Below are 57,233 nucleotides of genomic sequence, written 5' to 3'. Positions count from 1 at the left end.
CATGACCGGAGCCCATCAGGTTGAGCAGCAGTTCGTCGCGGGCTTCAACGGCGGCGGGCAAATCCCAGTCGAGAAAAACCGGACCTTTCGAGGTGCCGCCGCGCATCAGCACACAGGGAATTCTTTGCATGATACTGACTCTTGTTGATCAATCGGTGTAATTGATGTTCTTGGAGCAAGAGTCTCAAGCTTTAAAAAATGTTTCAAATGCAAAGATTGAAGAGATTATTGCGTTTTGCGAATGATAAATTTACGCTGAGTTTCCTTTTGACGCCTTGTGCGGGTGAGATAAGACATGGAATATGAGCTGAATGACATTCGATCCTTCGTGAAAATCGCTGAACTTGGCAGTTTTCACGAAGCAGCCGATGCCTTGCACCTGTCTCAACCGGCACTCAGTCGCCGAATTAAAAAACTGGAAGAGGGGTTGGGCACCTCGTTGCTGGATCGCACCACGCGTAAGGTCAGCCTCACGAGTGTCGGTCGTGACTTTCTTCCAAAGGCACGTCGGTTGCTGGATGACTTCGATGAGTCGATTCTCAATATCCGTGAGCTGGCCGAACGCCAGATTGGCCGGGTAACCTTGGCGTGTATCCCTACTGCGGCTTTCTATTTCCTGCCATCAGTCATTCGCCTGTACAACGAGCGCTACCCAAAAATCCGCATCCGCCTGCTGGACTTGAGCGCCAATGAGGGGCTTGAAGCGGTGCTGCGGGGGGAGGCCGACTTCGGGATCAACATGATGAGTGGGCAGCATCCGGACATTGAGTTCGTGCCCCTGGTCAGCGAGCCTTTCGTATTGGCGTGCCGGCGTGATCATGAGTTGGCTGGACGCAGTTCGGTCACCTGGTCCGAATTGAGCGATTACCGTCTTATCGGGGTAGGGCGCCTGAGCGGCAACCGCATGCTGCTCGATCACGCGTTGTCGGGCTTGAGTTGGCGGCCGCAATGGTTCTACGAAGTCCAGCACCTCTCGACTTCGCTGGGCCTGGTGGAGGCCGGCCTTGGGGTTTCGGCGATGCCGAGCCTGGCCATGCCGGCTGAAGATCATCCAACCTTGGTCAGCGTCCCGTTGATCGAGCCGGTTGTGAACCGCTCCTTGGGCTTGGTTTACCGCCGGGGAGCATCGCTTTCGCCGGCGGCGGAAAAATTCGTCTCGATACTGCTTGAGCAGTGGCCTCAATGAGCCATACGGCTGGTTTTTTTCTCAAACACGCCGCGGCTCGTCCTCGACAATCTTGCGCATCAGGCTCAGGTAGCGACTCGCTGCCAGCCCCAGGGGACGGTTCTTTACCCAGATGATATCGACCCATAGCCGCATCTGACTCGGCATGTTGTCAAACACCACCTCCGTCAATGCGCCCGAACTGATCAGAGGTTGTACCAACGGCTGTGGAAGATAAGCCCAGCCCAATCCTTGCTGGACCAGATCCAGCGTTGCCAGGTAATTGTCGCTGTGCCAAATCCGCCGTGACAGCACAACACGTGGATCAGAGTCTGTAGGCCCTCCAGTAGCCACGATGATCTGCCGGACGTTGACCAGTTGCTCTTCACTCAAGGGGCTTTTCTTGCCGGCGGCCGCAGGATGATCCGGAGAGGCAACGGCTACCAACAATTGGCTCCCCGCTTCAAGAAACGTCTCCCGCTCGTCAAGCCCTGGTCGTTCAAATCCAAGGGCCAATTGCACCCGCCCTTCATGGAGCATGCGCATCGCCTCCGGATGGGACGCGGAGCGAATCTCGATTTCAAGCGTGGGAAACTCCCTGGCGATAATGGACAGCGGACGATTCCATACGCCTGTCTGCAACTCCGGCGCCATCGCAAGGACCAAGCGCTCCTCCAACCCCTGATGAAGCTGGAGCGCATGGGCGTCCAGCAAGTTTAACTGGCTGGCGACCTGTCGTGCCTGGGGCTCAAGTGCTTTGGCGGCTGCCGTAGGAATGGCTTTGCGGGTTGATCGGTCAAAAAGCAATAAATCCAGCTCGGCTTCAAGCTGCGACACCGCCATGTTGATGGCCGAGGGTACCCGCCCCAATTTGCGTGCGGCGGCAGAGAAGGAGCCGCTGTCGACAACCGCAAGGAAAACTTTCAGTGACTCACTGGTGAACGCCATGGCAGTTGTCAGATTTTCTGATGATGATCGTCTTTATTTATCAGATTTATTAGCCTAATTTCCACTTCTATTCCAAATTAAGTACGTGGGGAACACCATGTTAAATACTGATTTGAGGGGGCACGTGGCACTTGTCAGTGGTGCCGGCAGTGAAGCGGGTATTGGCATGGCGATCGCTCGCAGGCTAGGTGCAGCGGGTGCGAGATTGATCATCACCGCCAGTAGCCGCCGCATCGAGGAACGCGTTAAAGAGCTGCTCGCAGAAGGGTTTGAAGTTGAGGGCAGGGCAGTTGACCTCACCGATGAACGTCAGGTGCGTGAATTCGGCCTCTGGGCGGTGTCGGTCTGGGGGCGGGTCGATATTCTGGTGAATAATGCCGGCATGGCCATGCAAGGCAGCCCTGAGGTTTTCTCGGAATTGGCGAGCATGGAACTGCATGAGTGGAATCTTTCACTGGCCAGAAACTTAACCACCGCTTTTCTTCTGACGCGGGCTGTTTTGCCCGGTATGAGGGCGCGAAATTACGGGCGCATTGTCAATATCAGTTCCACCACGGGCACCCGCGGGAGCAACCCCGGCGAAGCCGCTTATAGCGCTGCCAAAGCCGCGATGGTGGGCATGAACATGGGACTGGCACTTGAAGTCGCCAAGCACGGGATTACCGTCAACAGCGTGGCGCCCGGATGGATCACCACGGGCTCAACCACGCCGGTTGAAGCAGAGGCGGGGCGCTTTACCCCGATCGGGCGGGCGGGCAGTCCCCACGAAGTGGCGGCGGCGGTTGCATTTCTGGCGTCTCCAGAATCCAGTTACATCACCGGTGAAGTTATCGTGGTCGATGGCGGTAATTGCCTGGTCGAGAATAAAGCCCCTCACTCCGGTTAATGACGTTTGAATGAATATCTGCGCGATATATCAAGGCTATATGTCAGCCGGCACTGTAAATAGTTAAAGCCAACGCCCACGTTATAAGTTTGCGGAGCGATATTCACCCAATATTCGGGAGCTGATGCTGCACCTGGAGAATGATGGAGTGTGGCTTATCTATACGGCGATGAAGTTTAACTAATGTGATACTTAATAAAGGGTTCTAATCATGTCGAACAGTGGAGTTCGTGAATCAGCGATTGCTGCCTTTACCGCAGCCGAGCGTGCCCGGTTTATAGAAAACAACCCAACGTCGATGGCGCTGGCCAAGCGTGCCAAGGCGGCGCTGTTCAACGGTGTGCCCATGCACTGGATGAGCGATTGGTCGATGCCTTCGCCGCTCTTTGTCCAGCGTGCCAAAGGTGCCCGCTTCACCGACGTCGACGGTCATGACTACATAGACTTTTGCCTCGGCGACACCGGCACGATGTTTGGCCATTCACCTGATCCTATCGCCCGCGCCATAGCCGAGCAGGCGAACAATGGCTTGACCACGATGCTGCCCGGCGAAGATGCGGTGGTCTGCGCAGAGTTGCTGGCCCAGCGGTTTGAGCTGCCTTATTGGCAAGTTACCGCCAACGCTACCGACGCCAATCGTTATGTGCTGCGCTGGGCGCGCGCTATCACCCAGCGCAATGTTCTACTGGTGTTCGACGGCTGTTATCACGGCACCGTGGATGACGTGATGGTCCGGTACCGAGAGGGCAAGACCGTGCACCGTTCGGGCCTGGTGGGGCAAGCCTACGACTTGACCCAATACAGTCGATCCATTCCCTTCAACGATGCTGCTGCACTGGAGGCTGCTTTAGCTCAGGGCGACGTGTGCGCGCTGATGTGCGAGCCGGCGATGACCAATATAGGCATGGTCCTGCCCGATCCGGGGTTCATGCAACAGTGCCGCGAGCTGACGCGAAAATACGGCAGCCTGTTGGTCATTGATGAGACCCACACTATTTCTACCGGCATCGGTGGATGCACGCGCCAATGGGATTTGAAGCCCGACTTTTTCGTAGTGGGGAAACCCATCGCCGGTGGCGTGCCTTGCGCAGTCTTTGGCATGACCGAGCACGTTGCGTTGGCCATGCACGATGCGCAGAAAAGCATCAGCGAAGAGAGCGGCGGGCATGGCCACAGTGGCATGGGCACCACCTTGTCCGCCAACGCACTGGCGATGCGCTGCATGCGCGTCAGTCTCGAAGAGGTCATGACCGAGTCTGCGTACCAGCGCATGTTGCCCCTGGCCTCAAGACTGGCCCAGGGATTTCGAGCGTTGTTCAAGCGGCACCAATTGAACTGGTCGGTAACCGAGTTGGGGGCTCGTTGTGAATTTCAATTCTGTGCCACACCGCCAAGAACAGGTGCGCAAGCCGAGGCGGCTTTTCATGACAGCCTTCAAATGGCGCTGCACCTCTATCTGATCAATCGCGGGATCCTGATCACGCCTTTTCACAACATGACCCTGTGCTGTCCGCAAACAAGTGAAGGGGATGTCGACAGGCTGATCGGTGAGTTGGATAACGCGCTGACCACGCTGCTTGCCCTACCTGGAGCGCGGGTTATCTCTTCATAAGTTCCATTGTTCTTGAATACTGTCCAGTCGCTTGAATAAGCGCCGAGAGGTTTGATATGCAATTTGCTGATAAAAAAGAGGCCGAAATTTATCTGGCCGCCCACCCTGAAGTGCTGAGCATCGAGTTGTTCCTTATTGACGCGAATGGTGTTCCGCGAGGAAAGCTGCTGCATCGCGACGAACTGTTGGCGATCTACGCAAACGGTCGGCCGCTGCCAAGCTCCATTCTCGCCTTGACCGTGCAGGGTGAAGACGTCGAAGACACAGGCCTGGTCTGGGATGTCGCCGATGCCGATTGTTGGACATACCCCTTGGCGGGAAGCCTGACCCTGCAACCCTGGCGCACCAACCCCACCGGTCAGGTGCAGGTGAGCATGCACCCGACCCAAGGTATTCCCGCCGCACCGGCGGACCCGCGACACGTACTGGTGCATGTCATTGACCGACTGAAAGCCGATGGTTTCCACCCGGTAATGGCCGTTGAACTGGAGTTTTACTTGCTGGACCAGCAACGCGATGCCAACGGTCGGCCGCAGCCAGCACTGCAGACCAACGGCGTCCGTCCCCAGGCACCGCAGGTTTATGGCCTATACGAGTTAGAACAGCTGCAACCTTTTCTTGATGACCTCTACGCTGCGTGCGCGCTACAAGGGCTGCCCGTACGCACAGCCATCTCCGAGTACGCTCCAGGCCAAGTCGAGTTGACCCTGGAACATCGTTTCGACGCACTCCAGGCTATTGATGAAGGCGTACGCTACAAACGCCTGGTCAAAGGTGTCGCCAACAAACATGGGCTACAAGCGTGCTTCATGGCCAAGCCGTTCAGTGACCAGGCCGGGAGTGGCATGCATTTGCACGTCAGCCTGGCCGACGAGGAGGGTAACAACCTGTATGCGAGCGAAGACCCACAGGGTACGCCACTGTTGCGTCACTCAATTGGCGGGATGATGGCGACCTTGTTTGACTCACTGGCGATATTTTGCCCCCATGCCAATTCATATCGCCGGTTCCAGACCGGCAGTTACGCGCCGTTGGCCAAAAGTTGGGGCGTCAACAATCGTACGGTGTCGTTCCGCGTGCCCGGCGGCCCTGCACTAAGTCGACATATCGAACACCGCATTTGCGGGGCCGACGCCAACCCGTATCTTGCCGCCGCCGCATTACTGGCGGGGATTCACTACGGCATCACCCATCAAAGCGATCCCGGCCCGGCGATCGTGGGAAATGGGTATGAGCAGGCGACCGATTTTCTACCCACCGACTGGCTGACCGCGTTGCAGGCCTTGCAGGATTCAACGTGGGCACGCGAGGCGCTGGGCGCCGAATTCCTAAAGGTGTATCTGGCGATCAAATGGCGCGAGTTCCGTCACTTCAACGCTGAGGTCGGGGAGCAGGACTGGCGCTGGTACCTCACTCACGCATGACTGATGGGCGATAACCGATGCTCATCAGCGGTTGTCAGCGTGGATTTGGGACCCGTGAGTCGAAACAAGGGTAGAGTGTTCATCACTTTCTGTTCATAACGGCCTTCGCGTAATCGCACTGAGCGGTTCCAGCGTCCGGACAGGGCAAAAAAACGGTATATCAATTGTTAAGTGAAGAATGAATCGTCCGCTGTTTGTTTCTCTGGATGGGCCCAAGGGCACCGGCAAAACCACGCTGTTGGAGGCCGTTACGAAAGCACTGAGGGCAGACAACAAAAAGGTGATCCGGCTTTGCGAGAGAAAAAGCGATCCCTACCGGGAGGGAACAATGGCGCTTGTTAACCAGCTCGTCAGAAGTCCCTCCCGGGAGCTGGAGCTGCGGGTGTGTGAACGCTTTGCTGACAGCCGTGCCTGGATTTCCCGGCAGGTGCTGGCTAAACAGCCACCAGGCAGCATCATCCTGATCGATCGCTGGTACCCGTCGGATGCCGCGTTTCGCCGGATAATTCCGTTTGCAGAGATCCTGCAATTGAACATTGATCGAAACGTGCGAGTGCCAGACCTGCATGTCGGGATTGTCACCGCCCCTGAGATTTCATGGGCGAGGGCAGCGGCACGACGGCGTGGGCTGAGCAGCACGGTGATCCATAAGCTGGAAGAACATAGCGCGTGTACCCAGGCATTCGAGCGAGCGATTGCAGATCACGGTTGGGTTGTATGTCGTAATGAAGGCACGATCGAGGACGCAACGATGCAGGTGGTGTCCGCGATCTATAGAGTCCTTGCTTGCGCGTCCCCGGCAGTCATTCTACGGGCCCCGACCTCCATCGATTCCTTGTGCTATCCAGGCTTCTAATGCCTCGGCGCTCATAGGCTTGGCTATCAAATAACCCTGTGCTTCGGAACATCCCCACTGTATTAACAGGTCCAGGATTTCTTGATTTTCTACGCCTTCTGCAACCACCTGGTAGCCGAGCCCCTTAGCCAGTCCGATCAGGGTTTTAACCAGTTGCTTGTCATTTTGATTGCTGCCCAGCCCGCTGATCAGAGATTGGTCAAGCTTGACGGTATTAGCCGGGAGCTCCTTCAAATAAGCCCAGTTGCTGTAGCCGGTGCCAAAGTCATCAACAGCAACCTCTACGCCAAACTTACGGACACGCTCCAGTTGCCGGATGACTTCTTCAGGGTTGGTCATGAGCATGCTTTCGGTAAACTCAAGTTCAAAGCCAGCGGGGTCCAGGCCGTGCTGTTGAATCTCATGGATCATCGCGTCGACGAATTCGGCGCTTTCAAGATCGCTGACGGTAATGTTCATCGCTATCCGCAGGCGCACACCTTGCGCTTTCCAAATAACCGCTTGCCGGATGATTGCGTTGAGCACCCACAATCCAACAGAGGGTATGAGTGCGGTTTTTTCAGCCAAGGGTATGAATTCAGCAGGGCTGATGGGCCCCAGTAAAGGATGTGTCCAACGCAATAGTGCTTCTACTGAATGACACCATCCTGAGGGCAGTTTGATTTTTGGCTGGTACACCAGGCTGAACTGTTTGTCGGCGCTGACCGCCTCCGGCAACGAACTCAACAACATGAACGCGCGTTGTTGAGCCGCATCAAAATGGGGTTCATAGCGCGACCATCCCAGCCTGCGGTCACGCGCCTCATCCGCAGCGCTGACCACCAGGCGAAGCCAGTCTTGCTGGAGACCTGAGCTATGAATAGGCAGGACGCCAATCCCGACTTGCATGAGTATGGGGATGGCGTGGCATTCGACAGGCTTTTTGAAGTCCTTGAGGATGTTTTCACAAATGTGCTCGGCCGTTTGATCCTCCTCAAGGAGAAAACCAAACCGCGTCGGGCTAATTTTATAAAGTAGACACTGTGGCGGTAATAGTTTTTGTAGGCGCGCTTTGATTGCCAGGACCAAGTCCGTGGCAAAACTGTAACCCAGCGCCTTCACGATATCGTTGAGGAACTTTGGCGAGATGATGTCAACCGCATACGCTTGGCACGCGCTGTGGGTCTTGAGCGCTTGGCGTATATCCTCCTCAAACCGGAGTCGATTAAATAACCCTGTGGGTTGGTCGACGAAGTTTCGAGCGCGCGTGCTGTGGATGCGCATCATCACCAGTTCAGCAAAACCGCTGAGCATCGCACTATCACGCTCACTCATAGCGGCGCGTGAGACTGTATCAATGATGCACAGGCTTCCCAGCGTAAAACCCTCTTCGGTAATCAGTGGGGTGCCCGTGTAATAACGAATATACGGAGGCCCCGTTACCAGGGAATTGTCTTTAAAACGGGGATCAAGCGTCGCGTCCAATACCTCCAGCGGGGCGTTATCCAGCGTCGAGTAAGCGCAGAAGGACACTTCTCGTGGTGTCTGCGTCTCTTTAAGCCCTACGCGCGCCTTGAACCATTGCTGATGCTCATCGACGATCGAGATCAGCGCTATGGGTGCGTTGAAGTAAGCAGAAGCCATCTCGACGATTTTATCGAAGACAGTATCGTACTCGCTGTCAGCTGGACAAAATTTCGCGACCTCTTTAAGCCGTTCAATTTCATTCGGCGGAATAGGAGCGCCTGCGCCCATGACAATCCTCGGAGTGGCTGTGTTTATGTGCACGGTATCAGACAGTGCCATCATTATGATGTTGTTTTTTCTATTCCTCTGATAGCTCAGCGGTATGCAGGCAGGCGGCCTCTCCTGTGTTGCCGGGAGAGGCGCGTGTTTGGACTCAGCACTGCCTAGTATTGCAGCAACAGAGCGGCCGGTGATGCTCGGTTGATAATATGCATATGCTCTTTTAGTCGTTGATTCTTAACCGGTTTCACTTTCAACTGGCTTCTTTTTGACAGGTGAGCGTTGATGTCCGAGCGGTGTGATGTAGTGGTATTGGGGTTGGGGGCCATGGGGGCCGCTACGGTGTATCAGTTGGCGAAGGCGGGTGCGAATGTTGTGGGTATCGACCGCCATCACCCACCTCACAACCTGGGCTCCAGCCATGGCGATACGCGTATTACCCGGCTTTCGGTGGGTGAGGGCGCGCAGTACGTTCCCATTGTGCGCAATTCCCACCGCATCTGGCGCGAGCTTGAGCAATTGTCAGGGGAGTCGCTGTTCGAACAGTCGGGTCTATTGGTTCTGAATTCGAGTCCCGAGTTTGACCCCAACGATAAAACCGACTTCACATTGCGCACCATCGGCCTAGCGCAGGCCTATGGCATCGAGCACGACGTTTTATCCGCCGAACAGATTCGCCAGCGCTTTCCACAATTTGCCAACGTCCACGACACTGCCATCGGCTATTTCGAGCCAGGTGGAGGTTTTGTACGTCCTGAACGTTGCATTGATGTGCAGCTCAAGTTGGCCGAGCAACACGGAGCAATCCTCTACAAAGGCGAAACCGTCACAGGGATTAGCTCGAATGAGCAGGGAGTCCATGTCACTACGAATCTGCGCACGCTCTTTGCAAATAAGCTTGTGATTAGCGCCGGCAACTGGAGCGGCAGTTTGCTGGGCGAGCCGTTTGACAGCCTGCTCAGCGTCTACCGGCAGAAGCTGTTCTGGTTCGGGCTGGAGGAGGGCGCCGAGTGGGTGGATCACTCACCGACGTTTATCCTCACTCACGGCCGTGGCGACGACAAAATCAACTACGGCTTTCCCGCATTACACGGCGAGGGCAGCCTGAAAATCGCCACCGCGCAATACCACACTACTTCATTGCCGCACACAATGGATCGTACGGTCTCGCCGGCGGAAGAGCGGGACATGTATGAGCACCAGGTGCGCGGCCGCATCGTCGGTGTGACCTCGAACGTGGTCAAGTCTGCTGTCTGCGCCTACACCGTGACGCCGGATCGCCATTTCATTATCGATGAGCATCCGTCGTGGCAGCACACCTTGGTGGTGTCCGCCTGCTCCGGTCACGGCTTCAAACATTCCGCCGCGTTGGGCGAGGCGTTTGCACAGTGGTGCATACGCGGTTCGACCGACTTGGATCTCTCGTCTTTCTCCCTTAAACGCTTCGAGCGCTATCATGGCGATACCTGAGTTACATCCAGTGGCTGCATGAAATTAAGGGTGAAGTCCGCGACGTGAAGCCGGATTCACGGTGCCGAGTACGTAAGCGTTCCGGGAACACACCCATGAATCTTGATTCACTGAGAAGTATGTTCATAAGTAGGCGACGAGAGCTGGAAGTGGCTGAGCCTGACATATGATTTAACATAATATACATTATGCGTAATACAATGTTACGTAATGAGGGGCAGTGCCCGTCAGATTCCAACAGGCAAAGCCCCTCTCTGGTTCAAACCTGAGCGAACCCTCCATCCACAAACATTTCGCTGCCGGTCATGAAACTGCTGTCGTCCGACGCCAGGAACAATGCCGCCGCCGCAACTTCTTCCGGTTGGCCGATACGGCCCAGTGGCAACTGCGCCGTCATGTCATCAATGATTGCATCCTTCTGGCCGGTACTTGAAAGCGCCAGGTCCAGGCCCGGTGTCGAGATTGGTCCCGGTGAAAGTACGTTGACGCGAATACCGCTGCCTTTCAAATCCAGCGCCCAGCTCCTGGCGAAATTACGCAATGCGGCTTTCGTGGCGCTGTACACGCTGAATGCCGGTGTGCCCATGGTGCCGGTGGTCGAACCTGTGAGGATCACCGAACCGCCGGCGTGCATCAGTGGCAGCGCTGTTTGCACGGTGAACAGTGTGCCTTTGACGTTGATGCCGAACGTGCGATCGAACGACTCTTCGGTGATCGACCCGAGCGGCTGGAAATCCCCCAGGCCTGCATTGGCGAACAGCACGTCAACGCGACCTTTGACGCTTTTGATGTGGATGAAAATGCGCTCCAGGTCGTCCAGCCTCGAGATATCCCCTTGAATGGCGATCGCTGTAGGCCCGATCAGGCCCAGCGCCTTGTCCAGTTCTTCCTGCCTGCGTCCCACAATCACCACCTGTGCACCTTCCGCTGCAAAGCGAATGGCGGTTGCCAGGCCAATACCACTGTTGCCACCGGTGATCACTGCAATTTTCCCGTCGAGCCTGCTCATGGTTAACTCCGAAGAATGTTGAGGCCCAACTCTAGATCCAGACTATTCTTTTGAATAGTATGCACCTTTTAGTAAGTACCCCTTTGGAGCACCCATCACATGGCGAACAACACCTTCAATTGCGGGCTCGAGGCTGCCCTGGCGGTGATTGGCGGCAAATGGAAACCGCTGGTCCTGTATAACCTGGCGCGACATGTTCATCGGTATGGCGAGTTAAGGCGTGCGATTGGCGGCGTGACCGACAAGGTGTTGATCCAGCAACTCAAGGAATTGGAACGCGACGAAATCATTGCGCGGATCGACTTCCAGGAGATCCCGCCCAAGGTCGAGTATTCCCTGACACCCTTCGGGCAGTCACTGGCCACTGCGCTGGGCGCGTTGTGCGTGTGGGGCACTGAACATATGGACACCGTCGAACGCATCAGCGAACGGCGTATCAGCGCCCTCGCCCAGGCCTGAGCCCTGCCCCGATAGCCAACTCAACTAAATGACTATTTAGTTGAGTTATAGGCTTGGCGACGAATTCGCCGGGTTACGCTCAACGAGCACTCTTCATTTCCAGAGCCTGATCGAGAGTGAGCTTGAGCTCTTCATCATTCCAGGGCTTGCTGATGTAACGGAACACATACCCATCGTTGATTGCCTGCGTGATCATGCTCATATCGGCGTAGCCGGTCAGCAGGATATTCACGCAGTGCGGATCGCGCCTATGCACCTCGCGCAGCAAGGTCGGCCCGTCCATGAACGGCATGCGCGCGTCGCAGACGATCAGGTCGACCGCGTGTTGTTCGAAAAGGCTCAGCGCCTGGGCCCCGCTCGTGGCCAGCAGCAAGTCGTAAGGCTTTACGCGCAGCAGGCGCCGAAGGCTGTTGAGGATACTTTCCTCATCATCCACCAGCATGACGGTGTGTCGTTTTTCGCAGGAAGGCAACGTATCCATGATCAGCGTCCTTCAACGGCGCAGGTAGAGACAGCCTCAATTACCGGCTGGCGTAAGGGTAACCAGACGCGGAAGCGACTCCCCCTGCCCGGCTCACTGTCGACGGTGAGGCGTCCATGGTGCTTGACCATGATGCTGTACGACAACGACAGGCCAAGGCCCGACCCCATGCCCACCGGCTTGGTTGTGAAGAACGGTTCGAATATCCGGTTCTGGATTTCAAGGGGAATGCCATGGCCGTTGTCGGCGATTTCGACGAAGACTCCACCGTCCTCCCTGCCGCTGCTGATGGTGATTTCGCCGTCGGCGCCCACGGCATGGCTTGCATTGATGAGCAAGTTCAGGAAGACCTGGTTGATCTGTGAACCCATGCATTCGATGGGCTCGACATCGCCGTAGCACTTGATCACCTGAGCCTTGAACTTGATCTCGTTCCAGATAACGTTGAGGGTACTGTCGAGCCCCTTGTGCAGGTCGGCCAACTGCCATTCGTAACTGTCGACGTGGGAGAACTCGCGCAGGTCCTTGACGATGCGTGTGACCCGGTCAAGGCCGTCGACCGACTCGGCCAGCAGGTCGTCGATGTCCTGGCGCATGAAGGTGTAATCCATCTTGTCCCGCATCACCGCAAGCTCGGGATGAGCGCTGGCATGCCTGTCGTCGGTCGCCTGCTCATGGGCTTCGAGCAGCGCGAAGATGTCCACCAGGTAACGACGCAGGCTGTTGACGTTGGAGCCGACAAACCCGATCGGGTTATTGATCTCGTGGGCCACGCCTGCAGCAAGTTGCCCTATCGCCGCCATTTTCTCGGACTGCAGCAACTGCGCCTGTGCGTCTTCGAGCCGCGCGATCAGCAGCGCCTGGGCGCCCTTCTCTTCTTCCAGCAACTTGTTAAGGTGCGTCAGCTCAAGTTGACGGGCAGCGGTATCGGTCGTGTCACTGATGGCCAGGCCCACGCCAAGATTGCTGCCATCGGCGTCTTGCACCGGGAAGAAGGTGCAGTTCTGATACATGTGCCGGACCATGCCACTGATGGGCCGAGTACTCTCGAAATTGAACAGGTGCGGCCGCTGCTGCCATGACGTGAACGCAAAGTTTTGCAGGGTGATGACGCTGTTGATCTTCTGCCGGGTCCAGGCCTCCGGCAGCTCCGGAAAGGCTTCGAACAACGTACGGCCGACCAGTTCTTCCGCGCTGCGGCCACTGTTGATGGACATGAAATGGTTAGAGAACAGCACCTTGCAGTCCTGGTCGACCAGCAATACGCCCATGTTGATGGCCTTGAGCATCGACTCAAGGGTTTCCCGGGAAATTGCCTTGATGTCTGTCATGAAGAGATCCCTTCAAAGTTCGTCCAGCAAACGATCGATGGCCCGAACGACAACCCCAGCCGTACGTTCAGTGATGCAGATCAACAAGTCGCAGGAGAACTGATGAGCCTGAACCTCGAAACGGATTTCCAGCACCATCGCCAGGTGTTCATTCAGGTTCAATTCATCCAGTGCATTCGCCGCATGTTCGGTGTGGACAAGAATGGACGGTGCGTCATAACTCACCTGAGTCGCCACCTGCCGTGCCAGGCCACTGATGCAGGCGCCGGTCAGGATGTTGGTGACATCAAGCATCAACTCGTGCTGCTGCTCCAGGCCGCTGCCCTTGTAGCCCAGCAGTTCGGCCAGTTCATCGGCCCCCTTGGAGCCAAAGCACACGAACACTTCGCCGCGTAGCTCACCCAGAAAAGACTGGCGGGTGACGATCATGAAGCTCCGACGCAGATGCTCCGGAATCAACAGGTGATTCTGTTCCCGGATCAGCGGGTGAATAAAGGGAACCGAAAGCGTCACCATGGTATCGGTCAGCAGCGCCAGTCGCTCGGCCGCCTGTCCCATGGCGATGTTCATCAGTTCCTGCAGGGCATCACGTTGGTCTTCGGTGAGTGCGGCCAAGGTTTCCATCAAAGCACTCCTATGACGTGCAAGGCATTGACTACAGCTTCAGCCGTAACCGGCTTGGCTACAAAGGCAGCAGCGCCCAGGTCGAATACCCGTTGCCTGGCCAGGGGTTGGATGTCTGCACTGATCACCACGACGACCACGTTGGCGTCTTCGCGCTTGAGTGCCTCCAGGGTCTGGAAGCCATCCATGACGGGCATGGTGAGGTCGAGAAAAAGCAGGTCGACCAAACCGGCGTGGTAAGCCTCCATCACCTCGGCACCGTTGCAGGCCTGGCGAACATCTTCGGTCAGTGATTCCGGCAGGGAACGCAAGACCATCTTGCGGGACATGGATGAATCATCGGCGATTAGAACTTTCATGGTGCACTCCACAGGTATGAAGTGTCCTGCGGCCTCGGCCGAGGCCGGAGAAATCAAGACTTCATTGAATCTTCCAATCACTCTAGCGTGACATATAGCAAAGAGCCATGAAGAAATCCGGATAGTGCTCTAATGATTTGCGCAGCCTGTAGGGATTTCCCTACAGGCTGCCAGGCGCCGGCCCGAAACTCAGTAACCACTGGCCGCCGTCATCGCCCCGCCGACAATCGCAATCCCCGAACTGCTGCCCAAGCGCGTCGCCCCGGCTTCAATCATTTTCAGTGCCGTCGGATAATCGCGCACACCACCGGACGCCTTGACCCCAACCGCGGCGCCCACGGTTTTACGCATCAGGGCCACGTCTTCGGCGGTGGCACCGCTTCGGCTGAACCCCGTGGAGGTCTTGACGAACGCCACACCCAGGTCCCGGCAGATTTCGCAGGCCTGGACTTTCTCTTCGTCGTCCAGCAGGCAGGTTTCCAGGATGACCTTCAACGGCACGGCGCCGCAGGCCTTGTGGACCAAGGCAATGTCTTCGCGCACTGCGTCCAGCAAACCGTCCTTCAACCAGCCGATATTGAGCACCATGTCGATCTCCCCTGCCCCGGCGGCAATCGCCCGTTCGGCTTCGAAGGCCTTGGTGTCACTCAGGCCGGCGCCCAGGGGAAAGCCCACCACGGCACAAATCACCACGCTGGCGCCGGTCAGGCAGGAAGCGGCGTAAGGCACCTGCCCCGAGTTCAGGCACACCGAATAAAAACCGTGCTCCCGGGCTTCCTCGCACAAAGTGCGAATCTGCTCGCGGGAGGCGTCGGGCGCCAGCAAGGTGTGATCGATGTACTTGGCCAATGCTGCGGGTTGAAGAGTGTTCATTTAACGTGCCCTTGCCTGTATGTTGCGAATGGTCGTGTGCCGCTTGTCACAGCACCCACACTAATGCGTTATAATAATAACATTAAATGTTACTTATCTAACACAAACAATCAAGCCCTGGAATACTCGTGGACAGTAGAAAAGCCGAGCGACTCAAGCTTATCCAACAAGCCTTGCAGGACCAGAACGCCATTCACCTGAGGGAAATGGCGGCGCTGCTGGAGGTTTCGGAGATGACCCTGCGCCGCGATCTCAACCACTTCAGTGATCACCTGCGCCTGCTGGGTGGCTACATCACCCGGGTCGGCAGCGAGGTCAGCGATTACCGGGTTGCCGAGCAGGACACCCGCCACGTCGAGGAAAAGCGCCGCATCGGCAAACTCGCCGCGCGCCTGATCCAGCCCGGTGACACGGTGTTTTTCGACTGCGGTACCACCTCGCCGTTTGTGATCGACTTCATCCCCGACGACTTGGAGTTCACGGCGGTGTGCAGCTCGTTGAACGTGCTGCTCAAGCTGCATAACAAGCCCAACTGCCACATCGTGTTGTGCGGCGGGACCTTTCACCGCAAGAACCAGGTGTTTGAAAACAGTGCCGAAAGCAGCATCCTCGACAGCGTGCGCCTGACCTGGGCCTTCGTGACGGCCGCCGGCGTCAGCCAGGCATTCGGCGTGACGTGCTTCAACTTCAATGAAGTCGAGGTCAAGCAAAAGGTCATGCGCCAGGCCCAGCAACGTGTGTTGCTCGCCGACTTCAGCAAGTTCGACACGGTGCGCACCGCTCACTTCGCTGCCCTGCAAGACTTTCAGTACGTGGTCAGCGACAAGAAAATCCCCCGCAGCTACAAGGACGCCATCCAGGCCCACGGCGCGCAATTGCTGGTTTAACCCAGCAACCGCTGGCGTTCCTGCGCGCTCAGGTAGCCGGTGGTGACACTGAACGAAGCGCTGGCTCCCGCCGCCAGCAAACGCACGTGGCCTTTGGCTTTCTCGGCGTTATAGCCCTCGGGTTCGCACGTCGATGGCAGCACGAACGCCGCCACTTGCTGATCCGGCGCGTGCAGGATCCAGCGTGCGGCGTGGGCGAATTGTTCGGGGCGATAGCGGGTGTAGAACGCCGCGCCATCGGGATGATCCAGCAGGAAGTGGGCCAGGCCGGTGGCGTCTGTGCCGACGCCGTCGAAGAAAAACACGATTTCAGGGTCGTACAACGCCGGCTTATCCAGACACACCAATTGCGTAGGTTGCTCGGCCAGTTGCGCCATGTAGGCGCTCCAATCCGGCGTCGGCTTGACGTGGTCCGGAATGCTGGTGCGCAGGCGCAGGTGCTGCATGCCCAACGGCTCGACAAACCGCGCGCCGGCCACATACGCATAGTTCATATGGGCCATGTACATCAGCTCCATAGGCTTGCCAGCCAGGTTGGTCACGTCCATATCGATATCGAACAAGGCCGAGTCAGCGCGCAGGGTCACGCTGGGGCACGCCCGGTAGCGATCGCCGAAGCCCTTGGCGTATTGATAGCAACCGCCCAGGCGCACAAAGCCCTCGCCGATTTCCAGCCAGGCCGAGTCCATCGGGGCGCAAGGCATTTCGCCGTGCAAGGCGTGGGTGTCATCCGGCGCCGGGCAACCGTTGCGCAGCAGGCCACTGTGAAACATGAAGCAGCCGTAGGTATCGATGACCGTCGGGCTGGGCCGGGGTTGCTCGAACAGGTTGCTCATGGTCACGTCACAGCCGTCGAACACCGCCGACCAGATCATCTGCCCTTGATAAGGCAGCAGCACCAGGCGTCCACGACTGTTCTCCAGGCTCACGGCCAGCACGCCGGACGGATAGATCCAGGCACTGACCTTGAAATCCTCGGACTGCAACAGGATTCTCTCCTGCTCGGCAAACACCGCTGGATACAGCGCAATCCGCGTATTCATGAGGCCACCGCCGCAACAGCGCTCGACGGTAACGTGCCGGGTTGGCGCATGCACTTGACCGCGTACATCACGATCACGATAAAGCACAGCAACGGCACGCTGTAGGCCAGCTGCATATTGCCGCCGCTGGCATCGGACAACAGGCCCTGGAAGATCGGAATCACCCCGCCGCCGACGATGCTCATCACCAGCAATGAACCGCCGACGCCGGTGTCTTCACCCAGGCCATCGATGGTCAGGCCGTAAATGGTCGGCCAGCACGGGCCGAGGAAAATACTCACGCCGACCGCTGCGTACACCGCCGAAATATTCGGCACCAGAATGGTGTAGGCCAGCAGCACAATGCACAGCACACCGTAGATCGCCAGGACCTTGGCCGGATGCAGGCGGCGCATCAACAGGTTGGCGATCATCTTGCCGACAAAGTAGGCGGCAAAGGTGGTCAGCAAAAACCATGAGGCGCTGCGTTCATTCATTCCGCCCATTTGCATCGCCAGGCGAATGGTAAAACTCCACACGCCGACCTGGGCGCCCACGTAGAGAAACTGCGCCAATACGCCAAAGGTAAAGCGCGGGTTACGCCACAGCCGGCCCAGGCTGTGGCGCAGGCTGCCAGGCCTGCTGTCAGCCGGCTTATTGCCCTTGCAGGCAGGGAACCGAGTGATCGCGACCAGGATAAACATCAGCACCAGCACGGCAATCATCCACTTGTACGGCAACAGCGTGGACTGGATCATTTGCAACTGCTGCACAGCCGCCTCGGTGGCGCTCATCTGTGTCAGCTGTTCGGTGGTCGCGTCGGTGTCCTTGAACATCACGAAGCTGCCGACGTACACCCCGGCCATCGCACCGAAGGGGTGGAACGTCTGCGAGATGTTCAAGCGCCGCGTCCCGGTTTCCCGTGGCCCCATCAATGTCGAGTAGGTGTTGCAGGCGGTCTCCAGGAACGACAGGCCGGCCGCAATCACAAACAGCGCCAGCAGGAACATGCCGTACTTGGCCGTGGACGCCGCCGGGAAAAACAGCAGGCAGCCGAACATGTACAGCAGCAACCCGATCAGGATCGTGCTCTTGTAGCTGAAGCGGCGCACCACCATTGCCGCCGGAATCGCCACGAAAAAATAGCCCAGGTAAAACGCCGACTGCACAAAGGCGGTCTGGAAATCACTGAGCAAAAACGCTTTCTTGAAGTGTGCGATCAGCACGTCATTCATGCTTGCCGCCGCCGCCCACAGCGCAAAGATGCTGCACAGCAGGATAAAGGCGAACCAGGGAGTGCGGTTCAGGTAGAAACCATCGGGTGTCTGTTGCAGCGCAGGTTTGTTCATTATTGTTCTCCGGGCTGGTTTGGGGATTACGGCTGTTGCTGGAAACGAGCGAACGCCTCGCTGTCGGGGTATGACGTCTGGGTGCCCAGGGCCATGACCGAGCAGGCGGAATACGCCACGGCCTGTTCCATGGCCTGCCGGATACCGCCGTCGCGGCTCCAGTGCTGGATGAAGCAACCGATAAAGGCATCGCCGGCGCCCGTGGTGTCCCGTGCCACGACCTTTCGGCCCGGCACCCGGAATTCGCCCTCCTCTCCCACGTACAACGCACCGTGTTCACCGAGGGTGACGATCACGTGGCGAATGCCGCTGGCCACCAGCGTGCGCGCGGCGCGCTGGGCGGCGTCCGGCGAGTCCACGACCTGGCCGCTGATCAACGCCAGTTCCGATTCGTTGGGGATCAGGAAATCCAGCTGTGTCAGGTGCTCCCCGCTCAGGCCGGCCAGGGCCGGTGCCGGGTTGAGCAGCACCGCGATGCCGTGCCGGTGCGCAAATTCGATGGCGTAGTAGACCGTCTCCAGATTGATCTCCAACTGCAGCACGATCAGGGTGCACTCGCGCAGGTCGGCGGCCGCCGCGTCGATGTCCGCCGGCAACAAATGCGCATTGGCGCCTTTGACGATCAGAATGCTGTTGTGGGAGTCGGCCCGCACAAAAATCGGCGCGACACCGCTGGAAACCCCAGGCACCCGCTGCACATGACGGGTGTCGATACCAAAACGTTGGAAGTTGGCCAGGGTGTTGTCGGCAAACATGTCGTCGCCGACCTTGCTCAACATCAGCACCTGCGCCCCAAGCTTGGCGGCCGCCACCGCCTGGTTCGCCCCCTTGCCGCCACACCCGAGGGCAAAACCAGGCGCTTCCAGGGTTTCGCCCTGGGCCGGCATGCGGTCGATGTAGGTGATCAAATCCACCATATTGCTGCCGATGACTGCGATCTTGCTCATTGCTATTCCACCTTGTTGCACCACGACCAGGCAGGTCGTGGCGCTCTTGTTTTGTTATTTAAATAACATTAGGTGTGAATATTCAATCTTTTTTTGCGGTGCCCGGTCAACGAGCCCTGCGGGTGGGCCGGTGGACCGGGCAAAAAAAACCGACCCACAGGGGGCCGGTCCATAAAGCGTGTATCAGGTCTGTGCGGTGTTACAGGCTGAAGCGATCCACGGATTGCGACAACTTGCCGGCCAACCCGGCCAGTTCATCGGTGGTCGAGGCGGTTTCGCCGATGATGCGGCTGTTGTTTTCCGACATCCCCGCAATCATCTCCACCTGGTGGGAGATTTCGTTGCTGGCCAAACTCTGTTCACCGATGGTGCGCGAGATGTCGTTCACCAACTCGGTGGTATTCAGGGTGGCCTGCAGAATATCGCGGATCGCTCGCTCCACCTCGGCAGTCACCGCCATGCCTTTATCCACTTGGGTGACGCCCTCCTCCATGCTGGTCACCGCTTCCCGGGTGTTCTGCTGGATACGCCCGACCATGCTGGCAATTTCCTGGGTCGAGGCGCTGGTGCGGCCCGCCAGGCTGCGCACTTCATCGGCGACCACCGCAAAGCCGCGTCCCTGTTCGCCGGCGCGGGCGGCTTCAATCGCGGCGTTAAGGGCCAACAGGTTGGTTTGGTCCGCGATGCCCTTGATCACTTGGATAATGCTGAAGATCGCCTCGGACTCCTTGTCCAGCGTACGAATGACCTGGGCCGATTGCTGCGCTGAGCGGGCAATGCCATCCATGTCCTTCACCACCTGGTGGATCACCCGGCCGCCGTCCTTGGCCAGGGCTTCGGCCTGGTTGGCCATGTCCAGGGCGCGCCCGGCATGCCGGGTGATCTCTTCGATACTGGCGGTCATTTCACTGGCCGCCGCCGCCATGGTGCTGGCGGCCGCGCTTTGCTGCTGGCTGCTGCCGGCGACGTCATGGCAGCCCTGGCTCAAGCGTTCGCTCATACCATTGACGCCATGGGCATTGCTGCGCACCACCTCGATCATGCCGCGTAGATCTCGCTGCATGGTGGCAAGGCTGCGGATCAACGAGCTGGCTTCGTCCTTGCGCTTGGGTTCGACAATCGGCTCGCTCAAGTTGCCCCGGGCGATACTGTCGGCAATACGGCTGGCGGCCTGCAGCGGCGCCATGATGCTCGACAACACCCAGCGCCCCTGGGCCAGCAGCAGCAACAGGCTGGCGAGCAATACGGCGCCCAAGGTCAAATTGGCGTGGCTGATGGTCTGCCGCGTGCTGGCGCTGGTCTCCTGAGTATTGCTTTCGATCAGCTCGCTCATCGCCGCCATTTGATCTTCCAGCTGGGAAAACGCCTTGTTGAAGGTGTCCAGTTCCCCGCGAGCGGCCTCAGGATTCTCCAGTGCCAGCGCGACGATGCGCTCGCCGGCACTGATATAGGTGTCCAGGCTGGGTCTGATTTTTTCCAGGCCGGTCTTGATCGTGGCATCCAGCGGCAACTTGAGGTTGTCCCCCAGTACCTGACGGAAATGCTCGGCGTGTTCCTTCAACGAGGTGTTGACCTCGTCCTTGCTGCTGGTGCTTTTGCCCAACCCCACGAGCATGGCAGACAGCACGTCGGCACGCAGTGCGTCGTGCATCATGTCGGCTTCCATATGGTTGCGCAGGACCGTCATGCTCACCTCGCTATCCTGTACGGCCTCGCTCATCCGAACATTCCCCAGGTAGCCGGCCAGGCTCATGACCAGAGCCGTGAGCAACCCGGTCGCAATCAACAGCATCAAGCGTAATTTGATCGTCATGCTGACATCCCCATACCCAACCGTCGAAGCAACGTTCTTACCGTTATCGGCATCAATCCCTGTTAGTGAAGCCTAAGTTTGCGGATCTGCGCGGATCCCTTAAGCTGATCGGCTTTTGCGCTGCCGGAAACCGCCCATGTCCCGAAGTATTGCCCACCTTGCGTTACTGCTGGGGTTGATCACCGCCGTCGGCCCGTTCGCCATCGACATCTACCTGCCCGCCCTGCCTACCCTGGGCGCCAGCCTGCACGCCTCGCCGGCGGCGGTACAGATGAGCCTCACGGTGTTCTTCATGGTCATTGGGGTGTGCCAGCTGTTCTACGGCCCGATCAGCGATGTGTTCGGGCGCAAGCCGCCGATTTACGCCGGTCTGCTGATCTTTGCGGTGGGCAGCGTCGGCTGCGCGTTGGCGCCCACCATTGAAGTGCTGATCGGCTTTCGTGCCGTGCAGGCCTTCGGCGCCTGTGCCGGGATGGTCATTCCCCGGGCGATCGTGCGTGACCTGTACACCGGCCATGAAGCCGCGCGGCTGATGGCCTTGCTGATGCTGGTGATGAGTGTGTCGCCGATTCTCGCGCCACTGGCCGGCAGCCTGGTGATTTCGTTGTGGAGTTGGCGCGAAGTGTTCGCCGTGCTCGCGGTGGTGGCCGTGCTGTGCCTGGTGATGACAATTGTGCAGCTGCCCGAAACCCATCCCGCCGAGCGCCGGCTGGGCAAGACCTTGGGCACGGCGTTCAGCAGCTACGGCGCACTGCTGCGTGACCCGGTCTTCATCGGTTTGTCGGTGGTGTGCGGGTTCGGGCTGGCGACGTTCTTCGTGTTTATCGGCAGTGCGCCCTTCGTGTATATCGAATACTTCGGCCTCACGCCTACCCAGTTCAGCCTGTGTTTCGCCCTGAACGCCGCGTCGTTTTTTGCCATGAGCCAACTCACTGCACGCTTGAGCGCACGCTTCGGCCTGGCGCCACTGATTCGTTGGTCGGTGGTCGCCGTAGCCGCCGTGATGGTGCTGCTGGCCGCGACCACGCTGTGGGTCGACAGCCTGGCCTTGATGATGGCGTTGCTGTTTATCGGCTTCGGTTTCCTCGGCCTGTTGTTGCCGGCGGCGGGCGTGTTATCCCTGGAAGATCATGGTGCTGTGGCGGGATCTGCCTCCGCGCTGTTGGGGGCCATCCAGATGATCACCGCTGCCGTGTCCATGACCCTGGTCGGAGTGTTTGCCGACCACACGCCGGCGCCGATGCTCATCGGTATCGCGCTGTGTGCGCTCGCGGCGATGTTCACCACGCTGTGGACCTTGCGCCGCCTGCCGGCGCACCTGGCGAGCGCCCCACCCCACGGCTGAGCGATACCGCTCGTCGGGCCTGGCCGGCATCCATTACAACTATCGCCGGCCATGAAACTACTAATCCCATAGCACCGTTCGAAACCTATGGAGATTGGAAATGACTGACTACCCACGCCCGCCCTTCGCCCCCCAGGCGCAAAACGTGCCTGGTACCCAACGCACGATGGACCCGTACCCGGACTGTGGGGAACAGAGTTACAAGGGCTCCGGCCGGCTGGCCAACAAGATCGCCCTGATCACCGGCGCCGACAGCGGCATTGGCCGCGCAGTGGCCATCGCCTTCGCCCGTGAAGGCGCCGATGTGGCCATCGCCTATCTGGACGAACACGAAGACGCCAGGGAAACCGCGCGCTGGGTCGAGGAAGCGGGCCGCCAATGCCTGTTGCTGCCCGGTGACATTGCGCAAAAAGCCACCTGCCAGGCGCTGGTCGACAAGACCGTGGAACAGTTCGGGCGCATCGACGTGCTGGTGAATAACGCGGCATTCCAGATGACCCACGAAACGCTCGAAGAGATCGAGGATGAGGAATGGGTCAAGACCTTCGATATCAACATCACCGCGATGTTTCGCCTCTGCAAGGCTGCGCTGCCGCATATGAAGGCCGGCAGTTCGATCATCAACACCAGCTCGGTGAACTCCGACATGCCCAAACCGACCCTGCTGGCCTATGCCGCCACCAAGGGCGCAATCGCCAACTTCACCGGCGGCTTGGCGCAATTACTCGGCAGCAAGGGCATCCGCGTCAACAGCGTCGCGCCCGGCCCGATCTGGACGCCGTTGATCGTGGCGACCATGACTGATGAAGACGTGCAGAACTTCGGCAGCGAAACCCCACTGGGCCGCCCCGGCCAACCGGTGGAAGTGGCGCCGATTTATGTGCTGCTGGCATCGGACGAGGCCAGCTACATCTCGGGTTCGCGTTATGCGGTCACCGGTGGCAAACCCATTCTCTAAACCCACCGATCAATTAAGCGTACTTGCCTTTTGTAGGAGCGAGCTTGCTCGCGAAAAACGTCTACGGTAACGCGTGCATTCTGGATAAATGCGGTGCCTGTGAGCTCTTCGTGAGCAAGCTCGCTCCTACAGGGCCTAGTAATATCGCGCTGATCGCCTATAAATCGAACCGGTCCACCGCCCGCCTCCGCTCATTGTCGTCACGCACGTCATAACTGGCGGTGGTCTGGATATTGGTGTGGTGCGCCAACTTCTGTGCAATCGACAGGTCATGCTCCTCGATCACCCGCGTGATGAACGAGCGGCGAAAATCGTGGGGCATGATCTTCACCCCGACCTGCTCACCCCGTTGGCGCGCGATGTAGTAAATCGCGTGCTTGGTGATACGTTCGCGGGTGATATGGCTGCCCCTTCGTATGCGGTTGAACAGGAAGCTGTCGTCCTGCTCGCCTTCCTTGAGCTGTTCGCGCCTGAACGCCAACCAGGCCTGCAACTTGGCGAAAGCCCAGTCCGGTGCATACTTGACCAGCTCCTTGTTGCCCTTGCCGATTACCCGCAAGCTGCGTTCATCGAAGTTGATCTGCGCCAGGTCGAGGTTGACCGACTCGGACTTGCGCATGCCCGAGCCATACAGGATGCCGATGACCGCTGCATCACGCAGGCCTTGGGGGCGAGGGTCGGCGGCGCAGACTTCCATCATTTCCCGGATCAACGTGCGCCGCAGATTGCGGCCCTGGCCCAGGCGCGTGCCGGGCGTGGCCTTGACCGTACGCATTTTCAGGAGATGTTCCTGGCTGATCAGGCTCATGCGCCAGGCTTCATTCATCACCCCGCGCACGGCATTCACGTACAGGGATGAGGTATTCGGCGCGTAGCCGTCTTCACGCAACGCTGCGACCAGGGCGATGACATGTTCGGGTTGCAGCAGGTGCCAGTCGATGTCTTCGAGGTTGATGTCTTCGAAGCCCAGGCGGTCGGCGGCGTCCTGCAGCACGTAGCGCATGGTCAGTTGGCTGGAGGGGGTCAGGCGGGTGAGGTAGAGGGTCAACGGGTTACGGATAGACTCGGTCAAGGTAGATCAGCCTTTGGATTAAATACCTCGAACAACTCATTGTTTAATCGAGGTATTTAGTGAATTGGCGAAGACCGAGTCTAACCCAGGAAAAGCCCTGGCACAAAATCACGGTGCCGTGTCTTCATCCTCGGTGGGCGCCTGGGGCTGGGTCTGGGCCTGACTCCATTCGGCATCCTGCTTCTGCATCAGTGCGAACCAGTGCTGACGCATAAAGGTCAGGTAAGCGTCCGGCGCCTTGGCAAAGTCCTTCTCATCGCCATAGCAACCCGGCAACGGCAACTCCGTGCCCTGCTCCTTGTACTGGCTGACCAGCGCCTGCTGCCCGGCCACGCTACAATCCTTGGGCAGCGGCATGCCACGCAGGGCCCCAGCCTCTTCATCCCACCAGGCTGCGCCGACCCGGTCGACCCCGCGCAGGCGGTACTTCTGCGACTTGCCGACATGCATGATCAGCTTGAATTCGTTGGGGCTGACATCGCTGGTGCAGGAGCGCGAATAGCCCACGGTGGCCTGGGTGACGCCATCGCCGGTGAGGTCGGTGACCTTGGTCGCGGCCATGTCGAAGCGCAGCGCCGCATCGAATTGGCAATGCTGCACGTCGTCGTAGAGCATCCACATGCGCTTGGGACGGTCACCGTCGATCAGGTATTGGGCCGCATAGACAAACGCCGACTGGGTACCGTCATCCTCGCGTTCGCTGACCTGCTCGGAGAGCACCAGCAGGTTCTTGCCCTGGCGGTCGTCCCAGGTATAGGCGGCGACCTGCCTGCCGCGCACTTCAACACCCTCAGGCACTTGGGCGAGCGCGGTGAGCGCCACACCATCATCTGCCCGTACGGCGCTGACGCAGGCCGCCGTCATCAACAATCCGATCAAAACGGGCCGCCATTGGCCGCTTATACGCTGCACGCTATTCATCCGAGTACCCTGGCAAGAGATGGCTTACTTTACCGGCACTTGAAGCGCATTGCAGAGAAGATTCTTCAATTAAGACCAAGGGCTGGCGGATTAAAGCGCCTCACCTGCAGACAACGCCTATTCAGCCTGCGGGCCTTACCCTGCCATACCTTAGTTGCGTAGCTGAACCCTAGCTGTCTACCTGTCAAATAAACGAGTTTTTCATCTGCCTTTCATATCTGTTGCACATTTTTGCGCTTAATCTTGAACGTGAAACTTCAGAGCGAGTCCCACAACACCAGCTAACCTGTTGATTAAACTTCAACTTTTGCGCCGTTTTTTACCTGCGAGCCCTACGTTTGCCCAATGATCACTGCTGTTTTTACGCTCCAAGTTGCTCTAGCCCCGAGGTCATGAATCTTTGAAACCCTACCCTATTCATTGCGTGTCGATCGTTATCCCGGTCTACAACGAACAAGAAAGCCTGCCTGAACTGCTGCGTCGCACCACCGCCGCCTGCAAGCAACTGGCCTACGAATACGAAATCATCCTGGTGGATGACGGTAGCCGCGACAACTCCGCCCAATTGCTCGAAGACGCCGCCGCGCAAGACGGCAGCAACGTGGTGGCGGTGATCCTCAATCGCAACTACGGGCAGCACGCGGCGATCATGGCCGGTTTCGAGCAGTGCCGGGGTGAAGTGGTGATTACCCTCGATGCCGACCTGCAGAACCCTCCCGAAGAAATCCCGCGCCTGGTGGAACAGGCCGCCTTGGGCTACGACGTGGTCGCCACGGTGCGCAACAACCGCCAGGACTCGGCCTTTCGCCGCTGGCCTTCGCGCCTGATCAACCTCGCCGTGCAACGTTCCACCGGCGTGGCCATGAGCGACTACGGCTGCATGCTGCGCGCTTACCGGCGCACCATCGTCGACGCCATGCTCGCCTGCCGCGAGCGCAGCACCTTCATCCCGATCCTGGCCAACGGCTTTGCCCGTCACACCACCGAGATCCTGGTGCACCACGCCGAGCGTGAACACGGCGAATCCAAATACAGCGCCATGCGCCTGATCAGCCTGATGTTCGACCTGCTGACCTGCATGACCACCACCCCGCTGCGCCTGCTGTCCATCGTCGGCTTCAGCCTCGCGGGCCTGGGCGTGCTGTTCGCCTTCGCGCTGATCATCCTGCGCCTGGCCTTCGGTGCCCAATGGGCCGGCGATGGCATGTTCGTACTGTTCGCGGTGCTGTTCGTGTTCACCGGCGGCCAGTTCATCGGCATGGGCCTGCTGGGCGAATACCTGGGGCGCATGTACAGCGACGTGCGTGCGCGCCCCCGCTTCTTTATTGAAAAAGTGCTGCGCAACCAACCGGCAGCACCGGCGCCCGTGGTCGTCGTCGACGGCCTGGTGTCTTCCCATTCCACCACTACTTTTCCTTCCGATCAGGTTTCGTCATGAATTCAAAAGCCGTTGTCTTCGCTTACCACGATATTGGCTGTGCGGGCATTGAAGCCCTGCTGACTGCCGGCTACGACATTGCCGCCGTGTTCACCCATGCCGACGACCCCAAGGAAAACAATTTCTACGCTTCCGTCGCCCAACTCTGCGCGCGCAACGGCATCCCGGTACATGCGCCGGAAGACGCCAACCACCCGCTGTGGATCGAGCGTATTGCCAAGCTGAACCCGGAATACATCTTCTCCTTTTACTACCGCAACCTGCTGAGCGAGCCGCTGCTGGCCACCGCCAGCAAAGGTGCGTTCAACCTGCACGGCTCGCTGCTGCCTAAATACCGTGGCCGCGCACCGGCCAACTGGGTGCTGGTCAACGGCGAAACCGAAACCGGCGTGACCCTGCACCGCATGGTCAAGCGCGCCGATGCCGGGGCGATCCTGGCCCAGCAAAAAGTCGTGATCGAGCGCACCGACACCGGCCTGACCCTGCACGCCAAGCTGCGTGATGCGGCCACCAGCCTGCTGCGCGACGCCCTGCCGCAACTGGCTGCGGGCAAGCTGACGGAAACGGCCCAGGACGAAAGCCAGGCCACCTACTTTGGTCGTCGCACCGCAGCCGACGGCAAGCTGGAGTGGAAAAAACCCGCTGAAGAACTGTTCAACCTGGTGCGCGCGGTGACTCAACCGTACCCAGGCGCGTTCTGCGCCGTCGGCGAGCACAAGCTCATCGTCTGGCAAGCCGAAGTGGTCAAGGGCAATGAAGGCCTGGCACCGGGCCGTGTGATCAGCGTCAACCCGCTGCGCATCGCCTGCGGCGAAGACTCTCTGGTGGTCAAGTTCGGCCAGCGCAACGACAACGGCCTGTACCTGGCCGGCCCATCACTGGCCAACGAACTGGGCCTGGTCGACGGCTCCGTGCTGCGCGGTGCCGAGTCCGGCCGCAAGCCGCGCCGGACCCGCGTGCTGATCCTCGGTGTGAACGGCTTTATCGGTAACCACCTGTCCGAGCGCCTGCTGCGTGACGACCGTTATGAAGTCTACGGCCTGGACATCGGCTCTGACGCCATCGAGCGCCTGCGCAGCCACCCGAACTTCCATTACGTCGAAGGCGACATCAGCATCCACACCGAGTGGATCGAGTACCACATCAAGAAGTGCGACGTGGTCCTGCCGCTGGTGGCCATCGCCACACCGATCGAATACACCCGCAACCCGCTGCGCGTGTTCGAGCTGGACTTCGAAGAAAACCTCAAGCTGGTGCGCTACTGCGTCAAGTACAACAAGCGCGTGATCTTCCCGTCGACCTCCGAAGTCTATGGCATGTGCCAGGACCAGTACTTCGACGAAGACACCTCCAACCTGGTGGTTGGCCCGGTCAACAAGCAGCGCTGGATCTACTCGGTCTCCAAGCAACTGCTGGACCGCGTGATCTGGGCCTACGGCGCCAAGGGCCTGAACTTCACCCTGTTCCGTCCGTTCAACTGGATGGGCCCGCGCCTGGACCGCCTGGATTCGGCGCGTATCGGCAGCTCCCGGGCGATCACCCAGCTGATCCTGAACCTGGTGGAAGGTACGCCGATCCGCCTGTTCGACGGTGGCGAGCAGAAGCGTTGCTTCACCGACATCGCCGACGGTATCGAAGCCCTGGCGCGCATCATCGATAACGAGAACGATGCCTGCAACGGCCAGATCATCAACATCGGCAACCCGGAAAACGAAGCCAGCATCCGCCAGTTGGGCGAAGAGCTGCTGCGTCAGTTCGAGGCGCACCCGTTGCGCGGTAACTTCCCGCCGTTTGCTGGTTTCCGCGACGTCGAGAGCAAGGCGTTCTACGGCACCGGTTACCAGGACGTGGCGCACCGCAAGCCAAGCATCGAAAACGCCAAGCGCCTGCTGAACTGGGAGCCGACCGTGGAGATGAGCGAAACCATCAGCAACACGCTGGACTTCTTCCTGCGTGAAGCCATGCTCGAAATCGCGGACAAAAAGTAATGAAGGCAGGCTTGCGCATCGACGTCGATACCTACCGCGGCACCCGTGAAGGCGTGCCACGGTTGCTCGAATCCCTGGATGAGGCCGGGGTCAAGGCGACGTTCTTCTTCAGTGTCGGGCCGGACAACATGGGGCGCCACTTGTGGCGCCTGATCCGCCCGCAGTTCCTGTGGAAGATGCTGCGTTCCAACGCGGCCGGCCTGTACGGCTGGGACATCCTGCTGGCCGGCACCGCCTGGCCAGGCAAGCCGATCGGCCGTGACCTGGGGCACTTGATGCGCCAGGCCAAGGCGGCGGGGCATGAAGTCGGCCTGCACGCCTGGGATCACCACGGCTGGCAGGCCAACACCGGGCGTTGGAGCGATGCACAGCTGGTCGAGCAGATTCGACGCGGCGTGGAGACCTTGAGCGACATCCTCGGCGAACCCATCGACTGTTCGGCGGCCGCGGGTTGGCGTGCCGACGAGCGCGTGGTGCAAGCCAAGCAAGGTTTCAACTTCCGCTACAACAGCGATTGCCGGGGTACCAGCCTGTTTCGGCCGACATTGGCCGATGGCAGCGCGGGCACGCCACAAATTCCGGTGGACCTGCCGACCTTCGACGAAGTCGTCGGGCCGGTGGTGGCCGCCAAGGACTTCAACGGCTTCATTCTTGACCGGTTTGCCGAGTCGAAGCTCAACGTCTACACGATCCACGCAGAAGTAGAAGGGATTCTGATGGCCAACGATTTTCGCCAGTTGCTCGCCCAGGCAGGGCAGCGCGGCATCGACTTCAAACCGCTGGGCGACTTGTTGCCTGCGGACCTGACCACCCTGCCCCGGCAACACCTGGTGCGCGGCGCCTTGAGCGGCCGCGAGGGGTGGCTCGGAGTGCAGCAGGCATGATCCGGCGTTGGGCCTTGCCCCTGCTCCTGCTGGCGTTCGGTGTGTTTTACCTGTTGCCGCTGGCCACCCACGGCCTGTGGATTCCGGATGAAACCCGCTATGCACAGATCAGCCAGGAAATGCTGCTGACCGGCAAGTGGGCCTCGCCGCACTTCATGGGGATCCGCTATTTCGAAAAACCGGCTGCCGGTTACTGGATGATCGCGCTGGGCCAGGCGATCTTCGGGCAGAACCTGTTTGGCGTGCGCTTCGCCTCGGCGCTGAGCACCGGCTTGAGCATCCTGCTGGTGTACCTGGTGTCGCGCCGGCTGTGGAATGACCCGCAAAAAAGCCTGGTCAGCACCGTGCTGTACATGAGTTTTGTCAGCGTGGCGGCACTGGGCGGCTATGCCAACCTCGATCCGCAGTTCACGTTCTGGGTCAACCTGACCGGCGTTGCCCTGTGGTTCTGCTTCGACAGCACCACCCGCAACGGCCGCCTGGGATCCTGGGCGCTGCTCGGTTTTGCCTGTGGCATGGGCTTTATGACCAAGGGCTTCCTGGCGTGGCTATTGCCGGTATTGATCGCCCTGCCCTACGCGATCTGGCAGAAGCGCTTTCGCGAACTGCTCGGCTACGGCCTGGTCGCCGTGGTCGTGGCCATTGTGGTGAGCCTGCCGTGGGCCCTGGCCGTGCACCTGCAGGAGCCGGACTACTGGAACTTCTTCTTTTGGCACGAGCATATCCAGCGCTTTGCCGGCGACGATGCCCAGCATGCGGAACCGTTCTGGTATTACCTGCCGCTGCTGATTGCCTTCTGCCTGCCGTGGGTGGCGCTATTGCCGTCGACCCTGAAACAGGCGTGGCAGGAAAAACGCGCGGCGAAAACCGCCTTCCTGTTGCTGTGGCTGCTGATGCCGCTGGCGTTTTTCAGCCTGGCCAAGGGCAAGTTGCCCTCCTACATCATGCCGTGCCTGTTGCCGCTGGCGTTGTTGATGGGCCATTCCCTGGCCGACAAACTGGCCCAGGCCCGTGGGCGCGTGTTACGCATCAACGGCTGGCTGAACCTGGTCATCGGCGTGCTGGCCTTGCTCGCGCTGACGTGGGTCCAACTGAAAAAACCGGTGTATGAGCACGGCAGTGAAACCCTCAGCCTGGTGCTGGTGTTTATGTTCCTGTTCGGCTGGATCGTCGCCAACCTGCTGCAAGCGTCGCGCCCGCTGCGCTTGTGGGCGGCGCCGGCGATCGGCAGCTGGTTGCTGGTGGCGCTGGTCCCGGCCGCATTGCCCCATTCGGTGGTTTATAACAAGACCCCGGACCAGTTCATCATCGATCACCTCCAGGAGTTGAGCCAGACCAGCGCGTTGCTGAGCAACGACCTCGGCGCGGCCTCCGCCCTGGCATGGCGCGTCAAGCGCCCGGACGTGACCCTCTATAACACCGTCGGCGAAGTGAAATATGGCTTGGCCTTCGACGATGCGGCCCATCACAAGGTCGACACCACACAGGTCCAGCAATGGATGAGCGACGCGCGAAAACACGGCGCGGTCGGTGTGGTGATGCGCGTCAAGGGTGACGACGAACTCGCCGAAGTGGACTTGCTGCCCAAGGACGGCAAGCGCTACGAGCAAGGCAATATCGTGATCCTGGTGTTCCCGCAGGTTGCGCCATGATCACACTGCTCCTGTTATTGGCGGCCTGCCTGCTGACATGCATGGGCCAGGTCTCGCAGAAATTCGCCGTGGAAGGCTGGCGCGGCCAGCCCGACGGTTGGGCGCTGAAACTGCGCTCACCATGGTTGTGGTCGGCCCTGCTGTGCCTGGGTTTTGGTTTGATGGTGTGGTTGCTGGTGTTGCAGCGCCTGGAAGTCGGCATCGCCTACCCGATGCTCAGCCTCAATTTTGTCCTGGTCACCCTGGTGGCACGCTGTGTATTCAACGAACCCATCGACACACGGCATTGGCTGGGTGTGGTGCTGGTGATTGCCGGTGTGGTGCTGCTGGGGCGCCAGGTATGAGCCGCGTGCGTGGTTTTGCCCTGGCCCTGGGCAGCGTTGGCCTGGTCAGCGCCGCCCAATTGGGCATGCGCTGGAGCATGACGCGCCTGCCCTTACCCACCGAATGGCTGACCGCGTTCAACAGCAACGCCATCGACTTCACCGCGTTGGGCGTAGTAAGCCTGGCGATCCTGGCCTACGCGCTGTCGATGCTCTGCTGGCTCGGCGCCCTCAAGCACCTGCCCCTGGGCCGCGCCTATTCGCTGCTGAGCATCAGCTATGCGCTGGTGTACCTGCTGGCCGCCAGCCTGCCGGTGTTCAACGAACATTTTTCCCTCTCGAAAACCCTGGGGGTGGCCTTGGTCATCCTCGGAGTGCTGGTCATTAACTCTCGCCGTGCTAGCGCTGCAAGCGCCAGGAATGCCCCATGAAAATCAGTGTATTTGGTAGTGGTTACGTCGGTCTGGTGCAGGCCACTGTGTTGGCCGAAGTCGGTCACGATGTCATCTGCATGGACGTCGATCAGAACAAGGTCAAGCTCCTGCAGCAAGGCCATGTGAGCATCTTCGAGCCGGGGCTGGCGGCCATGGTCAAGGAAAACCTGGAGAGCGGGCGACTGCATTTCACCTTTGACGAAAAGCTTGCCGTCGAACACGGCGAAGTGCTGTTTATCGCGGTGGGTACACCGTCGGATGAAGACGGCTCGGCGGACCTCAAGTACGTGCTGTCGGTGGGCGATGCGGTGGCCCGCCACCGTATCGACCCGGTGATCCTGGTGGAGAAATCCACCGTCCCGGTGGGCACCGGCGACACCCTGCGCGCCCATATCGAAAAAGCCCTGCACCTGGCCGGCCGGCACCTGGAGTTCGATATCGTCTCCAACCCGGAATTCCTCAAGGAGGGTTCGGCCGTTTCCGACTGCCGCCGCCCGGACCGCATCATCATCGGCTGCGAGCGCGAAGAAGTGCGCGACGTGATGCGCGACCTGTACGCGCCGTTCAACCGCAACCATGACCGCATCATTTTCATGGACCTGCGCAGTGCCGAACTGACCAAATACGCCGCCAACTGCATGCTGGCCACCAAGATCAGCTTTATCAACCAGATCGCCGAGCTGGCCGAACACCTGGGCGCCGATATCGAAGCCGTGCGCCTGGGCATCGGCGCCGACTCGCGCATCGGCTACCACTTTATCTACCCCGGCTGCGGCTACGGCGGCTCGTGCTTCCCCAAGGACATGCGTGCCTTGATCCACAGCGCCAAGCAGGCCAACTGCTCCAGCGACCTGCTGGAAGCCGTGGAAGCCATCAACCAGCGCCAGAAGAGCAAGCTGTTCGAACGTATCAATGCGTTCTTCCAGGGCAACCTGCGCGGCAAGACCTTTGCCCTGTGGGGCCTGGCGTTCAAGCCCAACACCGACGACATGCGCGATGCACCCAGCCGCGTGCTGATGGAAGCCCTGTGGGCCGCCGGCGCCAATGTGCGGGCGTTCGACCCGGAAGCCATGCAGGAAACCCAGCGCATCTACGCTGACGAGGAGCGGCTGATGCTGATGGGCACGCCGGAATCCACGTTGCTCGGCGCCGATGCGCTGATCGTCTGCACCGAATGGCAGCAGTTCAAGGCGCCGGACTTCGAGCTGATCCACCAGCGCCTGAAAACCCCGGTGATCTTCGACGGCCGCAACCTGTATGACGGTGAGCGCCTGGCGCGCAAAGGCTTCCAGTATTACCCGATCGGTCGTGGCGATTCCTGCCAGTTGCCGATCCCCCAACAACAGTGGGTGCCGCAGGTCGTGGAAGCCTGATTCGTGAACAAAGCTCAACCGTCCCTGCTCAGCCCGACGATTCGTCGCCAATCCCTCGGCTTGGGATTGCTGGCGCTGCTGTTGTTCATCGCCGGCAGTTGGCACCAGGCGATTATCGGTTTCGACTCACGCTTCGTGGTATTTGCCCAGGAGATGCTGCGCCATGGGCCGGGTTTTTTTCCCACCACCTACGGGCAGCCGTATGCCGATTACCTGGCCACCTCGACGCTGATGACCTGGCTGTTGTCCCTGCCCCTGGGCCAGGTCACCAGCCTCACGGCCTGGCTGCCCACGTCGATTGCCTCGGCAGTGATCGTCATCCTGGTGTATCGCCTGACGGCGCCCTACTCCCAGCGTTGGGGGCTGCTGAGCATCGCGCTGTTGTTGCTGAGCAGTACCTTCATCAGTGAAACCCGTGCGGTATCCCTCGACCAGATGCTCGCCGCCATCGCCCTGGCGGTGTTCTACCTCGGTTATGCCCATGATCATTTCGGTGCGGGCAGACGCCTGTACTGGCTGTACCTGCTGCTGATCCTCGGCTTTGCGATTCGCGGGCCGATCGGGCTGGTCATTCCCACGGGTGTGCTGTGCAGCTACTACCTGATCAACCGGCAATGGCGCCAACTGTTCAGTTTTGGCCTGCTGGCCCTGGCGCTGCTGGCGGCCTGTGTCGGCCTGCTGTTGCTGATGGCCAAGCTCAGTGGCGGCGAGAGCTTCATGCAGGATGTGATCCGCATGCAGTTCCTGGGGCGCATGGACGGCAGTGAAGGCTCCAGTGGCGCGTTGTATTACTTCACCAGCTCGCTGGGCAACTACGCCCTCGCCTATCCCGTGGCGCTGCTGGTGCTGCTGGCGCTTGCGTTCGGTGGGCGCCGCGTGCCGACGCCGGCGTTGCAACTGGTGCTGTACTGCGCCGCCGCAGGCTTGCTGGTGATGTTGGGCCTGTCGATTCCCCAGGCAAAGAAGGCTCGCTATGTGCTGCCGATGTTGCCGATGGCAGCGATCATTGCGGCGTACCCGTTCCAGGTCACTGAGGGGCGGCTGTTTGCATGGCTACGCGGGCTGATGCTGGGTCTATGGACACTGCTGCCAGGCCTGCTGATCGTCGGGCTGGTATTCGCGCGGCCACGCTATCCGCAGCAGTTGAGCCAGCTGGGGCCGGTGTTCGCCGTTCTCGGCGTGTTGCAAGCCTTGGCATTGCTGGCGTTGTTCAGGGCTCGCCTGCGGCCGCTGGGTCCGGCGCTTGCCGCCGTGCTTGCGGTTTGGGCAACCTATATTGCCGTGGTCGAACCGCTCGAACGCAGCGTCTACGACACCCGCACCTTTACCCTGCAAGTGCATGAGCAGGTCAAGCAACAGCGCGCCCCCGTGGTATTGCACGGCTTGGGCAAAGACGCCAAGGCGATCAAATACATGGTCAACCTCGACTGCGACCAGGTGCCGTTGTTTACCCAACAAGCTTCTGACCTGGCACCGCTGCAAGGGCCGGCGTGGCTGGTGATGAGCCAGGCGGATTTCGAAGGGCTCGAAGACCCGCGCTTTGCCTCTATCACGCCTACGTTGAGCGGTGAGTTCGACCGAACCCCCTATGTGCTGCTGCACCTGGCTAAACCTGCCCAACCTTGAGTTGCGTCTGAACCCCAACTGTAAACTCGATGGCCACATGCGGTAGCTATCTACCGCTCCGCCACGCCTTGATAAACTCATTATTTTTGTATTTAACCCTCATTAATATGCATTGGCGCTGCCCTGCCGGGCGCGGCACACTGCGCGGGTTCCTCCCCCAAATGCAGGAACTTTCAAAGGGCTTTTCCGGGCAACCAGACAAGCCTTTTTTTTGCCCGCCGTTTATGGATTTCCTTTCAATGCGCTCTCGCTGGTTTCCCGCTGCTATCAACACCCGCCCCACCGAATGGAGCCGTGCCGCGATTGGCATGGCCTTGGGTACATTCTTCAGTGTGTGGCTCTGTGCCCAGGTCTTCGGCATGGAGGTGGCCCTGCACCTGCTGGGCCCGCTGGGGGCTTCGGCGGTGTTGTTGTTTGCGGTCTCATCCGGGGCGCTGGCACAACCCTGGTCGATCATCGGCAGCTACCTGTGCGCCGGTGTCGTGGCATTGCTGGTGGCCCGCGTCCTTGGGCGCACCCTGGGCGGTGCCTGCCTGGCGGCCGGCATGGCCGTGGTGCTGATGTGCTGGTTGCGGTGCCTGCACCCGCCCGCCGGTGGGCTGGCCATGAGCCTGGTCCTGGCCGACCCTGCCTCCGCCGCCCTGGGCTGGCACGAATTGGGGGCCGTATTACTCGGCGCCGGCGCCTTGCTGGCCTGTGCATTGGCCTACAATAATGCGACGCGAACGCGCTACCCCAAGGGTGCTGTCGAGACGTCGACGACTGTCCTGCCTGACCCCAGGGCCGCCCGCGACCCCGCTATCACGGCCGCCGACTTGAAGCTGGCGCTGGCGGACATGGAGCAATTCTACGACGTGGCCCCGACGGAGCTGGAGCAATTGATCCATGCTGCAGAAACCCACGCTCGGCGCCGCAGCATCGGTGAAGTACTGGCAACCCGCGTGACCTGAACCCGCGCCCGCCACCCTGCATAAATGCAAAAACGACCTGCATGATTTCGGGTTGTACTGTGCAAATTTGCACTGGTACGATCACGGGAGTGTTTGCGCACGACCATCTTGATAAAGAACAATAAAAGCAGGGAGTTACAGATGACTGCTCAGGTTTCAAGCGAAGCAAGCAGCGCCGAGAGGCGTCAGGACGACGTACTGGCCGAAGTACGCAACCATATCGGTCACCTCACCCTCAATCGCCCCGCCGGCTTGAATGCCATCACCCTGGACATGGTCCGCAGCCTGGCGCAACAGCTGCACGCCTGGTCAGACGACCCGCAGGTGCATGCCGTAGTCCTGCGCGGTGCGGGCGAAAAGGCATTTTGTGCCGGCGGCGATATCCGCTCCCTGTATGACAGTTTCAAACGCGGCGACACCCTGCACGAAGACTTCTTCGTCGAGGAATACGCGCTGGACCTGGCCATCCACCATTACCGCAAACCCGTACTGGCCCTGATGGACGGGTTTGTCCTGGGCGGCGGCATGGGCCTGGTGCAGGGTGCTGATTTGCGCGTCGTCACCGAGCGCAGCCGCCTGGCGATGCCGGAGGTGGCGATCGGTTACTTCCCGGACGTCGGTGGCAGCTACTTCCTGCCGCGCATTCCCGGCGAGCTGGGCATTTACCTCGGCGTGACCGGCGTGCAGGTTCGCGCGGCAGACGCCCTGTATTGCGGGTTGGCCAACTGGTACCTGGACAGCGCCAAGCTGGCCAGCCTCGACCAGAAACTCGACAGCCTGCAATGGCATGAATCGCCCCTCAAAGACCTGCAAGGCGTGCTGGCCAAGCTGGCGGTGCAGCGCCTGCCCGACCCGCCGCTGGCCGCATTGCGCCCCGCGATCGACCACTTCTTCGGCCTGCCGGACATTCCGAGCATCGTCGAGCAACTTCAGGAGGTCACTGTCGCCGACAGCCATGAGTGGGCACTGAACACCGTCCACCTGATGCAAACCCGCTCGCCCCTGGCCATGGCCGTGACCCTGGAAATGCTGCGACGCGGCCGGCGCCTGCCGTTGGAGCAGTGCTTTGCCCTGGAGCTGCACCTTGACCGCCAATGGTTCGAACGCGGCGACCTGATCGAAGGGGTCCGCGCGCTGATCATCGACAAGGACAAGAACCCTCGCTGGAACCCGCCGACGCTCCATGGACTGAACAAAAGCCACGTCGACAGCTTCTTCCATCACTTCGAGCAGGTTGCGAAATAAGCCATGCAAGACATTGAATACACTGAAGAACAGGTAATGATCCGTGACATGGCGCGCGACTTCGCACGTGGTGAAATCGCTCCCCATGCCCAAGCCTGGGAAAAAGCCGGCTGGATCGACGACGCCCTGGTGGCGAAGATGGGTGAACTGGGCCTGTTAGGCATGGTAGTGCCGGAAGAATGGGGCGGCACCTATGTCGACTACGTGGCGTATGCCCTGGCCGTGGAAGAGATCTCGGCCGGCGATGGCGCCACCGGCGCACTGATGAGTATCCATAATTCAGTGGGTTGCGGGCCAATCCTCAACTACGGCACCGATGCCCAGAAACACACCTGGCTGGCCGACCTTGCCAGTGGCCAGGCGATTGGCTGCTTCTGCCTGACCGAACCCCAGGCCGGCTCCGAGGCCCACAACCTGCGCACCCGCGCCGAATTGCGCGATGGCCAGTGGGTGATCAATGGCGCCAAGCAGTTCGTCAGCAACGGCAAGCGCGCCAAGCTGGCGATTGTATTTGCCGTGACCGACCCGGACCTCGGCAAGAAGGGCATTTCCGCGTTCCTGGTACCCACCGACACCCCGGGGTTTGTGGTCGACCGTACCGAACACAAGATGGGTATTCGTGCCTCGGACACCTGCGCCGTGACCCTCAACCACTGCAGCGTGCCCGAGGCCAACCTGCTCGGCGAGCGCGGCAAAGGCCTGGCCATCGCCCTGTCCAACCTCGAAGGCGGCCGCATCGGCATTGCCGCCCAAGCCCTGGGCATCGCCCGTGCGGCCTTCGAGGCGGCGCTGACCTATGCCCGCGACCGGGTGCAATTCGACAAGGCGATCATCGAACACCAAAGCGTGGCCAACCTGCTGGCAGACATGCAAACCCGCCTGAACGCTGCCCGTTTACTGATCCTGCACGCGGCGCGCCTGCGCAGCGCCGGCAAGCCGTGCCTCTCGGAAGCGTCCCAGGCCAAGCTGTTCGCCTCGGAAATGGCCGAGAAGGTCTGTTCCAGCGCAATGCAGATTCATGGCGGCTATGGATATTTGGAGGATTACCCGGTGGAGCGTTACTACCGGGACGCGCGGATCACGCAGATTTACGAAGGGACCAGCGAGATACAGCGGATGGTGATTGCCCGGGAACTCAAAAACTACCAGCTGTAGGAGCTGCAAGTCTTAAGCTGCAAGCTTCAAGTAAAAGCGCATTGGCGATTACTTGCAGCTTGCAGCTATACAGTTGGCAACGGCTACTTATCCTTGAACTCAGGCGCACGCTTGGCCACAAACGCCGCCATGCCTTCCTTCTGATCCTGCGTGGCGAACGCGGCATGGAACACCCGGCGCTCAAAGCGCACGCCTTCCGACAGGCTCACTTCAAACGCACGGTTCACACTTTCCTTGACCATCATGCTGATCGGCACCGATTTGCCGGCAATCAGCGTGGCGACCTTCAGCGCCTCGTCGAGCAGTTCATCGGCGGGCACGATGCGCGCGACAATCCCGCAGCGCTCGGCTTCCACCGCATCGATAAACCGTCCGGTCAGGCACATTTCCATGGCCTTGGCCTTACCCACCGCGCGGGTCAGGCGCTGGGTGCCGCCCATGCCCGGCAGCACGCCGAGGTTGATTTCCGGCTGACCGAACTTGGCGCCGTCACCGGCCAGGATAAAGTCGCACATCAGCGCCAGTTCGCAGCCACCGCCGAGGGCGAAGCCGTTGACCGCGGCGATGATCGGCTTGCGACGGTTGGCGACGCGGTCGCTGTCACTGAACAGGTCGTCGAGGTAGATCTGCGGGTAGGTCAGCTCGGCCATTTCCTTGATGTCGGCGCCGGCGGCGAAGGCTTTTTTCGAGCCGGCCAGCACGATGCAGCCGATTTCCGGGTTGGCCTCCAGGCCATCCAGCGCCTGGTTCAACTCGCTGACCAACTGCGCATTCAGGGCGTTCAGGGCTTGGGGACGGTTGAGGGTAATCAACCCGACGCGGCCCTGGACTTCGAGCAAAATGGTGTCGTAACTCATGTATCGGCTCCTTAGAGATTGCGTGAGATGACCATGCGTTGAATATCGCTGGTGCCTTCGTAAATCTGGCAGACCCGCACATCGCGGTAGATCCGCTCCAGGGGGAAGTCGCTCAGGTAACCGTAACCGCCCAGGGTTTGCAAGGCGGCGGAACAGACTTTTTCGGCCATTTCCGAAGCAAACAGCTTGGCCATCGAGGCTTCGACCAACGCCGGCTTGCCGCTGTCCCGCAGGGCGGCGGCGTAGTGCACCATCTGCCGCGCCACGGCGATTTGGGTGGCCATGTCCGCCAGGCGAAAGGCCACGGCCTGGTGTTCAATGATCGGTTTGCCGAAGCTTTCGCGCTCTCGGGCGTAGTCGCGTGCAGCCTCGAAAGCGGCGCGGGCCATGCCCACCGATTGCGAGGCGATGCCGACGCGACCGCCTTCAAGGTTGGCCAGGGCGATCCTGTAGCCCTCGCCCTCCTCCCCAAGACGGTTGGCCACCGGCACCTTTACATCCTCGAACAGGATCTGACAGGTATCGGAGGCATGCTGGCCGAGCTTGTCCTCGACCCGCGCCACGCTGTAGCCCGGCGAATCGGTGGGCACGATAAACGCGCTGATGCCACGCTTGCCCGCTGCCGGGTCGGTCACCGCGAACACAATCACCACCCCGGCATTCTGGCCGGAAGTGATGAACTGTTTGCAGCCATTGAGCACGTAATGATCGCCTTCACGCCGTGCGCGGGTTTTCAGGCCACTGGCATCCGAACCGGCTTGCGGCTCAGTCAGGGCGAAAGCACCGAGCATGGCGCCGCTGGCCAGGGGCTTGAGGAATTGCTCTTTCTGCTGATCGTTGCCGAAGCTCAGGATCGGCACGCAGCCCACCGAGTTGTGCACGCTCATGATGGTGGAGCAGGCGCCGTCACCGGCGGCGATTTCTTCCAGGGCCATGGCGTAGGCCAGGTAACCCGTGGCGCAACCGCCCCACTGTTCGGGCACCAGCATGCCGAAAAAGCCCAGTTCGGCCATTTCGCCGATGGCTTCCTTGGGAAAGCGATGTTCGCGGTCCCACTCGGCGGCAAACGGTTTGAGCCGCTCCTGGGCAAATTGCCGGGCGGCGTCGCTGATTTGCAGTTGTTCGTCATTGGGCAGCATTGGGCTCAGTCCTTAATACAGGCATTCGACGGCCATGGCCGTGGCTTCACCGCCGCCGATACAAATGGCGGCGACGCCCCGCTTGAGGCCTTTCTGGCGCAGGGCCGAGAGCAGGGTGACCAGGATCCGCGCGCCGGACGCGCCAATCGGGTGGCCCAGGGCGCAGGCACCGCCGTGGACATTGACCTTGGCGTGGGGGATTTCCAGCTTGCTCATGGTCACCAGGCTGACCACGGCAAAGGCTTCGTTGATTTCAAACAGATCGACGTCGTCGAGGCTCCAGCCGGTCTTGCTCATCAGCTTGCGAATCGCGCCCACCGGCGCCATCGGAAACAACCCCGGTTCATCGGCAAACGCTGCGTGCCCATGGATCACCGCCAACGGTTTGAGCCCCCGCTGTTGTGCCTCGGACTCGCGCATCAGCAGCAATGCGGCCGCGCCGTCGGAAATCGAGCTGGAATTGGCCGCCGTCACCGTGCCGCCTTCGCGGAACGCCGGTTTGAGGCCGGGAATTTTTTCCGGCCTGGCCTTGGGCGGTTGTTCGTCATGCAGGATGGTTTTCTGCTCTTTGCAGACGGCGACCTGTACCGGGACAATTTCGGCGGCGAAGCTGCCATGGGTGATTGCCTCCTGCGCACGGGTCAGCGACGCGATGGCAAACGCATCCTGCGCCTCACGGCTGAAGCCGTTGAGCTGCGCGCACTCCTCGGCAAAGGTGCCCATCAGGCGGCCTTTTTCATACGCATCTTCCAGGCCGTCGAGGAACATGTGGTCGATGACCCGCCCGTGCCCCATACGATAGCCGCTGCGGGCGCGGTCCAGCAGGTAGGGCGCGTTGGACATGCTTTCCATGCCGCCGGCGATCACCACGTCGACGCTGCCGGCCAGCAGCGAATCATGGGCGAGGATCGCCGCTTCCATGCCCGAGCCGCACATCTTGTTGAGGGTGGTGCAACGCGTGGACTTATCCAACCCGGCGCCCAAGGCGGCTTGACGCGCGGGCGCCTGGCCCAGGCCGGCGGGCAGCACGCACCCAAACAACACCTCATCCACGGCGTCGGCGGCGATGCCTGCACGCTCGATCGCCGCACGGATGGCGGCAGAGCCCAGTTGCGGCGCAGTCAGGCCCTTGAGGTCGCCCTGGAACCCGCCCATGGGCGTGCGCACGGCGCTGACAATCACGATGGGATCATTCATGGCTCATCCTCCTTACTTGGCCGCCATGCGCAAGGCGCCGTCGAGACGGATCACCTCGCCATTGAGCATGCTGTTTTCAATGATGTGCCGCACCAGCGCGGCGTATTCGGCAGGCTTGCCCAGGCGCGGCGGAAACGGCACGCCGGCGGCCAGGGAGTCGCGTACTTCCGGGGTCATGCCGGCCATCATCGGGGTTTCGAAAATGCCCGGGGCGATGGTCATCACGCGAATGCCGAAGCGCGCCAGCTCACGGGCGGCGGGCAAGGTCAGGCTGGCTATCGCGCCTTTGGACGCCGCATAAGCGGCCTGCCCGATCTGCCCGTCGAACGCAGCCACCGACGCGGTATTGATGATCACCCCGCGCTCGCCGTCGGCGTTCGCTTCCGTTTCGGCGATGGCCGCTGCCGCCAGGCGCAGCAGGTTAAAGCTGCCTATCAGGTTGACGTTGATCACCTGGGCAAAGCTGGCCAGCCCGTGGGGGCCAGTCTTGCCGAGGATCTTTTCACCGCGTACCACCCCCGCGCAATTGACCAAGCCATGCAAACCGCCAAACGCCGCGACGGTTGCCTGCACGGCGGCTTCGGCAGCCGCTTCCTGGCTGATATCCGCCACTGCGCTGCGGGCGTTGTCGCCGAGCTGCCTGGCCTTGGCCGCCACGGCGTCGGCATTCAAATCCACCAGCATGACCTTGGCGCCGGCCGCGACCAGCATATCTGCGGTGGCCGCACCGAGGCCGGAAGCGCCGCCGCTGACCAGAAAAACCTTGTTCTCAATCTGCATTATTGTTTCCTTGAACGGTCGAGATCGTCGAAATAGTCGCTCTGCAACGCCACGGCAGCAATGGTCAAAGCCTTCAACATGGCTGACTGGTTTGGCCAATCATCGACCGCGCTGATCGTCCGGTCAGCCCAAGCGATTGGACGTGCGTCGTGCAAGCTCCTAACCTGAGGGCCTGCGCCACCGAAGAAGTCCTCCCCGCGATGATCGTACGTCCCAAACCGAACCTGCTGGGCATCCTGTTTTCCCTAAAGGGCTCGATTGCCAAGCGCATCGCCCTGCGCAGCCTGCTGGTCACGCTGCTGGCGTCGGTGATCGTGCTGGTGGAAACCCTGCACCCGGCCTATTTCTCCAAGGTCAACGCCACGCCCTTTACATTGCTCGGGCTGTCGCTGTCGATCTTCATGAGTTTTCGCAATAACGCCTGCTATGACCGCTGGTGGGAAGGCCGCAAGCAACTGGGGCAGATGATCATCGAGGTGCGCTCGCTGATTCGCGAGACCCAGGTGCTCACTGATCCGGCGGAGCGTAGGCGCCTGCTGCGGGGCCTGGGCGGCTTCGCCCACGGGCTGGTCGCGCGCTTGCGCCACGAAGACGAAGCCCGGGCGATCCAGCCCTGGGCGAGCGTGGAAGCGAGTCATCCCAACCTGCCTGACCGGGTGCTGCAACAGATTGGCGCGGGATTTTCCGCCCTGGCCGAGCAAGGCGCCCTCAGCGAATGGCGTTACACCCAGTTGGAAACCCGTCTGGTAAGCCTCAGCCAGGTACAGGCCGCGTGCGAGCGAATCAAAAGCACGCCGCTGCCCTTCCCCTACACCTTGCTGCTGCACCGCACCATTTACCTGTTCTGCATCCTCTTGCCGTTCGCCATGGCCGAACCCCTGGGCTGGCTGACGCCGGTGTTTACCGCCATTGTCAGCTACACCTTCTTCGGCCTCGATGAGATCGGCGACGACCTGGAAGACCCTTTCGGCTTTGACGAAAACGACCTGCCCTGCAATGCGATCCTGCGCACCCTGGAGCGTGAGCTGCTCGCCGCCCTCGGCGAAACCGACCTGCCGCCGGCCCTGGAGCCAGTGGAATACGTGCTGACCTGACGCGGGTTTGACACCTGCCGTGGTCTGGCCGAAGCTTGCGGCTTTGCTTCTTCAGCTTTTCGGACGCCTGCATGTCAAAGTCACGCCGTTACGCCATCGTCGGCCTGTGCGCCCTGTTGTTGATTGTGCTGATCACCTGGTATTTCTCCCGCACCGCCCAGGTGGCCGTGCCTCCTGCCATTGCCCACGGTTACTCAAAAGCCTTGAAACAGGCGCATAACGGCGAGCCGGGCGCCGCGCGCGTGCTGTATCAGCAACTGGGCCGGCCGGACCTGTCACCCGAACGCCGCGCCGCGCTGCATGCCGAATTGCCCAACTACCCCAGCCCCCAGGCCTTGAAGCTCGCCGATAAAGACCTCACCAGCGACTCAGCGTTGGTGCGCGAAGCGGCCATCCACAGCATTGTCGGCCTGGTGCCCAGCGGCCAGCGCACCCTTCTGCTGGGCCCGGTGCTCGATGATCCCGAACAAAGCGTACGCTTTGCCGCCGCCAATGCCCTGCTCGGCCTGTCGCCCGACACCTTGGGCCTGTACTTCGGGCCATTGCAGCAGGTATTGGACGAGTTCGTGAAAAAGCTCAAGGCCCAGCCGGAAACGGCCGAAGGCTGGATTCAACTGGCGCGCCTGTACATCCACAGCGCCCTGCTGCCGGAAGCACAAAACGCGCTGGAACAGGCCATGCGCTTGCAGCCGGACAACCTGCAAGCGGTGGTCGCGCAGATCGAGTTGCTGGATAAACAGGGCAAGACCGATGAGTCCCGCCAATTGCTGGCCCGGCAATTGGCGGCGCACCCTGAGTCGGCCTACCTGCAACATGCCCTGGGTATGTGGCTGCTGCACCATGGCGAGCGCCCCTATGCGTTGCTCGGCCTGTCCAAGGCCGTGGAGCTGGAGCCGGACAATCAGGATTACCGCTACGACCTCGCTACCACCCTGCATGCCCAGCAGGAATTGGAAGCGGCCCAGCGCCAGTTGGAGGAAATCGTCCAGCGCCACCCGGCCAATCGCAAGGCGCGGGTGCTGCTGGTCAATTATTGGAAAGAAAGCGGCCAATTGCAGAATGTGCAGGTGCTGCTCGCCCAGCTCGAACAGCAAAACCCTGACGATCCGGCACTGCAGCAAGGCCTGTAGGCACAATAATCGCGCATCAGTTTGAACCGCCACAAAGCGCTACGGTCAAGAGAACATGGCGCGTCCACCTGGATGCGCATCCTCTACTCGTATGTGACCTGAGGGCACTTCTTGTCTACATCCAAAGCGTTGTTAACCGAAAAAGCAGCCATCGGCATCGAAGGTCTCGACGACATTCTTGCCGGAGGGCTATCGCGCAGCCACCTGTTCCTGCTGGAAGGTGAACCTGGCACCGGTAAAACCACGGTCGCCCTGCACTTCCTGCAGGCCGGGGCGAAAGCGGGTGAGCGAACGCTCTACATCACACTGTCCGAAACCGAGCGTGAGTTGCGCCAGGGCGCCGAGTCCCACGGTTGGGACCTGGACGACAATATTTATATCTTCGAACTGACCCCGCCGGAGAGCCTGCTGGATGCCGAGCATCAGCAGAGCCTGCTGTACTCTTCGGACCTGGAGCTGGGCGAAGCAACCCGGCAGATCTTCGAAGTGGTGGAGCGGGTCAAGCCGACCCGAGTGGTCATCGACAGCCTCTCGGAAATCCGCCTGCTCGCGCAAAGCTCGCTGCGCTATCGCCGCCAGATCCTGGCGATCAAGCATTACTTCGTGCGCTACGACGCCACCGTGCTGCTGCTCGACGACCTGACTACCGAATCACTCGACAAAACCGTGCACAGCGTGGCCCACGGGGTGATTCGCCTGGAAGAACTGACCCCCAACTACGGCGCCGAACGCCGTCGCGTGCGGGTGGTGAAATATCGCGGGCAGAAATATCGGGGTGGGTTTCACGACTTCACCATCATGCACGATGGCATCCACGTCTTTCCGCGCCTGGTCGCGGCGGAGCATCGTGGCGGTTACATACGCCAGACCTTGAGCAGCGGCATTCGTGAGCTGGATGCCCTGATGGGCGGCGGCGTCGAGACCGGCTCCAGCAGCCTGATTCTCGGCCCGGCCGGTACCGGCAAATCGCTGATCTCGATGATCTTCGCCGCAGCGGCGGTAGGCCGTGGCGAAAAGGCCGCGCTGTTTATCTTCGATGAAGAACTGGGCCTGCTGTTCGAGCGCATGAACAATATGGGCATCGACCTCGCCGCCCTGCAGGCCACCGGCAACCTGCTGATCGAACAGGTGGACGCGGCCGAGTTGTCCCCCGGCGAGTTTTCCCACCGCGTGCGTCGTTGCGTGGACGAGCGCGGGATCAAGACGGTGGTCATCGACAGTATCAATGGCTACCAGGCGGCAATGCCGGAAGAAAACGCGCTGATCCTGCATATGCATGAACTGCTGCTGTACCTCAACCGCCGTGGCGCGGCGACGTTCATGACCGTCGCGCAACATGGACTGGTCGGCGACATGCAGGCTCCTGTCGACATCACTTACCTGGCCGACACCGTGATTCTGCTGCGTTATTTCGAGGCGTTGGGCAAGGTGCGCCGCGCCATCTCGATTATCAAGAAACGCACCGGCGCCCACGAGTCGACTATCCGTGAATACCGTATCAGCAGCCGTGGCATGACCGTCGGAGAACCGCTGGACAATTTCCAAGGCGTGTTGCGTGGCATTCCAACCTACATGGGCGCAGGCTCGCCTCTGCTCAAGGATGAGGGCGTGTGACCACCATTTCACCTGTATCCGAACGCGCAATCGTCCTGGCGCCCATGGGCCGTGATGGTTCGTTGGCGCTGATGATGCTCAAGGAAGCCGGCTACACCGGCATGGTTGCCAGCAGCCTGCCCGCATTGTGCGAGGCCGTGGAGCAAGGCGCCGGGATGCTTATCATCGCAGCCGAAGCCTTGCGCGGCGCGGACCTGGAGCCCCTGCTGGAATACCTTCACCAGCAGCCCGCCTGGTCCGACCTGCCCATCGTGCTGATGACCCATCACGGCGGCAGCGAGCAGAACGGTTCATCCCACCTCAGCGGCCTGCTGGGCAACGTGACGTTCCTGGAGCGCCCCTTCCACCCCGTGACGTTGATCAGCCTGGTGAGCGCGGCCCTGCGTGGACGGCGTCGGCAATATGAAGCACGGGACAGGTTGATCGACCTGAGCGAGAGCGAACTGCGCCTGCAGCGCACCCTTGAGACCCTGGAGCAGCAAGTCGAGGAACGCACGGCGCAGTTGCGCAGCAATGAAGAAGCCTTGCGCCAATCCCAGAAGATGGAAGCCGTCGGCCAGTTGACCGGCGGTATCGCCCATGACTTCAACAACATGCTCACCGGTATTATCGGCAGCCTGGAGCTGCTGCGAAGGCGTGTGTCCCGCGGCAAGCTGGACGATCTGGACAGCCTGATCGACCTCGGCGTGACCTCCGCCAACCGCGCCGCCGGCCTCACCCACCGCCTGCTGGCGTTCTCGCGGCGCCAATCGCTGGATTCCAAGCCGGTACAGATCAACCAACTGGTGACGTCCATGGGCGAGCTGCTGCAACGCAGCCTCAACGAAAGCATCGCCTTGGACATGCGCCTGGACACTCAGTTGTGGACCGCCGAGGCCGACCCCAATCAACTGGAAAGTGCCCTGCTCAACCTGGCGCTCAACGCCCGGGATGCCATGCCGAGTGGGGGCCGCCTGGTTGTCGAAACCTGCAACCGTCACCTCGACAGCGTCTTCACCGCCGCCTACGGCACGCTCAAGCCCGGCGACTACGTGGAACTGAGCGTCAGCGACACCGGCTGCGGTATTCCGGAAAGCCTCATGGGCCGGGTATTCGACCCCTTCTTTACCACCAAGCCCATTGGCCAGGGCACCGGCCTGGGCTTGTCGATGATCTACGGTTTCGCGCGCCAGTCGCGCGGCCATGTAACCCTCCACAGCGAGGTAGGCAAAGGCACCACGGTGAGCCTGTTCCTGCCGCGTTTCGTCGGCGAAATCACCCCCGATGTGACCGTGGACCCTGCCCTGTTGCCGATCGCCAACAGCGGGGAAACCGTGCTGATCGTCGAGGACGACCCGGCGGTGCGCGTGCTGGTCAGCCAGGTATTGAGTGAGCTGGGCTACGCCTTTGTCGAAGCGGGCGATGCCGATGGCGCACTGCCGATTATCGAATCCAGCCAGCGCATTGACCTGCTGATCAGCGACGTCGGCTTGCCCGGCATGAATGGACGCCAACTGGCAGAGATAGGCCGGCAGGTTCGTCCGGACCTGAAGGTGCTGTTCATTACCGGATATGCCGAGCATGCGGCGGTGCGTGGGGGGTTCCTGGATCCGGGGATGCAGTTGATCACCAAGCCGTTTACCTTTGATTTGTTGACGGCGAAGGTGCGGGAGATGATTCGGGCGTAAATGGCCATTAGCCAAGCAGTGTCATTCAGGCTCAGGAAGAGCCTGATGCACCACCTGGCCCTTCAGGCCAACAACCGCTGTATATGCTCCTGCAAGGTATCCAGGTCAAACGGCTTGGCCAGGATCGGCGCATTGCGCGTGATCGGGCTGTTGCAGTCGAGAATCTCCTGCGGGTAGCCGCTGATAAAGATCACTTTCAATTCCGGGCGCAACTTGAGCGCGGGCTCAGCGATCTGCACGCCGGAAATCCCACCGGGCAAACGGTAGTCGGTGACCATCAGGTCCAAGTGCGGCTTGGTGGCGAGGATTTCAAAGGCCTGCTCCCCGTTGATCGCCTTCAATACCCGATACCCCAGGCCGGCCAGGTACTCACCCAGCACAAACATAATGGATTCGTCGTCCTCGACGATCAGTACGACATCTTGTGCATCTTCACTCATGGGAAGCCTTTGTCCGGTCAATTGCTGCAATTACGACCATGGGGTCACGTAGAGGTTGCGTCGGGGTGACGATTGATTTCATGCCGACGGTTCAAGGGGCAGGCACACCCGGAACAAGGCGCCCTCGCCTATCTGGCTCTCGACCTCGATGGTGCCGCCATGGGCGGCTACGATCTGCTCGGAAATAAACAACCCAAGGCCCAGTCCCGCGGCAACCTGGCTGGCTGACACACGTTCGAACTGCTGGAAAATACGCTTCTGGTTCTCTTCGCTGATGCCGATCCCGTGGTCACGCACTTCTACCCTGGCTTCGCCATGCTCGGTATACACGCGCACCTCCACCGGGCTCTTGGCCCCGTAGCGCAGGGCGTTGGTCAGCAGGTTGGTGACCACCTGTTCGATACGAAACTCATCCCAGTTGCCCACCACCGGCCCCTCGGCCGCGAGGTGCATCGACGATTCGGCGGCAGCCACCTGCGGTGCGAAATTCTCCACCAGGTTGCTCACCAATTGCGCCAGGTCGAAGCGCCCCGGGCGTATCGACAGTTTGCCGGTGCGGATACGCGAGACGTCGAGCATGTCTTCGATCAGGCGGATCAGGCTCTGGATCTGGCGCTCATCGCGGTCGACCATGGCGTGCATCTTGTCCAGGGTGAACGCGGCGGCGTTATCCCGGGCCAGGTGCATCTTGCGCAGCTGGGTTTCGAGAATCAGGCCGTTAAGGGGCGTACGCACCTCGTGGGCGACGATCGACATGAAGTCGTCGCGCATGCGCACTGCCTGCTCCAGCTCGGCCTGGGTGGCCTGCAGGCGCGTGAGCAACAGCTCCTGCTCGCGGCGGCTGCGCTCCAGGGCTTCGACTTGCTGCTTCATCGCCTTGCTCTGACGGTACAGGTCGACAAACACATTGACCTTGCTCTTGACCGCGTGGATATCCAGCGGCTTGTGCAGGAAGTCCACGGCGCCACTTTCATAGCCCTTGAACGCATAATTGAGTTCACGGCCGGCGGCGCTGACGAACACAATCGGAATGTTTTTGGTTTTCTCGGTGCCGCGCATCAGCTCGGCCAGTTCGAACCCGTTCATGCCGGGCATCTGCACATCGAGAATCGCCATGGCGAACTCGTGCTCCAGCAACAGGGACAAGGCCTCATCGGCGCTCAAAGCCTTGAAGACCTGACGGTCCTCGCGCTTGATCAACGCTTCGAGGGCCAGCAGGTTTTCCGGCAGATCGTCGACGATCAGCAGTTTGGCCTGGACAGTACTTAACATGGGGAGGATTCCAGGGAAGCCAGCAATGCGGCAATGCGGCTCAGGGTCAGAATATGGTCAGGGGTGTGCAGGGCCAGGGCCGCCCGCGGCATCACGGCAATCCGCGCTTCGCTGGGGTCCTGGACCACCGTGGTGCCGCCCGAATGCTTGACATGGGCCAGCCCGTGGGCGCCGTCCTGGTTGGCCCCCGTCAACAAAATCGCCAGCAGGCCCTGGCCATAGGCATCGGCGGCGGAGGCAAACAGGTAGTCGATCGCCGGCCGGGAATGGTGTACCCGCTCTTCCTGGCTGAGGGACAGGCTGCGGTCATGCTCGACCGAAAGGTGATAACCAGGCCCGGCGAAATACAACGTGCCCGCCTGGATCGCTTCCTTGTCCTGCCCTTCCCGTACCGGAATCGGCAGGCGTCGCGCAAAGACTTCCGCCAGTTGGCTGCGGCGCTCATCCGGCAGGTGCAATACGGCTATGATCGGCAGGCCGAAGGTGTCGGGCAGTTCGCTGAAAATACTCAGCAACGCCTCGACGCCGCCGGCGGAGGCGCCGACGACGATGGCTTCAATCCCGCGAATCGGGTTGGCGGCAACGTCGTTCATGATTTGCGGTAGATCCGTTCCTGCTTGACCAAGGGTTCGAATTGCTTGCTGTAGGCGGAAAAGTCCAGGGTTTCCTTACTGCCCAGGACCAGGAAGCCGCGATGGCACAGCGACTCATGAAACAATCCAAACGCCCGATCCTGCAATTTTTTATTGAAATAGATCAGCACGTTACGACATGAAATTAATTGAGTTTCTGAGAATACACTGTCGGTTGCCAGGCTATGGTCGGCGAAGGTCACATTCTCCCGCAACGATTTGTCGAAGATCGCGTAATCGTAAGCCGCCGTGTAGTAGTCGGCAAATGATCGCTGCCCCCCGGCCTGCTGATAATTGGCGGTGTAGGCCCGCACATTCTCCAGGGAGAAGATGCCTTGCTTGGCTTTATCCAGGGACGCGGGGTTGATGTCGGTGGCATAGATGATCGTGCGTTCCAGCAGCCCTTCCTCACGCAACAGGATGGCCATGGAGTACACCTCCTCCCCCGTGCTGCAGCCGGCAATCCAGATCTTGATCGACGGGTAGGTCTTGAGCAGCGGCACCACTTCCTGACGGATCGCCAGGAAGTGCGACGGGTCGCGAAACATCTCGCTCACCGGGATCGTCAGGAACTGCAGCAACTGCATGAACGCCGCCGGGTCGTGCAGCACCCGCTCCTGCAGCGCTGAAATCGTGGCGCAGTCGAACTGGCGCAAGGCATGGGCCACGCGGCGTTTGACCGACGCGCCGGAGTAGTCGCGAAAGTCGTAGCTGTACTTGAGGTAAATCGCCTCGATCAACAGGCGCAGCTCAATATCGCTGTTCTTCTCCAAAAAACGTTGCTCCACTTAAATGCGTTCCATCTTCGGTAGCCACACGCGAATCAGCGAGAACAGGCGATCCAGGTCGATCGGCTTGGCCAGGTAGTCGTTGGAACCCGCCGCGAGGCAGCGCTCCTGGTCGTCTTTCATGGCCTTGGCCGTCACCGCGATGATCGGCAGTTTCTTCCAGCGCGGGTCCTGGCGGATCAAGGCGGTGGCCTCGTAGCCGTCCATCTCCGGCATCATCACGTCCATCAGCACCAGGTCGATATCGTCGACTTCATTGAGTCTCTCGATGGCTTCGCGGCCGTTACGCCCGATCACCACCACGGCACCTTTGTGCTCCAGGGCGCTGGTCAGGGCGAAGATGTTACGCACATCGTCGTCCACCAACAGGATCTTGCGCCCCTCGAAGACCTTATCGCGGCTGCGAGCGGTCTTGAGCATCTTCTGGCGGTCATGGGACAGCTGGGATTCGACTTTGTGCAGAAAGAGTGTGACTTCATCGAGCAGGCGCTCTGGCGAGCGGGCGCCCTTGATGATGATCGAGCGCGAATACTTGCGCAGTTCGGCCTCTTCATCGCGGGTCAGGTTGCGCCCGGTGTAGACGATCACCGGCGGGAACGAGCAGATATCTTCGGTGGCCATGCGCTTGAGCAACTCGTTGCCCAGCATGTCCGGCAGCTTGAGGTCGATGATCATGCAGTCATAGACGTTGGTGCGCAGCAGTTCCAGGGCGGCCTGGGCATAGCCGACATCGGTGATCTCGATGTCATCGTCGCCGATCAGGCGGGCAATGCTGTCGCGCTGCAGGTCATCGTCCTCCACCAGCAGTACGCGCTTGACCTTCTGGGTCAGCTTGGCCTCAAGGCGCGCAAACACGTCCTTGAGCTCTTCGCGCGTCGTCGGTTTTACCGCATAGCCGATGGCGCCCATATGCATGGCGGCTTCGACACGGTCCTCCACGGAAATCACGTGCACCGGGATATGGCGCGTGTTGGCGTGCTCCTTGAGGCGTTGCAGCACGGTGAGCCCGGAATGGTCCGGCAGGCGCATGTCCAGCAGGATCGCATCGGGAATGTACTCCTCGGCCAGGCTGTAGCCCTCGTCCGCACCGTGGGCCACCAGGCACTGGTAACCCAGCTCATGGGCCAGGTCGAACAGGATACGGGCGAAGTTCGGTTCGTCCTCCACCACCAGGATGCAGCGGGTGGTGAACGGCGCCTTGTCGCGGTCATCGGCGAAGCGCGGGATCTGCCTGGTGTCGGCCACCGGCAGCGGCGAAATTGCGATGGGCGTGGGTGCGGGTGCGGTAATCACCTGGCGCGGCGGCTCGATTGGCGCGGCATCTTCCTCGCGTTCGACATACTGCTCCGGCAACACCAGGGTGAAGGTGCTGCCTTTGCCGGGCTCACTGGTCAAGCTGATATAGCCGCCAAGCAACGCGGCCAGGTCGCGGGAAATCGACAGGCCCAGGCCAGTGCCGCCGTAACGGCGGTTGGTGGTGCCATCGGCCTGGCGGAACGCCTCGAAGATGCTTTCCTGCTGGTCCGGGGCAATCCCGATGCCCGAATCGCGCACGGTAAAGGCGATGCCTTCCCCCGGCGCGCGGGACACCGACAGGCTGACCTCGCCTTGCTCGGTGAACTTGATCGCGTTGGAGAGCAGGTTCTTGAGGATCTGCTCCAGGCGCTGGCGGTCGGTGAACAGCATGATCGGTGCATCGGCCTGCACCTGTACCTGAAACCCCAGCTTACGGTCGGCGGCCAACGGCTCGAACATCCCGCGCAGGCCATCGACCAGGCGCGTGACGCTTGAATTTTCCGGCCGCACTTCCAACTTGCCGGCTTCCACCTTGGAAATATCCAGGATGTCGTTGATCAGGTTGAGCAGGTCATTGCCCGCCGAATAGATCGACTCGGCAAACTTGACCTGTTCGGCGCTGAGGTTTTCCTGAGGGTTTTCCGCCAGCAACTTGGCCAGGATCAACGAACTGTTCAGCGGCGTGCGCAGTTCGTGGGACATATTGGCGAGGAATTCGGACTTGTACTTGCTGGAGCGCTGCAATTCATCGGCGCGATCTTCCAGCTCCAGCTGGGCCTGGTTGAGTTCGACGTTCTTGCGGTCCATGGCGTCGCGCTGTTCGGCCAGGGTCTGGGTCTGTTCGGCCAGTTGCTCGTTGGTCTGCTCCAGCTCTGCCTGCTGGGTTTCCAGGTGAGCCTGAGACTCCTTGAGAATGCGCGACTGTTCTTCGAGTTCTTCGTTGGCGGTCTTGAGTTCTTCCTGCTGGACCTGCAGTTCTTCGTTGAGCTGCTGGGTTTCGGCCAGCACTTCCTGCAGGCGTTGGCGATAACGGGCGGCTTCGATGGAGGTGCCGATATTGCCGGCGATCAGCTCCAGCAGTTCGACGTCGCGCTCCTCCAGCGGGCGCAAAAAGCCCAGTTCGATCACACCGTTGACACGGTCGTCATCGCTGGTGGGAACCACCAGCACGCTGCGGGTCGAGCCTTCCCCCAGGCCGGAGCTGACCTTGAAGTAGTCCACCGGCACGTCGTCCAGGCGAATCAGGCGATCGAGCTGGGCGGCCTGCCCGACGATGCCCTCATCGCTGTAGATCGACTGCTCCAGCTGTTCCTGCTCGCGGGAGAAACCATAGGTGGCCACGCGCTTGAGGCCGCCGTGCTCTTCGCGGACATACAGCGCCGCCACCGCCGAGCCCATGTACTGGGCAAAGAACTGCAGGATATTGCGTCCGAGCATGTTCAGGGTGAGTTGGCCGAGCACTTGTTCGGCCAGTTCGGTCTGGCCGTTACGCAGCCATGCCTGTCGCTCCAGGCGCTGCGCGATCTTCTGTTGTGACGCGAGGTTTGCGCTGTAACTATCTGACAGGGAAAGTAAATTTTTTCTACCGATATACGCCAGGATCCCGCTCAGGCCGAGAACGAACAACAGATAGAGGGTGACGCTGATCACCGTGGTGCGCGTGACTTGTTCGTTGCGAGTGATCCGGAACTGCTGCTCCATCGCCACCGCGTCCTCGTATTCCTTGCGAATTTCGTCGGTCAGGCGCTTGCCCCGGCCGGACTTGACGGCGTTGCGGTAGTCACCGCTTTCGCGCTGCAGGTCGATCATCGACTGGGCGTATTTGTTCCATTCGGCTTGCAAGGCTTCCAGGCGTTTCAGGCGGTCCACCTGTTGCGGGTTGTCCGCCACCAGCTCCTGCAAGTTACGCAGGTCGGCAATGATGCGCGGCTTGGCCACTTCGTACGGGTCGAGGAAGTGCTCATCCCCGGTGATCAGGAAACCACGCATGCCGGTTTCAAGATCGACGGTCAGCTTGGACGACTCGTTGAGGTTGTTGATGACCCGGTCCGTGTGCTCCACCCACTGGATCACCGCAAGCAAATAGGTGATCAGACAGACGAAAAACACCGCGCTGAGCACGCCCACACCCAGGGGCAATGCCACGTTTCGGCTGAGCAGTGTACGAAAGCTCTTTTCATCGACGGACGACGCGGGAGTCATGGGCATGCCTTGGCCAAATAGGGAAAAACCGGGAGTTTGCCCCAAAGTGCCGGTAGAGGGCTACGTTTCTGACGCGAAACATATTCACATCCCAAACTTGCCACCGCCGATGCCCGACATTTATGGAACCAATGCCGGAGGAACACCTTTGTGCGCTCCCGACACTCAACGGAGGTCTGAAGCAGGTCCAGGGAGGACCAACAACCAAAGGTAATGAAAATGTCATCCTCATTGAGCGTCCAACCACGCCCCTCGGTTATAGATCACTCCATTGCATCGACGCCTGCTCAGTCGCAGGCCACCCCTGGTAACACCCTGTCCATACACAGCGACCCAGCTTCAACACCTGCACGACGCTCCTCGGATGAATCGCAGCCTCTTTCACCCCAAGCACGCGCGCAGGCAAACGCACAGAACTGGAAGAACCTCGCGCACCAGCTCACCGAGGCGACGAAGAGCCTGGGAGAGGACGCGACTCCAGCAGCCGTGTTGTCACATTTGAAAACCACTCAAACAGTCATTGATCCACACTCGGCCTTTCACCCGTCCGGCATGCCGGGCAGCGAGTCCGCCGCCAGCCTGGAAAGCTTTATCAAGCATCACGATTTACCTATCCCTGAAACCCGAGCTGACCTGGTTCACTTGGCAGATGCCGCTAACGCTCGGGCCCTGGAACCGCCGCTGGGTGATCTAGGAGGTGGCTTATCCTGGCCCCTTCCCCTGACCCAGGAACAACGGCGCAAGATACGGGTCATCGTCGAGTCCAGCATCCTGCGCAGCAATATCCGGACAGAGCCCTCCTTAGTCCGGGCGGAGCTGGCCAAAGCGGCGCTGGGTGCGCTTATCAAGGCCAGCGCTCTTTCGGATGTCGAACTGCAAGACCCGGCCAGGGCGCTGGACACCCTGCTCAAGTCCCCCGTGGCCCAGAAGATAGGGCAAGGGATCCAGGACGGGCTGAATGGTATCGACACGCCAACCAGCATCAGCGATTACGTGTTGGCCGCCCTTCACATCGGTCTCGATCGTGAATCCGTCGTGTTGCCTGTGAGAAATTCAATCGCCGGCTTTGACTTGAGCCATCAAGACTATTGGGGCCTGCCACCGTCAGCCATCGTCGAGGGGCTCAGTAAACATCTGGTGACTAAAGGCAGGGCCACGCCGGCCACGGCCAAGCTGGCCACCCACCTGTTGCTGTCACGCACAGCCCCCCAGTTCCTGGTCAAGGATATTCCCGACACACTGGTGAACGGCAGCCAGGCCTGGGTGAGTTTCTGCCTTGCGGTGGCCAAGGTCGAAGCGAGTGCGCCGGGGACCGCATCACAAATGAGCTACGGCCAGGTCATGAGTGCCGCACAAGCCTTGAATGGTCCTGCGGAACACGCCATCACGCCGTTGTTACTGGATTGGGGCGTGTCCAATGGTTTGGTCGAAAAGAAGGACGATGCCCTCTACACCCCTGAGGAAGTGGACAGCATCCGGACCGCGTTCAATGAGCAGTTAAGTGCCAGAATCAAGGCCTCCCAATCACTCACTGCCGAGATTCCAAGTAGAAAAGCCATCGCCCTGGAAAAACTCAAGGAGCATTTTGGCGAGCGCACTGACTTTGAGTCGAAAAGTCTCTCAACCGTCTCCGATGACAAAGCCAAGCAACTGGATGGCAAGCACTCGATGCTGGACATGGCCATGATGGGCATCAACGTCAACTGGAAAACCGACGACCCTGGCCTTCCTATCCACGCGATCAACCAGCAACCCAGGCTCAACGTCAATGGGATATTCCTGGGGCAATACGAATCGGCAATCGAATCACTCAAAGATGGCATTGAGACCCAGGTAAAACACATGATTTCCGAGCTGCCACTGGAAGATCGGAAAAACCTGGAGTTCGGTAAAATCGAATTATTTCAATACAACCAATACAAGATTGGCAGGGGTTTCATAAACCCGGCCACTTTCCAATCCAAGCTCAATGAATTGCTGGTAAGAACCGAAAGGCAGGTTGACGGAAAAACCGAGGTCAATGTTTATGAGATCGATGTCCGGAACAAACGCATCGTCAAGCGACAGAGTGAGGCAGCCATTACGCGGGGTGGATGGCGCGACGCGAATATATCGACCAAAGTGGAAAAGTTCACCCCTGAGCACAAGGACCGGCTCGAGCGAGAACAGCCGCCGGAGGACCCTTCTCGTCCCCCATCGAGTTTCACCTCTACCCGAACACACGACCTGGCAGGCGCTTTTTTTGAGCACCTTGGTATCAGGAACCAATGGCAACAAGCCAGGGGAAGCACGACATTCGATCAGCAGAAAGAAAGTAATGAGCGACTCAGGCAGTTTTTTCTCAACTTGATTCCCTTGAGATCGGCCATTGTCAACTTTCGTGACGGTGACTATGAAGCCGGGCTTTTGGACCTCGGCCTGGATGCTCTCGGGCTGCTGACCATGGGTTACGGTGCTGCCCCAAAGCTCGCCAAGGTGGCTTCATCCTCGGCGTCCACTGCCGTAAAGGCATTGCAGGCGG

50 protein-coding genes and 2 pseudogenes (2 of these 52 only partly in view) are annotated in these 57,233 nt (G+C 60.2%); 26 read left to right on the top strand and 26 right to left on the bottom strand.

Annotation, left to right across the window (positions count from 1 at the left end; all coding sequences use genetic code 11):
• Positions 1–130: the beginning of a 4-oxalomesaconate tautomerase gene (locus BFP99_RS07765; protein ID WP_065927553.1), read on the bottom strand. It extends 953 nt beyond the left edge of the window; 130 of the gene's 1,083 nt are visible here — the first part of the coding sequence; the start codon lies at positions 128–130; its stop codon lies beyond the left edge, outside the window.
• A 165-nt stretch (positions 131–295) separates the two neighbouring features.
• On the opposite strand from BFP99_RS07765, the gene BFP99_RS07760 reads away from it, so the two are divergent.
• Positions 296–1,186, top strand: a complete 891-nt coding sequence (locus tag BFP99_RS07760; RefSeq protein WP_027605835.1) for a LysR family transcriptional regulator — start codon at positions 296–298, stop codon at positions 1,184–1,186.
• Between the two features lie 21 nt (positions 1,187–1,207).
• On the opposite strand, the gene BFP99_RS07755 is transcribed toward BFP99_RS07760, so the two are convergent.
• Positions 1,208–2,113 (bottom strand): LysR family transcriptional regulator, encoded by a 906-nt coding sequence (locus BFP99_RS07755; RefSeq protein ID WP_027605836.1) that lies wholly within the window; start codon positions 2,111–2,113, stop codon positions 1,208–1,210.
• Between the two features lie 97 nt (positions 2,114–2,210).
• On the opposite strand from BFP99_RS07755, the gene BFP99_RS07750 reads away from it, so the two are divergent.
• From BFP99_RS07750 to BFP99_RS31785, 4 genes are all read left to right on the top strand, one after another.
• The gene (locus BFP99_RS07750; RefSeq protein WP_065947009.1) at positions 2,211–2,999 is read left to right on the top strand and encodes an SDR family NAD(P)-dependent oxidoreductase; all 789 of its coding nucleotides are present in this window, start codon (positions 2,211–2,213) and stop codon (positions 2,997–2,999) included.
• Positions 3,000–3,210: 211 nt separating this feature from the next.
• The gene (locus tag BFP99_RS07745; protein ID WP_065947008.1) at positions 3,211–4,611 is read left to right on the top strand and encodes an aspartate aminotransferase family protein; all 1,401 of its coding nucleotides are present in this window, start codon (positions 3,211–3,213) and stop codon (positions 4,609–4,611) included.
• A gap of 56 nt (positions 4,612–4,667) precedes the next feature.
• Entirely contained in the window at positions 4,668–6,035 is a 1,368-nt protein-coding gene (locus BFP99_RS07740) for a glutamine synthetase family protein (RefSeq protein WP_065947007.1), read from the top strand.
• A gap of 178 nt (positions 6,036–6,213) precedes the next feature.
• On the top strand, positions 6,214–6,891 hold the full coding sequence (locus tag BFP99_RS31785; protein WP_083221153.1) for a dTMP kinase: 678 nt from the start codon (positions 6,214–6,216) through the stop codon (positions 6,889–6,891).
• Here the strand turns inward: BFP99_RS31785 and BFP99_RS07735 are convergent.
• The gene (locus BFP99_RS07735; RefSeq protein ID WP_065947006.1) at positions 6,844–8,625 is read right to left on the bottom strand and encodes a sensor domain-containing phosphodiesterase; all 1,782 of its coding nucleotides are present in this window, start codon (positions 8,623–8,625) and stop codon (positions 6,844–6,846) included. The genes BFP99_RS31785 and BFP99_RS07735 overlap by 48 nt on opposite strands.
• Positions 8,626–8,901: 276 nt before the next feature.
• On the opposite strand from BFP99_RS07735, the gene solA reads away from it, so the two are divergent.
• The gene (solA, locus tag BFP99_RS07730; RefSeq protein ID WP_065947005.1) at positions 8,902–10,086 is read left to right on the top strand and encodes an N-methyl-L-tryptophan oxidase; all 1,185 of its coding nucleotides are present in this window, start codon (positions 8,902–8,904) and stop codon (positions 10,084–10,086) included.
• A gap of 259 nt (positions 10,087–10,345) precedes the next feature.
• Here the strand turns inward: solA and BFP99_RS07725 are convergent, their stop codons facing one another.
• Complete coding sequence (locus BFP99_RS07725) at positions 10,346–11,095, bottom strand: SDR family NAD(P)-dependent oxidoreductase (RefSeq protein ID WP_065947004.1); 750 nt, start codon at positions 11,093–11,095, stop codon at positions 10,346–10,348.
• 99 nt (positions 11,096–11,194) lie between these two features.
• Here BFP99_RS07725 and BFP99_RS07720 point away from each other — a divergent pair, with 99 nt between their 5' ends.
• Positions 11,195–11,554 (top strand): winged helix-turn-helix transcriptional regulator, encoded by a 360-nt coding sequence (locus BFP99_RS07720; RefSeq protein WP_027605843.1) that lies wholly within the window; start codon positions 11,195–11,197, stop codon positions 11,552–11,554.
• 97 nt (positions 11,555–11,651) lie between these two features.
• Here BFP99_RS07720 and BFP99_RS07715 read toward each other — a convergent pair.
• From BFP99_RS07715 to deoC, 5 genes and pseudogenes are all read right to left on the bottom strand, one after another.
• Positions 11,652–12,035 (bottom strand): annotated as a pseudogene (locus BFP99_RS07715) (response regulator); the annotation flags it as partial.
• Between the two features lie 2 nt (positions 12,036–12,037).
• The gene (locus tag BFP99_RS07710; RefSeq protein ID WP_065927545.1) at positions 12,038–13,366 is read right to left on the bottom strand and encodes an ATP-binding protein; all 1,329 of its coding nucleotides are present in this window, start codon (positions 13,364–13,366) and stop codon (positions 12,038–12,040) included.
• Positions 13,367–13,378: 12 nt separating this feature from the next.
• Complete coding sequence (locus BFP99_RS07705) at positions 13,379–13,990, bottom strand: chemotaxis protein CheC (RefSeq protein WP_027605845.1); 612 nt, start codon at positions 13,988–13,990, stop codon at positions 13,379–13,381.
• Positions 13,990–14,349, bottom strand: a complete 360-nt coding sequence (locus tag BFP99_RS07700) for a response regulator (RefSeq protein WP_065927544.1) — start codon at positions 14,347–14,349, stop codon at positions 13,990–13,992. Before BFP99_RS07700 ends, BFP99_RS07705 begins: the two co-directional genes overlap by 1 nt.
• Positions 14,350–14,538: 189 nt before the next feature.
• Positions 14,539–15,222, bottom strand: a complete 684-nt coding sequence (gene deoC / locus BFP99_RS07695) for a deoxyribose-phosphate aldolase (protein WP_065947002.1) — start codon at positions 15,220–15,222, stop codon at positions 14,539–14,541.
• 128 nt (positions 15,223–15,350) lie between these two features.
• Here deoC and deoR point away from each other — a divergent pair, with 128 nt between their 5' ends.
• Positions 15,351–16,109, top strand: a complete 759-nt coding sequence (deoR, locus tag BFP99_RS07690) for a DNA-binding transcriptional repressor DeoR (protein WP_065927542.1) — start codon at positions 15,351–15,353, stop codon at positions 16,107–16,109.
• Here the strand turns inward: deoR and BFP99_RS07685 are convergent.
• From BFP99_RS07685 to BFP99_RS33985, 5 genes and pseudogenes are all read right to left on the bottom strand, one after another.
• Positions 16,106–17,152 (bottom strand): aldose 1-epimerase family protein, encoded by a 1,047-nt coding sequence (locus BFP99_RS07685; protein ID WP_065947001.1) that lies wholly within the window; start codon positions 17,150–17,152, stop codon positions 16,106–16,108. The genes deoR and BFP99_RS07685 overlap by 4 nt on opposite strands.
• Positions 17,149–18,480, bottom strand: a complete 1,332-nt coding sequence (gene fucP / locus BFP99_RS07680; RefSeq protein ID WP_065947000.1) for an L-fucose:H+ symporter permease — start codon at positions 18,478–18,480, stop codon at positions 17,149–17,151. The genes BFP99_RS07685 and fucP overlap by 4 nt, the downstream gene beginning before the upstream one ends.
• A 26-nt stretch (positions 18,481–18,506) precedes the next feature.
• Complete coding sequence (gene rbsK, locus BFP99_RS07675; protein ID WP_065946999.1) at positions 18,507–19,427, bottom strand: ribokinase; 921 nt, start codon at positions 19,425–19,427, stop codon at positions 18,507–18,509.
• 199 nt (positions 19,428–19,626) lie between these two features.
• Positions 19,627–20,352 (bottom strand): methyl-accepting chemotaxis protein, encoded by a 726-nt coding sequence (locus BFP99_RS33990; protein WP_370671277.1) that lies wholly within the window; start codon positions 20,350–20,352, stop codon positions 19,627–19,629.
• A gap of 132 nt (positions 20,353–20,484) precedes the next feature.
• Positions 20,485–21,240, bottom strand: a pseudogene (locus tag BFP99_RS33985) (HAMP domain-containing protein); the annotation flags it as partial.
• 136 nt (positions 21,241–21,376) lie between these two features.
• Here BFP99_RS33985 and BFP99_RS07665 point away from each other — a divergent pair.
• Together BFP99_RS07665 and BFP99_RS07660 are read left to right on the top strand one after the other, a co-directional pair.
• Positions 21,377–22,585 (top strand): multidrug effflux MFS transporter, encoded by a 1,209-nt coding sequence (locus BFP99_RS07665; protein ID WP_065946997.1) that lies wholly within the window; start codon positions 21,377–21,379, stop codon positions 22,583–22,585.
• A gap of 100 nt (positions 22,586–22,685) precedes the next feature.
• Positions 22,686–23,543, top strand: a complete 858-nt coding sequence (locus tag BFP99_RS07660) for an SDR family oxidoreductase (protein WP_065927536.1) — start codon at positions 22,686–22,688, stop codon at positions 23,541–23,543.
• Positions 23,544–23,700: 157 nt separating this feature from the next.
• Here BFP99_RS07660 and xerC read toward each other — a convergent pair whose 3' ends face one another.
• Positions 23,701–24,615 (bottom strand): site-specific integrase, encoded by a 915-nt coding sequence (xerC, locus tag BFP99_RS07655; RefSeq protein WP_065946996.1) that lies wholly within the window; start codon positions 24,613–24,615, stop codon positions 23,701–23,703.
• Between the two features lie 108 nt (positions 24,616–24,723).
• Positions 24,724–25,536 carry a M949_RS01915 family surface polysaccharide biosynthesis protein gene (locus tag BFP99_RS07650; RefSeq protein ID WP_065946995.1) on the bottom strand — a complete coding sequence of 271 codons (813 nt, stop codon included), beginning with the start codon at positions 25,534–25,536 and terminating at the stop codon, positions 24,724–24,726.
• A 400-nt stretch (positions 25,537–25,936) separates the two neighbouring features.
• Here BFP99_RS07650 and arnC point away from each other — a divergent pair, with 400 nt between their 5' ends.
• The 11 genes from arnC (at position 25,937) to BFP99_RS07595 (ending at position 38,604) form a co-directional block, all read left to right on the top strand.
• Entirely contained in the window at positions 25,937–26,974 is a 1,038-nt protein-coding gene (gene arnC, locus BFP99_RS07645) for an undecaprenyl-phosphate 4-deoxy-4-formamido-L-arabinose transferase (RefSeq protein WP_065927534.1), read from the top strand.
• Positions 26,971–28,962, top strand: coding sequence for a bifunctional UDP-4-amino-4-deoxy-L-arabinose formyltransferase/UDP-glucuronic acid oxidase ArnA (arnA, locus tag BFP99_RS07640; protein ID WP_065946994.1), 1,992 nt, complete (start codon positions 26,971–26,973; stop codon positions 28,960–28,962). Before arnC ends, arnA begins: the two co-directional genes overlap by 4 nt.
• Positions 28,962–29,846 (top strand): 4-deoxy-4-formamido-L-arabinose-phosphoundecaprenol deformylase, encoded by an 885-nt coding sequence (arnD, locus tag BFP99_RS07635; protein WP_065946993.1) that lies wholly within the window; start codon positions 28,962–28,964, stop codon positions 29,844–29,846. The genes arnA and arnD overlap by 1 nt, the downstream gene beginning before the upstream one ends.
• Positions 29,843–31,498, top strand: coding sequence for a lipid IV(A) 4-amino-4-deoxy-L-arabinosyltransferase (arnT, locus tag BFP99_RS07630; RefSeq protein WP_065946992.1), 1,656 nt, complete (start codon positions 29,843–29,845; stop codon positions 31,496–31,498). Before arnD ends, arnT begins: the two co-directional genes overlap by 4 nt.
• On the top strand, positions 31,495–31,842 hold the full coding sequence (arnE, locus tag BFP99_RS07625) for a 4-amino-4-deoxy-L-arabinose-phosphoundecaprenol flippase subunit ArnE (protein ID WP_065946991.1): 348 nt from the start codon (positions 31,495–31,497) through the stop codon (positions 31,840–31,842). The genes arnT and arnE overlap by 4 nt, the downstream gene beginning before the upstream one ends.
• Positions 31,839–32,252, top strand: coding sequence for a 4-amino-4-deoxy-L-arabinose-phosphoundecaprenol flippase subunit ArnF (arnF, locus tag BFP99_RS07620; RefSeq protein ID WP_065927529.1), 414 nt, complete (start codon positions 31,839–31,841; stop codon positions 32,250–32,252). The genes arnE and arnF overlap by 4 nt, the downstream gene beginning before the upstream one ends.
• Complete coding sequence (locus BFP99_RS07615) at positions 32,249–33,628, top strand: UDP-glucose dehydrogenase family protein (protein ID WP_065946990.1); 1,380 nt, start codon at positions 32,249–32,251, stop codon at positions 33,626–33,628. The genes arnF and BFP99_RS07615 overlap by 4 nt, the downstream gene beginning before the upstream one ends.
• 3 nt (positions 33,629–33,631) lie before the next feature.
• Positions 33,632–35,254 (top strand): ArnT family glycosyltransferase, encoded by a 1,623-nt coding sequence (locus tag BFP99_RS07610; protein ID WP_065946989.1) that lies wholly within the window; start codon positions 33,632–33,634, stop codon positions 35,252–35,254.
• Positions 35,255–35,493: 239 nt separating this feature from the next.
• Positions 35,494–36,204, top strand: a complete 711-nt coding sequence (locus tag BFP99_RS07605) for an HPP family protein (RefSeq protein WP_065927526.1) — start codon at positions 35,494–35,496, stop codon at positions 36,202–36,204.
• A 141-nt stretch (positions 36,205–36,345) separates the two neighbouring features.
• The gene (locus tag BFP99_RS07600) at positions 36,346–37,449 is read left to right on the top strand and encodes an enoyl-CoA hydratase/isomerase family protein (protein ID WP_065927525.1); all 1,104 of its coding nucleotides are present in this window, start codon (positions 36,346–36,348) and stop codon (positions 37,447–37,449) included.
• Positions 37,450–37,452: 3 nt separating this feature from the next.
• Entirely contained in the window at positions 37,453–38,604 is a 1,152-nt protein-coding gene (locus BFP99_RS07595; protein ID WP_065946988.1) for an acyl-CoA dehydrogenase family protein, read from the top strand.
• 83 nt (positions 38,605–38,687) lie between these two features.
• Here the strand turns inward: BFP99_RS07595 and BFP99_RS07590 are convergent, their stop codons facing one another.
• The 5 genes from BFP99_RS07590 to BFP99_RS33240 are packed head-to-tail and all read right to left on the bottom strand — an operon-like array spanning position 38,688 to position 42,732.
• Positions 38,688–39,461: an enoyl-CoA hydratase gene (locus tag BFP99_RS07590; RefSeq protein ID WP_065927523.1), complete on the bottom strand. Its 774-nt coding sequence runs from the start codon at positions 39,459–39,461 to the stop codon at positions 38,688–38,690.
• An 11-nt stretch (positions 39,462–39,472) separates the two neighbouring features.
• A complete protein-coding gene (locus tag BFP99_RS07585; RefSeq protein ID WP_065946987.1) occupies positions 39,473–40,600 on the bottom strand; it encodes an acyl-CoA dehydrogenase in 1,128 nt (375 codons plus the stop codon).
• 12 nt (positions 40,601–40,612) lie between these two features.
• Complete coding sequence (locus tag BFP99_RS07580; protein ID WP_065946986.1) at positions 40,613–41,797, bottom strand: acetyl-CoA C-acyltransferase; 1,185 nt, start codon at positions 41,795–41,797, stop codon at positions 40,613–40,615.
• Positions 41,798–41,809: 12 nt separating this feature from the next.
• Complete coding sequence (locus BFP99_RS07575) at positions 41,810–42,577, bottom strand: SDR family NAD(P)-dependent oxidoreductase (protein WP_065946985.1); 768 nt, start codon at positions 42,575–42,577, stop codon at positions 41,810–41,812.
• Positions 42,577–42,732: a hypothetical protein gene (locus BFP99_RS33240; protein WP_159440246.1), complete on the bottom strand. Its 156-nt coding sequence runs from the start codon at positions 42,730–42,732 to the stop codon at positions 42,577–42,579. Before BFP99_RS33240 ends, BFP99_RS07575 begins: the two co-directional genes overlap by 1 nt.
• Positions 42,733–42,777: 45 nt before the next feature.
• On the opposite strand from BFP99_RS33240, the gene BFP99_RS07570 reads away from it, so the two are divergent.
• The 4 genes from BFP99_RS07570 to BFP99_RS07555 all read left to right on the top strand — a co-directional run bounded on the left by BFP99_RS07570 (position 42,778) and on the right by BFP99_RS07555 (position 48,082).
• A complete protein-coding gene (locus BFP99_RS07570; protein ID WP_065946984.1) occupies positions 42,778–43,671 on the top strand; it encodes a bestrophin family protein in 894 nt (297 codons plus the stop codon).
• 71 nt (positions 43,672–43,742) lie between these two features.
• A complete protein-coding gene (locus BFP99_RS07565) occupies positions 43,743–44,801 on the top strand; it encodes a tetratricopeptide repeat protein (RefSeq protein WP_065927518.1) in 1,059 nt (352 codons plus the stop codon).
• Between the two features lie 111 nt (positions 44,802–44,912).
• Positions 44,913–46,415: an ATPase domain-containing protein gene (locus tag BFP99_RS07560; RefSeq protein ID WP_065946983.1), complete on the top strand. Its 1,503-nt coding sequence runs from the start codon at positions 44,913–44,915 to the stop codon at positions 46,413–46,415.
• A complete protein-coding gene (locus BFP99_RS07555) occupies positions 46,412–48,082 on the top strand; it encodes a response regulator (RefSeq protein WP_065946982.1) in 1,671 nt (556 codons plus the stop codon). Before BFP99_RS07560 ends, BFP99_RS07555 begins: the two co-directional genes overlap by 4 nt.
• Positions 48,083–48,144: 62 nt before the next feature.
• Here BFP99_RS07555 and BFP99_RS07550 read toward each other — a convergent pair whose 3' ends face one another.
• The 5 genes from BFP99_RS07550 to BFP99_RS07530 all read right to left on the bottom strand — a co-directional run bounded on the left by BFP99_RS07550 (position 48,145) and on the right by BFP99_RS07530 (position 54,712).
• On the bottom strand, positions 48,145–48,522 hold the full coding sequence (locus tag BFP99_RS07550) for a response regulator (RefSeq protein WP_057703059.1): 378 nt from the start codon (positions 48,520–48,522) through the stop codon (positions 48,145–48,147).
• A 78-nt stretch (positions 48,523–48,600) separates the two neighbouring features.
• Positions 48,601–49,794: a hybrid sensor histidine kinase/response regulator gene (locus BFP99_RS07545; protein ID WP_065927516.1), complete on the bottom strand. Its 1,194-nt coding sequence runs from the start codon at positions 49,792–49,794 to the stop codon at positions 48,601–48,603.
• Positions 49,788–50,387: a chemotaxis protein CheB gene (locus BFP99_RS07540; protein WP_065946981.1), complete on the bottom strand. Its 600-nt coding sequence runs from the start codon at positions 50,385–50,387 to the stop codon at positions 49,788–49,790. The genes BFP99_RS07545 and BFP99_RS07540 overlap by 7 nt, the downstream gene beginning before the upstream one ends.
• Positions 50,384–51,214: a CheR family methyltransferase gene (locus tag BFP99_RS07535; RefSeq protein WP_176719685.1), complete on the bottom strand. Its 831-nt coding sequence runs from the start codon at positions 51,212–51,214 to the stop codon at positions 50,384–50,386. The genes BFP99_RS07540 and BFP99_RS07535 overlap by 4 nt, the downstream gene beginning before the upstream one ends.
• Positions 51,215–54,712 (bottom strand): response regulator, encoded by a 3,498-nt coding sequence (locus tag BFP99_RS07530; protein ID WP_065946980.1) that lies wholly within the window; start codon positions 54,710–54,712, stop codon positions 51,215–51,217.
• A 219-nt stretch (positions 54,713–54,931) separates the two neighbouring features.
• Here BFP99_RS07530 and BFP99_RS07525 point away from each other — a divergent pair, with 219 nt between their 5' ends.
• Positions 54,932–57,233 carry the 5' portion of a hypothetical protein gene (locus BFP99_RS07525; protein WP_141690761.1) on the top strand. 1,250 nt of this gene lie beyond the right edge of the window, so only the first 2,302 of its 3,552 coding nucleotides appear in the window; the start codon lies at positions 54,932–54,934; the stop codon falls past the right edge of the window.

Source organism: Pseudomonas sp. 1 R 17 (assembly GCF_900067035.1).
Taxonomy (GTDB): domain Bacteria; phylum Pseudomonadota; class Gammaproteobacteria; order Pseudomonadales; family Pseudomonadaceae; genus Aquipseudomonas; species Aquipseudomonas marginalis.
Note: the sequence above shows the minus strand (reverse complement) of the source record. Positions and strands in the feature narration are given on the sequence as shown.

What these genes read in the sequence shown, in the direction of transcription:
- BFP99_RS07760 (WP_027605835.1), top strand. Translation starts at nt 296, where the DNA reads ATGGAATATGAGCTGAATGACATTCGATCCTTCGTGAAAATCGCTGAA.
- BFP99_RS07755 (WP_027605836.1), bottom strand. Translation starts at nt 2,113, where the DNA reads ATGGCGTTCACCAGTGAGTCACTGAAAGTTTTCCTTGCGGTTGTCGAC.
- BFP99_RS07750 (WP_065947009.1), top strand. Translation starts at nt 2,211, where the DNA reads ATGTTAAATACTGATTTGAGGGGGCACGTGGCACTTGTCAGTGGTGCC.
- BFP99_RS07745 (WP_065947008.1), top strand. Translation starts at nt 3,211, where the DNA reads ATGTCGAACAGTGGAGTTCGTGAATCAGCGATTGCTGCCTTTACCGCA.
- BFP99_RS07740 (WP_065947007.1), top strand. Translation starts at nt 4,668, where the DNA reads ATGCAATTTGCTGATAAAAAAGAGGCCGAAATTTATCTGGCCGCCCAC.
- BFP99_RS31785 (WP_083221153.1), top strand. Translation starts at nt 6,214, where the DNA reads ATGAATCGTCCGCTGTTTGTTTCTCTGGATGGGCCCAAGGGCACCGGC.
- BFP99_RS07735 (WP_065947006.1), bottom strand. Translation starts at nt 8,625, where the DNA reads ATGGGCGCAGGCGCTCCTATTCCGCCGAATGAAATTGAACGGCTTAAA.
- solA (WP_065947005.1), top strand. Translation starts at nt 8,902, where the DNA reads ATGTCCGAGCGGTGTGATGTAGTGGTATTGGGGTTGGGGGCCATGGGG.
- BFP99_RS07725 (WP_065947004.1), bottom strand. Translation starts at nt 11,095, where the DNA reads ATGAGCAGGCTCGACGGGAAAATTGCAGTGATCACCGGTGGCAACAGT.
- BFP99_RS07720 (WP_027605843.1), top strand. Translation starts at nt 11,195, where the DNA reads ATGGCGAACAACACCTTCAATTGCGGGCTCGAGGCTGCCCTGGCGGTG.
- BFP99_RS07710 (WP_065927545.1), bottom strand. Translation starts at nt 13,366, where the DNA reads ATGACAGACATCAAGGCAATTTCCCGGGAAACCCTTGAGTCGATGCTC.
- BFP99_RS07705 (WP_027605845.1), bottom strand. Translation starts at nt 13,990, where the DNA reads ATGGAAACCTTGGCCGCACTCACCGAAGACCAACGTGATGCCCTGCAG.
- BFP99_RS07700 (WP_065927544.1), bottom strand. Translation starts at nt 14,349, where the DNA reads ATGAAAGTTCTAATCGCCGATGATTCATCCATGTCCCGCAAGATGGTC.
- deoC (WP_065947002.1), bottom strand. Translation starts at nt 15,222, where the DNA reads ATGAACACTCTTCAACCCGCAGCATTGGCCAAGTACATCGATCACACC.
- BFP99_RS07685 (WP_065947001.1), bottom strand. Translation starts at nt 17,152, where the DNA reads ATGAATACGCGGATTGCGCTGTATCCAGCGGTGTTTGCCGAGCAGGAG.
- fucP (WP_065947000.1), bottom strand. Translation starts at nt 18,480, where the DNA reads ATGAACAAACCTGCGCTGCAACAGACACCCGATGGTTTCTACCTGAAC.
- rbsK (WP_065946999.1), bottom strand. Translation starts at nt 19,427, where the DNA reads ATGAGCAAGATCGCAGTCATCGGCAGCAATATGGTGGATTTGATCACC.
- BFP99_RS33990 (WP_370671277.1), bottom strand. Translation starts at nt 20,352, where the DNA reads ATGGCGGCGGCGGCCAGTGAAATGACCGCCAGTATCGAAGAGATCACC.
- BFP99_RS07665 (WP_065946997.1), top strand. Translation starts at nt 21,377, where the DNA reads ATGTCCCGAAGTATTGCCCACCTTGCGTTACTGCTGGGGTTGATCACC.
- BFP99_RS07660 (WP_065927536.1), top strand. Translation starts at nt 22,686, where the DNA reads ATGACTGACTACCCACGCCCGCCCTTCGCCCCCCAGGCGCAAAACGTG.
- BFP99_RS07650 (WP_065946995.1), bottom strand. Translation starts at nt 25,536, where the DNA reads ATGAATAGCGTGCAGCGTATAAGCGGCCAATGGCGGCCCGTTTTGATC.
- arnA (WP_065946994.1), top strand. Translation starts at nt 26,971, where the DNA reads ATGAATTCAAAAGCCGTTGTCTTCGCTTACCACGATATTGGCTGTGCG.
- arnD (WP_065946993.1), top strand. Translation starts at nt 28,962, where the DNA reads ATGAAGGCAGGCTTGCGCATCGACGTCGATACCTACCGCGGCACCCGT.
- arnT (WP_065946992.1), top strand. Translation starts at nt 29,843, where the DNA reads ATGATCCGGCGTTGGGCCTTGCCCCTGCTCCTGCTGGCGTTCGGTGTG.
- arnE (WP_065946991.1), top strand. Translation starts at nt 31,495, where the DNA reads ATGATCACACTGCTCCTGTTATTGGCGGCCTGCCTGCTGACATGCATG.
- arnF (WP_065927529.1), top strand. Translation starts at nt 31,839, where the DNA reads ATGAGCCGCGTGCGTGGTTTTGCCCTGGCCCTGGGCAGCGTTGGCCTG.
- BFP99_RS07615 (WP_065946990.1), top strand. Translation starts at nt 32,249, where the DNA reads ATGAAAATCAGTGTATTTGGTAGTGGTTACGTCGGTCTGGTGCAGGCC.
- BFP99_RS07605 (WP_065927526.1), top strand. Translation starts at nt 35,494, where the DNA reads ATGCGCTCTCGCTGGTTTCCCGCTGCTATCAACACCCGCCCCACCGAA.
- BFP99_RS07600 (WP_065927525.1), top strand. Translation starts at nt 36,346, where the DNA reads ATGACTGCTCAGGTTTCAAGCGAAGCAAGCAGCGCCGAGAGGCGTCAG.
- BFP99_RS07595 (WP_065946988.1), top strand. Translation starts at nt 37,453, where the DNA reads ATGCAAGACATTGAATACACTGAAGAACAGGTAATGATCCGTGACATG.
- BFP99_RS07590 (WP_065927523.1), bottom strand. Translation starts at nt 39,461, where the DNA reads ATGAGTTACGACACCATTTTGCTCGAAGTCCAGGGCCGCGTCGGGTTG.
- BFP99_RS07585 (WP_065946987.1), bottom strand. Translation starts at nt 40,600, where the DNA reads ATGCTGCCCAATGACGAACAACTGCAAATCAGCGACGCCGCCCGGCAA.
- BFP99_RS07580 (WP_065946986.1), bottom strand. Translation starts at nt 41,797, where the DNA reads ATGAATGATCCCATCGTGATTGTCAGCGCCGTGCGCACGCCCATGGGC.
- BFP99_RS07575 (WP_065946985.1), bottom strand. Translation starts at nt 42,577, where the DNA reads ATGCAGATTGAGAACAAGGTTTTTCTGGTCAGCGGCGGCGCTTCCGGC.
- BFP99_RS07570 (WP_065946984.1), top strand. Translation starts at nt 42,778, where the DNA reads ATGATCGTACGTCCCAAACCGAACCTGCTGGGCATCCTGTTTTCCCTA.
- BFP99_RS07565 (WP_065927518.1), top strand. Translation starts at nt 43,743, where the DNA reads ATGTCAAAGTCACGCCGTTACGCCATCGTCGGCCTGTGCGCCCTGTTG.
- BFP99_RS07550 (WP_057703059.1), bottom strand. Translation starts at nt 48,522, where the DNA reads ATGAGTGAAGATGCACAAGATGTCGTACTGATCGTCGAGGACGACGAA.
- BFP99_RS07545 (WP_065927516.1), bottom strand. Translation starts at nt 49,794, where the DNA reads ATGTTAAGTACTGTCCAGGCCAAACTGCTGATCGTCGACGATCTGCCG.
- BFP99_RS07540 (WP_065946981.1), bottom strand. Translation starts at nt 50,387, where the DNA reads ATGAACGACGTTGCCGCCAACCCGATTCGCGGGATTGAAGCCATCGTC.
- BFP99_RS07530 (WP_065946980.1), bottom strand. Translation starts at nt 54,712, where the DNA reads ATGACTCCCGCGTCGTCCGTCGATGAAAAGAGCTTTCGTACACTGCTC.